The following is a 57,457-nucleotide window of genomic DNA, read 5'->3' as shown; positions in this document are numbered from 1 at the left end:
TCGCGAGCCGCGCCGCGCGCACCCGCACCTCGCCGAGGCCCGTGACGAACACGACGCCGGCCGCGCCGACCGCCCTGAGCGCGAGCGGCGGGCGCTTGGTCCCCCCGGCCGGAGCGCCCGCCGCCTCCGCCAGGGCGGCGGCGACATGCCACCGCAAAGCCCCGTCCAACTGGAACGTGCGTCCCAGTTGGCCGCAGTAGGCGTAACCGTTCGGTGGTCCCTTGGCCGTGGGGTCGATGCTCATGGGAGCCGCGCCCGAAGCGTCACTCCAAGAGCTGCACTTCGACCCGCTGGCGGCCGTCCGCGGCGGCACGCGCCAAGGTCCTGACCGCGTTGATGACGCGCCCCCCGCGGCCGATGATCCGCCCGACATCGTCGGGAGCGCACGAGACGTCGATATGGACGTTGCGCCCGTCCGAGGTGGCGTTCACCTCGAGGCGGTCCGGCTCGGCTACGAGGTTCTGCAGTACGAAGGTGACGAGGTCGAGGGGCATGCCGCCTCCAGGGCCCTGACGAGGGCGTGGTTCAGGCTCGGGCTTGGTTGGCCTCTTCGCGCTTGACGTACGAGCTGCGGCGCTTGGCCTCGAGGGCGTTGGGGAGCTCGACGCCGGACTTCTGGAGTAGACGGAGCGCCGTGTCGGTCGGCTGGGCGCCCTGTGCCATCCAGTGCTTGGCGCGCTCGGCGTCGACCCGCAGGCTCTCCGACGTGGTCTCGCGCGGGTCGTAGTAGCCGATCTGCTCGATGTAGTCGCCGCTACGCTTGGTGCGGCCGTCGACCACGACGAGTCGGTAGTGCGGGTTCTTCATGGAGCCCATGCGCATCAGGCGGATCTTGACCATCTTCGTAACTCCTCTTGGGGGCCCGCTCGGGCCGGCCGTGGCTGTCCTCGTGGTGCAGCCGGCGCACCACGAGTCGGCGCCGCTCGGCTTCCCAAAGCCACGCATTGTACACGCGGCGGGCAACTTATTCCAGTGCGGTGCCCGCGTTTCTGCGGTGCCCGTGTTCCGGCGCTCGGGCGGCCCCACCCCATGCACGGTGCCGGGGCCGCGATCCGGGCTGCCCGGAGCGTCAGCCGCGCAGGCCTGGTCTTGACCCCCGCCTGGGCGCGCGCTTGCCCATGCGCTTCATGAGCTTGCGCATCTCCTCGTAGTTGTTGATGAGGCGGTTCACGTCCTGCACCGTGGTGCCGGAGCCGCGCGCGATGCGTTTGCGGCGCGCGGCGTTGAGGATACGTGGGGTATGCCGCTCGGCCTCCGTCATGGACGAGATGATCGCCTCGACGCGGCCGATCTCGCGCTCGTCGATGTTCGTGCCGGCCGGCACGATCTTCCCGGCGCCCGGGATGAGCTTCAGCACGTCCGTGAACGAGCCCATCTGCTTGATGCGGCGCATCTGGGTGAGCATGTCCTGGAGGGAGAAGTCGCCCAGGTTGCGCATCTGGGTGTCGTCGTCATCGTCGCCTTCGAGGGCCTTCGCCTTCTCGATGAGGGTGAGGACGTCGCCCATGCCGAGGATGCGGCCGGCCACCCGGTCGGGGTGGAACGGCTCGAGCCCGTCGATCTTCTCGCTCATGCCGGCGAAGTAGATGGGCTTGCCCGTCACGTGCTTGGCGGAGAGGGCGGCACCGCCGCGCGCGTCGCCGTCGAGCTTGGACATGATGAGGCCCGTGACGCCGATGCGCTGATCGAACGCGGTGGCGACGGGTAGCGACTGCTGGCCCGTCATGGCGTCCACGACGAGGATCCTCTCGCTTGGCTCGACGCGCCCGCTGAGGTCGGCCAGCTCGTCCATCAACGCGTCGTCGATCTGCAGGCGGCCGGCCGTGTCGACGATCACGAGGTCGCGGAAGTCCTTGCGCAGGTGTTCCTTGAGGCGCGCCGCGCTGGACGCCGGCGCCTCGCCGTCCCTGACCTCGAAGACGGGTACTCCGATCTGCTCGCCGAGGACCCTCAGCTGGTCGCGGGCCGCCGGCCTCTGCGTGTCGGCGGCGACGAGCAGCACGCGCCGCCCCTGCGCCTTGTAGCGGTAGGCGAGCTTGCCGGCCGTCGTCGTCTTGCCGGCCCCCTGCAGGCCCATGAGGAGCCAGACGTTGCCCTCGGACTTGAGCGTCGGCAGCACGGACTTGCCGCCGAGGACCTCCTGCAGCTCCTCGTGGACGATGGCGATGACGCGTTGATCGGGTTGCAGCGACATGAGGACGTCGGAGCCGACGGCCTTCTCCTGCACCCGGTTCGTGAACTCCCGCGCGACCTCGAGGTTGACGTCGGCCTCGAGGAGCGCGACCCGCACCTCGCGCAGCGCGGCCTTGACATCGGCCTCGGTCAGGCGGCCACGGCCGCGCAGGCCGTCGAACACGGATTGGAGGCGGTCACCCAAAGACTGGAACATGTTCTAGCGATCCTTAGCTCGTAGATGCGCGGTCTCGGCGCGCCCGTGCCGGAGCGTGCTCCGGCGGCGAGGCGCGCAGCGTGCGTTGGAGGCACGCGCCGCGCCTACTGCGTACCATGCGCCCGGTGCCCGGTGGTAGCGCTGCGGTACGCGTCGGACGGGCTGGCTCGCCTGAGCGCGTGAGGCGATCGCGTAGCGCCGGGTGCGAGTGTGGCGGGCTCACGGACCTCCTGGCGTCCGGACCTTGAGGCAGGGCGAAAGCCCCTCCGGCCGGTGCTAGACTCGCCGCATGATGGTGACGGACGTGACCAACGCGACCAAGGCCGGCGTGACGCGCTTCCTCGCGCGCCTCCTCGTCGTTGGTCTGGTGGGCGTGGCCGGCGCCAGCCTCGGCTCCGTCGTCCACGCCCAGCTCCTGGCGGACGTACTGATGAGCGCGGCCATCTCCGCCCAGTTCGATCCCGGCGTGAGCCTTCCCCGCGGCAGCATGCGCGCGGTCGGCGACGGCGTCGAGGCTCTCGCGGCCCGGCTACCGGACGCGTCGGCCTGGACGGAGTGGGAAGCCTACGTGTTGAGCGGCGTCGCCGCTGGTTTGGCGCCCGGGGTGGTTCATGAGATCGCCACCGCCTACGCCGTCGCCGGCTACTTCGAGACGGAGCGCAGCGAGCGGGCGGTCGTCGGCCCCGGCGGTCCCGAGACGCACACGCGCGTCGTGTTCGTCGGCGAGGACGGCTCGAGTCGCCTCCTGTACGTGATCCGCGCCGATCGGGAAGTCGTGTGGTTGACGGCGAGGGCACGCTGAGACCCGCTCCCGGCCAGGTGAGCGACGGTCGCATGGGACGGCGGTCGTCGCTTGCCGGTCTCGTCGTGGTGGCGCTCGCGCTCGCCTCCGCATCGTTCGCTCAAGGAGCCGACGCTTCGCACGCGGCGCTCGCGGCCGCGTACGCGCGAGCCGAGGAGGCGTTCGTGGCGGCTCTACGCACCGACCTCGGCCGCGCGCCCAGCCTGGACGACACCGTGTGGCGCGCGGCGGTCGCGGCGGCCGACGAACTCGTGGCTGCGGCCGACCAGGCCGCAGAAGGCCAGGACGACTTGCTACGCGCCTACCGCTTGCGCGCGCACGTCTACGGAGCCACCAACTGGTACATCAGGGCGTTCTCCGCCTGGAACGCCTTCCTGGACGAAGGGGGAGAGCTCTCGGGGCGGAGGTTGGAGTTGCCGGGCGACGTCTCGGACAAGGTCCTGCCCGACGAGGCCGAGTTCCGCCGGGTGGTGGGCCAGCTCGCGTTCGCGCGCTACGAGGCCGGCGACATGAGCGGGGCGAGGAGCTGGTACCTGACCTTGCTCGACATGGTGCCGGACGACCCGGAAGCGTTGCGCTGGCTCGCTCGCATCGCCTTCGAGGAGAACGATACGGCCGCGGCCGTCGTCATCTGGCAGCGCCTCGTCGAGGTCGCGCCCGACGACGAGGGGGCGAGGTTCTTCCTCGACCTGAGCCGCGAGCGCGAGCGCTACGGCGAGGGAGCTAGCGAGGCGTACCGGCTCGGGCTACGGGAGTACGAGGCCGGCGACCTGGCCAGCGCCCTCGACGCTTTCCGGGCCGCCGTCGCCGGCAACCCCGAGTTCACGGACGCGAGCGTATGGGCGGGTCGCACGGCCCTGGAGCTCGACCTACCCAAGGAGGCCGTCGACTACTGGGTTCGGGCGACGACCCTCGCTCCGGACGACGCCCGCTCGCGCTGGTTCCTCGAGTACGCCATGACGCTCGATCGCTGGGGCGTCGAGGCCGGCCGCGCCTACTACGCCGGGCTCGCCGCCTACGAGGCCGGTGAGCTCGACGCGGCGGCGGAGCGCTTCCTCGCGGCGGCGGAAGCCGCGCCCGAGTTCGTCGACGCCTACGTGTGGGCCGCGCGCAGCACCCAGGAGGCCGGCCGGCCGGCCGAGGCCATCGCCTACTGGCAGGCGGTCTTGCGACTCGACCGGACGGACGAGCGCGCCCGCTACTTCATCCACAACGCGCGGCAGGCGATCGCCCATGGGACCGTCGCCGCCGACGCCTACGCCAGGGGCATGGCGGCCTACGAGGCGGGCGACGGCCCGACGGCGCAGGCCGAGTTCGCGGCCGCAACGGCCGCGGCGCCGGACTTCACCCTCGCGTGGGCGTACCTGGGCCAGGTAGCCTTCCAGAACCGCGACTACGCCGTAGCCGCGACGGCCTACGGGCGGGCGGCCGAATTGGAGCCGGACAACGACGACTACCCCTTCTTCGCCGGCGAGGCGGAGCGCCTGGCAGGCGCGCGGGAGGAGTCGAACGGCGCGGCGCCGGACACGGACGTGCCGGGTGAGGGCGCGCCCGGCCCCGACATACCTGGAGCCGATGCGCAGGACGCCGGCACGCAAGACGCCGGCGCCGATGACTGACGCTAGATCTGGGCGCTGCGCGTGCGGGCACCGGGGTGTCCGGAGCCGCGTGGCGCATGGGAGTGAGTGGACAGCATGAAGCAGTTCGAGACCCGAGTAGACGACCAAGGCAGGCCGTACTTGGCCACGGAGATGACGGGCTACATCCTCACGCGCCTACCGCTCCTCAACAAGAGCACGGGCTTCACGCGCGAGGAGCGCCACGAGCTGCGCCTCGAGGGGCTGGTGCCGCCGCACAGCTCCACCCTTGAGCAGCAGGTCGAGCGCACGTACGCCAACTACTCCATGTTCGCGACCGCGCTGGACAAGCACGTGTACTTGCGCGTGCTGCAAGACCGTAACGAGGTCCTCTTCTACGCCCTCCTCGAGCGGCACCTCGAGGAGATGCTCCCCATCATCTACACGCCCACCGTCGCGGAGGCCGTGCAGAAGTTCAGCCTCATCTACCGCTTCCCGCGGGGGCTCGTCATCAGCACGGAGAACATCGATAGGGTCGACGAGGTCCTCGCGGACGCGCCAGTGCCGGAGGTACGCCTAGCGGTGGCGACCGACTCCGAGGGCATCCTCGGCATCGGCGATCAGGGCTTCGGCGGCATGGCCATCTGCATCGGCAAGCTGTCCTTGTACACGGCCGCGGCCGGTATCAGCCCCGCCACGACCCTCCCTATCGAGCTGGACGTCGGCACGAACCGCGCCGATCTCCTCGACGACCCCCTTTACCTCGGCGTGCGGCACCAGCGCTTGACGGGCCAGGCGTACGCCGACTTCATCGAGCGCTTCGTGAGCGCCTTCAAGAGCCGCTTCCCCGCCGCGGTCCTGCAGTGGGAGGACTTCAGCAAGCAGAAGGCCGTCGACGTCATGAACCGCTACCGCGACGCCCTGCCGTCCTTCAACGACGACATCCAGGGGACCGGCGCCGTGGTGTTGGCCGGTCTACTCGCCGCGGCGCGCAAGACGCGGCGGCCCATGACCGACGAGACCTACGTCGTGCACGGGGCGGGAGCGGGCGGCATCGGCGTGGCCAGGCAGATAGTCGTCGGCCTCATGCGCCAGGGGCTGAGCCGCGCCGAGGCCGTGGCGCGCGTCCTCATGATCGACTCGGCGGGCCTGGTGGTGGCCGATCGGCGGGGACTCGACGACTACAAGCGGGAACTGGCGCAGGACCCGTCACGCACGGCCGGCTGGCAGGTCGCGGGGAACGTGCCGTCGCTCCTGGAGACGGTCGTCAACGCCAAGGCGACCGGTCTGATCGGTCTCTCCGGTCAGGCGGGCGCCTTCGACGAGACGATCGTCCGCGCGGTGGCCCAGAACTCCCCGGCCCCCCTAGTCTTCCCGCTCTCCAACCCGACCTCGAACAGCGAGGCCGTGCCGGAGGACGTCTATCGCTGGACCGACGGTCGCGCGATCGTGGCCACCGGCAGCCCGTTCCCGGACGTCAGGTTCGAGGACCACACCTACGTCGTCGGCCAAGGCAACAACGCCTTCATCTTCCCCGGCGTCGGCTTGGGCACGCTCGTGTCCGGGGCCAGCAAGGTGACGGACAACATGCTCACGGCGGCGGCCGAGGCCCTCGCCGACTACACCGACCCGTCCCGCCTCATGAGCGGCGCCGTGTACCCGAGCATCAACGCCATCAACCGCGCGAGCCGTCACGTGGCCGCCGCCGTCGTGAAGCAGGCCGGCGAGGACGGCGTGGCGCGCAAGGCGATCGACGACCCGCTCGCCGCCGTCACGGCTGCCATGTGGGAGCCGCGCTACCTTCCCATCCGGCGCGCCTAGGTCGAGGGCGCGCGAGGCGTGCTGACCGCCGTACCGTTCCGTCCGGCGCGCCCGGGCTAGGCTCTAGCGCATGCGGACCGCCGTCCTGCGCGTAGTGGCGCTCGCTATGCTCCTCCTCCTGTCGCTGGTGGGCGTGATCGCCGTGCGCACCATGCAGCGGGTGCCTGACACGGTCGTCTACTTCGTGAGGGACCAGGGCACGACGTTCACGCTGGAGGGCGTCAACCGCCGCCTCGGCAGGCAAGACCCGAGCGAGCGCGCCGCCGCGCAGGTGGCGGCGCTCGCCCGCGGCCCGACGGCTGACGAGGTCGCTCGCGGCCTGCACTCCAGCGTGCCGGCCGATACGGCGCTGCTCGGCGCCAGCTTCGCGGGGGGCACGTTGACGGTCGACTTGTCGGGGGCGTTCGAGCGCGGCGGAGGGACGGCAGCCATGCTCGCTAGACTGAACCAGCTCTTCTACACCCTCACCCAACCCGCCGACGTCTCCGCAGTCAGGCTCCTACTCGACGGCGCGGCGGTGACCGTCTTCTCGGCCGACGGTCTGCTGGTCGACGACCCGTGGGTCAGGGGGGAGCGAGCCGGCTTGCCGGTCTGGTGAGCGCGGCCGCCCGGCTGCCGCGCGGTATGGCGTCGACTGGATAGCGGGGTGTCGGGGCCTGGCCGCTGTTCACCCCGTGACCGTACGTCGCGCCGTCAACCCCCGCTGCCGAGCCTGGCGGCGGCCAGGTAGCCCAGGGCGGCAGCGCCTAGGCACAGGCCGACCGAGAGCAGGACGTTCGCCGCGGCGCGGCCAACGAAGCCCGCGCGCAGCAGGTCGAGCGTCTGCAGGCTGAAAGACGAGAACGTCGTGTAGCCGCCACAGACCCCCACGAGGATGGCCAACCGCCACACCTCGGGCAGCGGGTTGCGCCCGTCCGCGGCCGTGGCCGCCCCGACGAACGTGATGACGAAGGACCCGAGCACGTTCACCAGGAGCGTGCCGAGCGGGAAACCCTTCGAGAGGTTCTGGAACCACAACGTGAAGGCGTAGCGAAGCACGCTGCCGACGGCGCCACCCGTCGCTACGGCTACGATCGCGGCGAGCGGCTGTGACACGTACCCTCCAGGACGAACGTCTGGTGGTGCGCCCGACAGGATTCGAACCTGTGACCTTTCGCTCCGGAGGCGAACGCTCTATCCGACTGAGCTACGGGCGCGGATCGGCTTCGTGGCGCCGGGGGTGCCGGCGGCGAGGCGAAGAGCAATATAGCACCGCGCGGCCGCGCGCGACCACGCCGCGCTGAGCGACCGGTCTGTTACACTCCGGGGCGTGCTTCCCGCCAGGGGCGGGACCGTACCGGGCCCCTCGAGGGGGTGCGCCGGACCGGGAGGAAGTCGACCAGAATGAAGATGAGCAAACGTATGTCAACCATCATCCTGTGGGTCGTGTCACTCGGCCTTCTCGCGGGCATGGTGGTCACGTTCACGCCTGGGTTGAGCCTTACCGGCGGTAGCGTCAGCCGTGGTGACGCGCAGATCGTCGTCAACGGCCAGACCCTGTACGACCTCGACATCCAGCAGTTGCGCAACAACGCCTTGTTCAACACCGTCACCGACGGCGAGGTCGGTCAGGACCTCCAGCGCCTGCTCGCGGACGAGATCGTGCGGAACGCGGTTCTCGACCAGGCCGCCTCGCGCATCAGCGTCAGCGGTGGCCAGGTGCGAAGCGCCGTCAACGACTTCCGCAAGGATCGCGGCGTCGATGGCGCCCGTAACGACCAGGCCTACCTGCAACTCATCGGCAGCGCCGGCTACACGGACCAGACCTTCCGCGACTACCTCCGGGACCAGCTTCGCCTCCAGGAGTGGGAGAACCGTCTCGTCAAGGACGCCACCGTCTCCGATGCCGAGGTGGACGCCTTCTTCGAGTCGCACCGCGCCTCTTACCAGTCGGAGGAGAAGATCCTCGCGCGGCAGATCGTCGCCGCCGACCAGCAGACGGCCGAGAACCTGAGGCGGCAAGCCCTCGCGGGTGCCGACTTCGCCGCCCTCGCCCGTGACAACAGCTTGGAGCTCGCCGACCGGGACGGCGCCGTCGGCGCCGCGGCAGGGGAGACGACGCCGCGCCCCGTCGGGCGCCCCGCGCTGCCGACCGTCGTCGCCAACGCCGCCTTCTCCCTACGTGGCGCGGGCCTGACCGACGTCATCGCGTTCAACGACCGTTACTACGTCGTTAGCGTGGAGGGTTACGAGCCCGCCGCCGACCTGCCGCTCGACGAGGTCAAGGACACCGTCTCCGCCGACGCGCTCGACGCGAAGAAGTCCGGGATCGTCGAGGCCGAGCTGGAGCGCCTGCGCGCCGAAGCGCAGGTCTCCTTCCCGGCCACGAGCACCCTGCGGTTCGACAACCCCGTCCTCGCCAAGGTCGGCGACCACGAGATCAAGGCCGTCGACCTCGACAGGGCCCTGTACACGAACACCCAGATCCAGCAGGCCCTGTCGCCCGCCACCGCCGACCTCATCGTCGGCCTCTTCAAGCCGACGGTCCTCAACCAGCTCATCGACACGGAGGTCGCCTACCAGGGCGCCGAGACGCTGGGCGTGCCGTTGGTCGGCACGCGTAGTGGCATCGCCCAGGCGGCACTCAACTACATCGGACGCGACGAGGTGGCCACGGCCGAGGACGTCGAGACGTACTACGCCGACAACCAGGCGATGTACACGTTCGGTGCCGAAGCCACCGTTACCAAGGTCGAGTTCTCGGACGCCGGCGCCGCCGCCGCGTTCCGCACCGCCCTGCTTGACGGCGACACGGTGGCGGCCGCCACCGAGGCCGCCGGCGGCACCCTCACCGAGCTCGGGCGCGTGAAACCGGGCGACCTGGCCACGGAGCTCGACACCGCGCTCTTCTCGACCGACGCCTTCGACCCTCTGCCCGGCGGCGCCCTGTCAGTGAGCGACGTCCTCGTGATCCAACAGCCGGCTCCGGACGCCTCCGAGGCGACCGGGACGGATGAGGCCGTCTCGGAGGCGGGCGGCGAGGACCTCGCCGGTGACGGCGTGGACGCCGCCCCGGCCCAGGCGACCATCGACACGTACGTCGTGCTCGTCGCCGACCGAGTGGCCCCACGCGTGAGGCCGTTGGCCGACGTGTACGCCCAAGTCGAGCAGGCGGTTCTCGCCCAGAAGCGTCAGGCGGCCCGCACGGCCTGGCTCTCCGACCGCCGCGCCGCCACGGACATCGTGGAGACCTCCGTACCCGACCTGGTCCTGCCTACGGATACGCTCCAGGGTACCGACGCCACCGCCGCGCCCGATGCCGCTACGGACGAGACGCCGACGAACGACGAGCCCCCGGCCACGGACGAGGCACCGTCCGGCGACGAGGCCCCGGCCGGCGAAGAGGCCCCGGCGCCCGCCACGAGCAACTGAGGCCAGTCACACGACCTGGGACGGGCGGCCAAGGTTCATGGCCGCCCGCGCCCGTTCTGGAAGGGAGCCGGTGTGAGCACCGAGACAAGAGACGCGCCCAGGCGCGCGCTCATCAGCGTCTACGACAAGCGTGGCCTCGAGGAGTTCGCTCGCGGCCTCGCGGAGCTGGGGTTCGAGCTCGTCAGCACCGGCCGCACCCTCGCGGCGCTCATCGAGGCCGGCATCCCGGCGGTGGCGGTCAGCGACGTCACCGGCTTCCCGGAGATCCTTGACGGCAGGGTGAAGACCCTTCACCCGAGCATCCACGGCGGCATCCTCGCGCGCCGCGAGCAGGCGCACATGCGCGAGCTCGCCGCGCACGGCATCGTCCCGGTCGACGTCGTAGTGTCCAACCTCTATCCGTTCAGGGAGACCGTCGCCAGGCCGGGGGTGAGCGAGGCGGAAGCCCTGGAGCAGATCGACATCGGTGGTCCGGCCATGCTCCGTGCGGCAGCCAAGAACCACCCCGACGTCGTGGTGGTGGTCAGACCCGAGGACTACGCAGCCACCCTCGCCGCATTGCGCAGGGGCGTCACGGCCGAGGAGCGCCGCGAGCTCGCGCGCACCGCGTTCGCGCATACCGCCGCGTACGACGCCGCCATCGTGGACTACCTTGGCGGGGCGGAGGAGCTGCCGCTTCACCTCGACGTCGCCCTCGAGCGCGCCGAGGTCTTGCGCTACGGCGAGAACCCGCACCAGCAGGGCGCCCGCTACCGCGAGGTGGGCAAGCGTTCGCTCTGGGACGCGGCAGCGCAGCACTCGGGGCTCGCGCTCTCGTACCTGAACCTCTTCGACGCGGAGGCCGCCTGGCGGCTGGCGCACCTGCTCGCGCGGACGGCGGCTGGGCGGGGCTCGGCCGCTTGCGTCATCGTGAAGCACGCCAACCCCTGCGGCGCGGCGTGGGGGACCGACCTCGCCGACGCCTACAGCAAGGCGTTCGCCGCCGATCCGAAGTCCGCCTTCGGCGGGGTCGTCGCCTTGCCCGGTCACGTCGACCTCCCCCTGGCCGAGCTCATCGTGGCGCGCCCGAAGGCCGACGTGCTCATGGCCTCCGGCTACGCGCCGGAGGCGCTGGAGCTGTTGGCCCGCAAGCGCAAGAACACGCGCGTGCTCACCCTGCCAGACCCCGGCCCGGCCGGGCTCGAGCTGCGCAGGCTCGACGGCGGCTTCCTCGCGCAGCGTGCCGACGTCGTGAGCTTGGATCGCGGCGGTTGGCGCGTCGTCACGACGCGCAGCCCGAGCGAGGCGCAGTGGCTCGACGTCGAGCTGGCGCAGCTCGTCTGCGCCGCCACGTCGTCCAACGCCATCGCGCTCGTGGCGGACGGCGTGGCCGTCGGCATAGGCGCGGGTCAACAGAGCCGGGTCGACGCCGTCGAGATCGCGGTCCGCAAGGCTGACGGACGCGCGATGGGCGGAGTGTGCGCCTCCGACGCGTTCTTCCCGTTCCGGGACGGGGTCGACGCGGCCGCGGCCGCGGGCGTCGGAGTGATCGTGCAGCCGGGAGGGTCCGTCGCGGACGACGCCATCGTCGCGGCAGCGGAGGAGCTCGGCCTCGCGATGGTGCTCACGGGCGAGCGGCACTTCAGGCACTGATCCGGCGCCCGGCGGTCCCATGCTGGACGGACTCTTCCGACCCGTCGCCCTAGGTACAACATGTTGTAGGTCGCCCTCACGCCGCCGCCCACGCTTGTAGCTCGGTGGCGACGGTTGCGCTTGATGACACCCGTCTCCGGTGGTAACCTGCGCTTCGCGCTGCACGAGGTGGCGCTGGCAGGCGGTCGCGGTAGAGCGCATCGCCCCCAGGGCTCGAGGGTGCCCCCAAGTGAGATAGGACACACTCGCGAAGGGAAGTAGCCTCCGCTCACGGCAACGGAAGTTGTATGCAGTAACGTGTCAGCTACTAGCTCTTGTATCTGAACTGCCCGTATCGCTTGCCCGATCGACCCGACCGCCGCGCTGGCCACCCCGGTCACAGCCGGTGCACACCACGACTACCGTAAGGCGGCAACGGCCAAGGCGCCGGAGCCGACCAGGAGGAACGCCATGACCGACCGCACGTCGTCCGACCACGCCGCGCCCGACGCGGGCTTCGACCCGCACGCCGTGGCCATCGCCAGGCGCCAGTACTTCCAGGCGGGCGAGGAGACGGTTGACGCCATGTTCCGCCGGGTGGCGAACTGGGTTGCGCGTCCGGAACGTCCGGAGGAGCGCGACGAGTACGCGGAGCGCTACTACCGGCTCATGGCGAGCAAGAGCTTCTGCCCCGGCGGTCGGGTGCTGGCCGGCGCGGACACCCTCCACGGCAACGTCCTCAACTGCTTCGTGCAGGACGGCAGCCCGGAAGAGGTCGGCACGGACGCCTGGGTCTTGCACTTGGCTAGCAAGCTCGCCCTCGTGACCAAGGTCGGCGGCGGCAACGGCGTCAACCTCGACCCGATCGGGCGGAAGCGCCGTTTCGACGGCCGGACGGGCCAGTTGTACCTCACGATCGACCGCGCCCACGCCGACTACCGGAAGGTAGCCACCGGCACCTTCCTCGACCTGGTGCGGGGCGAGATGGTCACGCGCGGCTACCGCGCCGGCGCCTTCGTCGAGCGCGACCGCCTACCCAGCGGTGCGCATGTCCGCCTCGTCGCGGACTCGGTCGACGACATCTGGCAAGCGGCCGCCGACGCCGTGCTTGCACTCCTGGCTGGCACGGACATCGTGATCGACCTCTCGAACCTGCGCGCCGAAGGGACGCCGGTGGCCGGGTCCGGCGGCACGTCGAGCGGTCCGTCCTCGTTCGCCGTCGAGGTGTACGACAACTTCGCCGTGTGGGCCTCGCTCGGCGGCGCCCTCTTCGCCGGGCCGGTGGCGACGCTGCGGTACGTGTTCGCGCCGACGCTCCGGGCGATACGGCAGGGAGGGACGAGGCGTGGAGCCGGGATGGCCACCATCTCCATCACCCATCCCGACGTGGACGACTTCATCACGGCCAAGGACCTCGAGCGCGAGCGCGACGAGGGCGACATCAGCACCTTCAACATCTCCGTGCTCGTCTCCGACGAGTTCATGAGGAACGCGAGCGGCGAGCCGGGGAAGGGCAAGCTCTGGGAGATCGCCCAGCACGCGTGGGGCACGGGCGAGCCGGGCCTCATCTACGTAGACAGGATCAACGCCCACAACCCCATGCGCGGCGTCCTCGGCGACATCAAGAGTACGAACCCCTGCGGCGAGATCCCCCTCTACCCCGGCGAGCCTTGCGACTTGGGCGCCCTCAACCTCGCCGCCTACGTGACGACGAGGGACGCGGGGCTCACGGGCTACGACTTCGAGCGTTTCGCGGCCGACGTCGCCACGTGCGTGCGCTTCCTCGACAACGTCCTGGACGTCAACCGCTTCGCGTTGGAGGACAACCGCGAGATGAGCATGAAGCTCAGGCGGCTTGGCCTCGGGGTCATGGGGCTCGCGGACGCACTCATCCTCATGGGTTACGGCTACGACACGGAGGAGGGTCGCGATGCCGTCGGCGCCATCATCGGCGCGTTGCGCAACGCCGCCGCCAAGGCCTCCGAGGCGTTGGCCGCCGAGCGGGGAACCTTCCCGCTCTACGGCGAGAGCGACCTCGACACGCCCCGCCGCAACGTCGCCATCCTGACGGTGGCCCCGACCGGCACCACGAGCATGCTCATGGGCGTCTCGTCCGGCGTCGAGCCCGTCTTCGCGCCGTTCATCTACCGCAAGATCGGCACGGAGTACCACGCCCTCATCCACCCGCTCTTCCAGGAGCTGCTCGAGGAGCACGCGCCCCACCCCGACTACCGCAAGGGCGCCAAGTGGGATTGGGACAAGGTCGTGGCGGCCGTTCAGGCCAACCATGGCTCGGTGCGCGGTCTGCACTTCGTGCCCGAGAAGGTGCGCGACGTCCTGGCGTGCGCCCACGACATCGGCCCCGCCGACCACGTGCGCATGCAGGGCGTCGTCCAGCGCGCCTTCGACGGCGGCGACCGCGTGGCCAACTCGATCTCGAAGACCATCAACCTCGCCAACTCGGCCACGGTGGCGGACGTGTTCGAGGCCTACAAGCTGGCCTTCACCACGGGCTGCAAGGGCATAACCGTGTACCGCGACGGCTCGCGCGACTTCCAGGTCCTCTCCACGTCCACCGGCGCGGCCAAGGACGACGGCAAGGGCAGTGACAAGGGCGGCGCGGCCGCGCACGGCGGCGCGGCGGACGTCGTCTCGAGCCTCCCGGTTCCCGAGCAGCGCCCGGCCCAGTACGGTATGGCCGCGAGTGCCGACCTCGGCGCGTCGGCCGCCGTCGCGGCGGTCGCGCGCGCCTCGCAGGCGCCGCAGGGTGCGCCCCTCGGGGCGTCGCAAGGGGTTCAGGTCCAGCGTCCGTCCGTCGAGCACCTGCCCGGCGAGCCGCTCCTCGAGCGGCCCACGCGCCTCAGCGGCTTCACCGACTCCGTCAAGCTCATGCTCCCCAACGGGGAGAAGCGCGGCTTCTACGTCACGGTCAACATGCAAGACGACCTGCCCGCCGAGGTCTTCATCGTCTCCGGGAAGGCGGGCGACGAGGCGAACGCGGACAGCGAGGCCCTTGGGCGCGTCGTCTCCATCGCGCTGCAGTACGGCGTGCCTGCGGAGGCGCTCGTCAAGACGCTGCGCGGCATCAACGGCGGCATGTACGGCACCTACCACGGCCGCATGGTGGCCTCCAAGGCCGACCTGCTCGCCGTCGCCCTCGAGACGGTCGGGGTCAAGAACGTCCTCAACCACGGCAAGGCCTGCCCCGACTGCGGCGCGCCGCTGCGCTTCGAGGAAGGCTGCTCGAAGTGCGAGAACTGCGGCTTCAGCAAGTGCGGGTGATAGCCGGACCGCTCCTCGAGCGAGCGGCCGCGGCCCTGTGCCCCTCACGTAGCGGCCCCTGACGGGGCCGCTACGCTAGCGAGGCCGGTGTGCGGCGCTATCGTAGCGGCATGCTCAAGATCAAGCGGGTGTACGAGGCGGCGGCGCCGAGCGACGGAACGAGGGTCCTGGTCGATCGCGTCTGGCCGCGTGGGGTGAGCAAGGCTGAGGCCGACATCGTGTGGTGGGCGAAGGACGTGGCGCCGAGCACCGAGCTGCGCAAGTGGTTCGGCCACGACCCGGTGCGCTGGACCGAGTTCCAGAAGCGTTACCGCGAGGAACTGGAAGGTAACTCCGCGCTACGGAAGCTCAGGGAGCTGGTAGCGAAGGGCGACGTCACGCTCGTCTACGGCGCCAAGGACGAGGAGCACAACCAGGCGCGCGTCCTGTACGACCTGTTGACGGCCTGAGGCCCCACTGAGCGCGCCCCGAACGAACCTTTCGGATGCGACCGGCCGGGACGCCGCGCTCGGGCTCGAGGCCGGGCTGCTGCGCAACCATCTCGGGCCTTCGACCCCTGCGCCCGAGGTCACCGGCAACCTGCTCTGATCGAGGGTTGTACCGCTCGCCTTCGACCCCTGCGCCCGAGGTCACCGGTCGTCGCCGCTCCCCCCGATCACCCCGCGCGCCTTCCTGCTCTGGAGCTTCTCCAGATTCACGGCCGCCACGTGCTCCAGGCTCACGCCCAGGTCCGCGGCCAGGTTGGCCACGTACCAGAGCACGTCGCCGAGCTCCTTGACCATCTTCTCGCGCTGCTCGGCGTTCAGCTCGTCACCGGGCCGGTAGCCCTCGTCACGCATGAACTTGCCGAGCTTCTCGGCCACCTCGCCGGCCTCGCCCGCGAGCTTGAGGGCGGGGTAGAGGATGCGCACGTCCGGCGAGTAGAGGGCCGTTGACTTCGCGCCCGCCTGGTAAGCGTCTAGCGTCAGTGCTTCCGTCATGGGACGGATGCTAACCGAATCCCGGTTCCGCGCGCCCAGCCGATGGAGAGCGTGCCAGACGCATGTTGCCAACTCCCGCGCCCCCTGGTACACTGCACTTCGCTTTCAGGCCCAGGCGGCCGAAGCGCGTGTTCGGCGGTAGCTCAGCGGCAGAGCGATCGGCTGTTAACCGATTGGTCGTAGGTTCAAATCCTACCCGCCGAGCCAAGCGAGAAGCCCGACCCAGACGAGAGATCGCGGGGTCGGGCTTCTGCCGTTGCGAGCCGCCGTGCTAACGTCCCCACAACATGGAGGAAGCCGGTCCTGTGACGCACGCTTTCGAAGCCAAGCTGGTCCGCCCCGAAGGGACCGGTGCCTGGACCTACGTCGAGGTGCCGGCCACGGTAAGCGAGGCGCTCGGATCGCGCGGGCGCGTTCCCGTCGGGGGCACGGTCTCCGGTGTCGCGTTCCGGGGCTCACTGATGCCGGCTGGTGAGGGGCGCCACTTCATCGTGGTGGCCAAACCCATCCGCGACGAGGCCGGGCTGGCAACCGGGGACGTGGTGACGGTCGTGATCTGGCCGGACACGGCGGAGCGCGTGGTCGACCAGCCGCCCGAGCTGATCACTGCCCTGGATGAGAACCCGGCCGCGCGCGCCGTCTACGAGGGCTACTCGTACTCGCACCGCAAGGAGTACGCGACGTGGGTCGGCGAGGCCAAGAAGGCGGAGACGCGCGCAACGCGCGCGGCCAAGGCGGTCGAGATGCTCCTCGAGGGCAGGAAGCTGAAGTCGTGACGGCGTAGACGGTATGCCCCGGGGCCGGGCTCGCAGGGCGTGTCCCTAGGCTGCCTTCCGAGACCTTCTCACGAAGTCGCGTCCCGAGGCGGCGGTCCCCCTGGTCCCCGACCCCTCAGCTGGCCGCCTGGCTCCGCTTCCGCGCGACCCCGAGCGGGTTGGAGACGGCGTGGCGCGCCTCGGCCCAGGCGCGCTTCAGCTCGAGCTCCTCCGCGTCGAGGGTGGCCTCCGAGGCCTCCGCGTAGCGGGCGACCTCGTCGCTCTTGGCGTTCAGCACGGTGTTGAGGACGGCGTGCAAGGATGCCCGCACGGCCAGGCCCTCGCGCAGCATGTCCTGAAGCTCGAGGACACGGTTGACGAGGTCCTCATGGCTCATGGCTTCGAGTTCCGCGCGGTTGCGCTGCATGCCGGCAATCGTACCGCGACTGTCGGGTGCCCGCCTCACGCGGCTCGGGTATGCCGGTCCCGCGAACGCCGCGACCGAGGACGACGACCCCGCCGCGGTATCTTGTGGGGCATGCCAGAACCGATCACGTCCCTGACGGCAGCGGAGCTCGCTCGGCGCTACCGCGACGGCTCGCTCGACCCGGTCACCGTCACGGAAGCCTACCTGGCCGCCATCGAGGCCCACCCCGAGGGCGGCAAGGTCTACCGCGTCGTGACGGCCCAGCGGGCGCTAAAGCAGGCCAGGGCGGCCAAGCGCCGGTTCGATGAGGGGCTGCGCGTGAGCCCCATGCAAGGCGTGCCCATAGCGATCAAGGACCTGGTCGGGACGGCCGGCGACGTCACGGCAGCGGGCTCGAGGGTGCTGGGCGAGCGCCCCGCCGAGGTCGAGGACGCGCCCGTCGCGGCCAGGCTCGACGCGGCCGGCGCCGTGTTCCTCGGCAAGACGAACATGACGGAGCTCGCCTACTCCGGGATAGGTGCCAACCCGCACTACGGCACGCCCGGCTGTGCGCTCGATCCCAGCCGCATCCCCGGCGGCTCGTCGTCGGGCTCGGGAGTGGCGGTGGCGTCGCAGCTGGCCGCCGTGGCCGTCGGCTCGGACACGGGCGGCAGCGTGCGTATCCCGGCCGCCGTCAACGGCATCGTCGGGCTGAAGGTGACGGACGGGCGCATCCCCACCGACGGGTGCGCGGCCCTCTCGACTACGCTCGACACCATCGGCCCGTTGGCGCGCACGGCCGAGGACGCCTGGGCCCTGTACCTCGCCATGACCGCCGAGCCGCACCGCCCGCTCGCACAGGCGCCGGCGCGGCTCACGCTCCTCGCCCCCACCACCCTGTTGACCGACGACCTGGACGACGCGACGCTGACCGGGTTCGAGCAGGGTCTCGCGCGGCTGGAGGCGCTCGGGCACCACGTCAGGCGCGAGCCGCTCCCCATCCTCATGGAAGCGCCGGCCGCTTACTCACGCTTCGGCTCGTTCGCCAGCCACGAGGTCTGGGCCCTCTACCAGGACCTCTTCGAGTCGCGCAGGCACGATTTCGACCCGCACGTTGCCGACCGTGTCTACCTGTACGCCAACCGGCCTTCCAGCGATTACATCCGTCTCAACTACGCGCGCGCGGACTTCCGGCGGCGCTTCTGGCCCTCGCTCTCCGGCGTGGACGCCGTCGTCGGGCCGACCATCCCGCACGTGCCCGTGCGGATCGCGGAGGTCCTGACGGACGACGAGGCCTACCACCGGGAGAACAACCGCATCCTGCGCAACACGGCGCCGTTCAACGTCCTCGGCAGCCCGGCGGTGAGCGTGCCCGTCGCCACCACCGTCGACGGTCTCTCGATCGGCCTGATGATCGTCACGCGGCCGCTGGAGGAGGAGCTGGCGCTCGGGGTGGCCCGAGCCTTGGAGCTCCAGGGGGCGTGACGGTGAGGTGAACACGTACTCGCGGTCGGACCGCCAGGCCCCACGCCGAGGTGGTCGGCGACCGCGCGGGCCCTCGACGACGGTTGGTCCCCGGGCGGCGGCTCAGGCGACGAGCAAGTAGAGGACGTCCGCCGCGAGGGCGGGCGTGCCGGAGCCCTCCACCTCGACGCGGCAGGCGAGCGTGGCGAGCATGCGCCCCTCGCCCTTCGGCTCCAGCTTGGCGAGCGTGGCCGTGGCGCGCACGCGCGAGCCCACCGGCACGGGGGCGGGGAAACGCAGCTTGTCCAGCCCGTAGTTCACCACGAGGCCAAGACCCTCGGGGAACAGCCCCATGCTCGAGACCATGGAGACCAGCAGCGAGAGGGTCAGGTAGCCGTGCGCCACGGTCTTGCCGAACGGACCGCCGGCCGCCCTCGCGGGGTCGACGTGGATCCACTGGTGGTCCAGGGTCGCGTCCGCGAAAGCGTCTATGCGAGCCTGGTCTATCTCGAGGTAGGGCGAGGGTCCGAAGGTCGAGCCGACCAGGTTCGCTAGTTCCGTCAACGAGGCTGCTGCCATGCCGTTCCTCCAGGGAAGATCCCGCGCAGGAGGGCGAGCATGCCGAGCGCGGCGAGGATGCCGCTAGCGTACTTGACGAGCACGTCGGTCACGATCACCTGGGTCATCCAGCCCGCGGTGGCGAACTCCTCGCCCCAGAAGGCGAGGAGCGTGAAGAGGATCGTGTCGAGCGGGGCGCTGACGGCGTTGGACGCCGCCACGCGCGCGAGCCACGGTCGCCGCAGGAGGCGTTGGTAGATCTCCGTGTCCGCCGTCTCCGCGACCAAGATCGTGAGGAACGACACCGCGACGTAGCGCAGGGGCGTGCCGAGCGTGGCGGCCAGGGCGACGTTCGCGGTCGCGGCCAGGAAGATCATGGCGTAGACGGCGCGCCGCCCGTGCTGGTGGACGCGGTCGCGCTGCGTGAACGTGAGCCCGAAGAACAGGGTGCCGACGTTCACGAGGAAGAAGCCGCCGAGCGGCAGGAACGAGTCGAGCGTGAAGTTCGCGAGGAGGGTGGCGGCCACGTAGACGGTCGCCGCGGCGACGAGGCTCGCGGCCCGCCCGTCCGGCGCGCGTGACCCGAGCAGGCGCAGGGCGCCCAGGCCGGTCATGGCGCTCGCCGGTGCGAGCAGGTACTCCAGCCGTCCTGCGCCGGCTCCCGCCAACGCGAGCGCGACGGCTAAGGCGATCACGAAGACGGAGGTCGTCACGACCCGCACGCGCCGCGCGTCCGAGGCACCGCGCAGGTCCGTCAACGCGCCGACGAAGAGGAGGCCGAACAGCGCGAGCGCGAGCGCGGGCAGCCTGTCCGTCGGGGTAGGCCCGAACGTCGAGAACCACGCCAGGGCCGAGGGGCCGCCGCCGAGTGCGCCGGCGAGGACCGCCACCGTTAGAGCGGTGCGCCAGTCGAGCTTGTTCAGGTCGGAGCGAATCATGAGAGGGTGTCGGCCGCAGTCGGTGGCTGGGCGCGCCGCACACTTTAGCAACTGCGAGGCCGCTCTTGCGGTGGCGCGGGGAGTGGGCGAGGGCCGCCCACCGGTTCCCCTGGGGCATGGAACGCGAACGTGCGACCGCCAAAGAGTCGTGGCTGCCGGAGTACAGCCTTGCCCCCGGCAAAGCGGAACCCACCGACCCTTTGCTGGGTCGGTGGGTTCCAGATCTCCCACGAGATCGCGCTGGTCGGGGCGAGAGGATTTGAACCTCCGACCCCATCGTCCCGAACGATGTGCGCTACCAGGCTGCGCTACGCCCCGACGCAACTTGTGAGTGTACCGGGCCGTCGGGTGACGGTCAAGCGCATGCCCGAGGTCCGGACGTCCGGTGCGTGGGCGAGGCGCGCGCCCTCGCGCCGTCCTGGGCCGGGGCCGCCGCCGCGCGTCACAGGCGCTGGGGTGGCCACGGGTGTACCGTTCGCGCTGAAGACGTCTTGACCAACGACCCGCCCAGGCCAGGAGGCTTGGCGCCCGGTCGCAGGAGGTAGGCGCCCGTGAGAACCGCCTACCGTCGAGTGGCCGCCACCAGCGCGTTGCTGCTAGTCCTCGCCGGCTGCACGCCGCCACCGCCCGCGTCGGTACCGCGCCTGACCCCAGGCGGTCCGCTCGAGGCGAGGGTCGGCACTACCGTCCACTTCCAGGCCGAGAACCTTGACGGCGCGGTCGTCTGGGGAGTCGACCGGCTGATCGGCGGGTCCTCGTACTCTGGAACCGTAGCCGGCGGCGACTACCACGCGCCGGACCGGGTGCCGGCGGAACCGACGGTGACGGTGACCGCCTTCCAGACCAGCGACCCTTCCAAGAGCGCCAGCGCGAAGGTGACGGTCACCGCGCCCGGCACCATGTACGTACTCGGCCTGAGCGTGTACGTCTACGGCGACATGGACACCGTGAACGGCGATGCCGGGCCGGACCGCGCGTTCAAGATCGACGGCGTCGGCGCCGGCAAGGCCTACTCCGACCTGGTCGTCGCTCCTAGCCTTGACGCTGCGTTCGTCCTAGCCGACACCGCCCCGACCAACGTCTTCATGATCCATGACGTGTCGACCGCGTCCGGCACCGTGAGCGCCACGGGCCTCTCCTCACTCGGCAGGGAGAACCCGGCGGCTGTGGCCTACGACGAGGTCAGGGGCATCCTCTACGTGGCGTTCGCGGACGCTCTGCTCGCGTACGACGACGCGTCGGTGGCGTCGGACGGCAAGGAGCCGGACCGCGTCCTAGAGGGCTCGTTCGTCAGCGCCATGCTGCTCGGCAGCCCCGCCGGCATCTACCTCGACCCCGCTACGGACCGGCTGTTCGTCGCCAACTCCCTCGGGGAGATCGGCACCTATACCAACGCTTCGTCCGTCGTGGGGAACGTCGCTCCCAGCCGCCTGACGAAGCTCGACGTCCCGGCCGGCTTCGTCGACGACCTGGCCTACGACGCCGTGCGCGACGAGCTCTACCTCAGCGACTGGACGAACGCGGCGGTGTACGTTGTGGCCGACGCCTCCTCGGCCACAGGCACGGTCGCGCCCTCTCGGGTCATCGGCGGCGCGCAGACCGGGTTCGTCCACCCGCTGCGGGCCGGCTACGACGCGGCCAACGACCGGTTGGTGGTCGTCGACGACACGGCCAACGACGCCAAGGTGTTCGACGGGGCCTCGCTCCTGAACGGTGACGTCGCGCCTTCGCGTACCCTCGGCGGCGTGTTGTGGCCCGTCAACCCGCCCTACGGCCTCTACCTGGACCCGAGCCGATGACGTGAAGGCGACCCGAGGCGCCACGAACGACGCCGACCGGGCGACCGCTCGTCCGGTCGTCCGCCATGGGCTCGCGGGCCGTCAGAGATCGTCCTCGAACCACCCCACGGCGGCGACGGCGCCCTGAGAGGCGTCCACCGAGAAGCCGCGCCGGGCCAAGAACGCGAACGCCTTGGCGCGCGCCTTCATGACGGCCATCCGGTCCGCCGTCGGGTCGGCCGCGCCCGGGCGGTAGCGCCAGGCGTTCTTGCGGAGTAGGGCCGTGGCGGCCGCGAGCTGGTCCTCCGGGGTGAGCTCTTCCAGGCGCGCCTCCGCGATCTCGGGCGCGACCCCCTTCTGCCTCAGCTCCTGCCGCAGCCCCAGGCGCCCCTTCGTCGCCGAGCGCGTGCTCACGTACAGGTCGGCGTAGGTCGCGTCGTTGACGAGCTCGAGCTCGACGAGGCGGCCTACGAGCGCGGTCGCGAGCTCGGGGTCGAGCCCGCGCCGCACGAGTTTCCGCGTCAGCTCGGCCGTCGTGTACATGCGCCTGCTCAGGAGGTAGAGGAGGTAGTCCCAGGCGGTGTCGCGCGTGAGCGGCTTGGGCGGCTTGCGGTTCGAGCGCCTCTCGGCCTCGCCCGCGTTCATCAGCGGAGCACCGCGACGGGGTCGAGCCGGGCCGCCCTGCGGGCGGGGAGCAGCCCGGCCACCACGCTCGTCGCGAGCGACACGGCGCAGACCCACACGACGTCGAAGGCCTGGAACTGGATGGGGAGCTGGGTGATGAAGTAGAGGTCGCCCGGCAAGGGGTAGGGCTGGAACTTGAAGTAGGCGGCGACCGCGAGCCCGAGTACTACGCCCAGGAGCGTGCCGAGCCCCCCGAGGGCGAACCCTTGGAGCGTGAACGTGCGGAGCACCTGGCCTTCCGACGCGCCGAGGGCGCGCAGGATGGCGATGTCCGCCGTCTTCTCGTTGACGGTGAGCACGAGCACGTTCGTGATGCCGAACGCGGCGACGATGACGATGAGGAAGACCACGACGCCGATCACGGCCTTCTGCAGCCGCAACTGCGAGATGAGGCTCGCGAAGAGGCTTTCCCAGCTGACGGGCCTGAGCGAGTACTTGTCGGCGAGCGCCAGCCCGACGCGGTGGGCTGCCGTCGGCTCGCTCAGGCGCAGGTGGTAGCCGCTCACGCGCCCCTCGACACCGAGGTAGGCCTGGAGGTTCGACAGGGACATGTAGGCCGTGACGGAGTCGATGAGCTCGTTGCCGACCCTGAACGTGCCCGCGACGGTGAACTGCGCGGTGGCGCCGGAGATGTCGCGCAACATCACGGCGTCGCCGACGCTGACGCCGAGGGACTGCGCGAGGGTCGAGCCGAGCACGATGCCGCCCGCCTGGGCCATGGCGGCACCCTGCTCTGCCAGGACGGGGAGGTCGAGGACGGCCGTCTCGAGACCGGGGTCGATGCCGACGAGTTGGGTGAAGCCCTGCCGCGCGCTCACTCCGAGCGCCTGGCTCGCGCGCCTGGCTATGAGGGCCTGGCCGGAGAGGAACGGCGCGGCCGCGACGACGCCGCGTTCGCTCGCCAGAGCCGCTACCATGGCCGGGTCGTCCGGCAGGGTCTCGCCCGGCAGGTAGCTCTGCAACGTGAGCATCGGGGTGGCGCGCAGCGTGCTCGTGACGAGCTCGTCGATGAACCCGTTCGTCAACGACAGCGCGATGATGAGGACGGCCACGCCGATGGCGACGCCCGTAACGGTAAGGGCGGACTGGAGGCCCCGCCTACGAACGTGCCGCCACGCCAGGTAGGGGACGAGCGCGCGCACGCCGCAGCTTAGCGCGAGGCGATGAGCACGGGGGTGGCTTCGAAGGTCGGAGCAGAGCTGGGTATGAACTCGTGACCGCTGCGGCCGTAGCGGATGAGCTCCACCTCCACCTTGCGGACCCCCCAGTTGACGGCCTGGGAGTAGCTCTCGAACCAGACGTCGATCTGCTGGGTCTTGCGCGCGTGCATCGTGTCCTCCACGATGAAGAGGTGATCGCCGAGGAACTGCTGGAAGGCGCCGACGCCGCGCCCCGTGTGGTAGTTGCCGAGGTCGCGGATACGCACGAGCGAGCCGTACGGCAACTCGCCTCCCAGGAGGTCGCGGCTGACCGCCACCACCCCGAAGGCCGTGCGCGCGCCCGTCGAGGTGACGAACGGCGAGGCGTCGGTCTGGCTCTCGTGGGAGTTGTAGCCCGTGGCGCGCAGGACGAAGCGGGGGTTGGCGGTGGGGCCGAGCAAGGCGTTGCTCGGGTCCGAGTCGCCGGGGTGGTCGGCCGGAGGCTCGACGACGTCCGCGAACGGAGCTACTTCCAAAGCGACCGGAACCGGCGGTTCGGTGCGTGGCGAGCTGAAGGCGGTGATGAGGGCGGCAACCACGAGCCCTATGGCCACGAGCTTGCCGCTGATGTGCAGCGCCACTAGGGCACCACCTCCCAGTCGCGGCATGTTAGCAGACTGAATGTGAGAGTTCGCACACGGAACTCACAGGTGAGGATAGAGGCCGGTCGCGCGGGCCGCCGAGCGCGCACGCGGTCACGGGCATCTCATGAATCTCCGGGTGGGCCGTGTAACGTGAGGATGTTGTCAGAGAGCGCCCGGTAAGGTGCTCGTCAAGACGTTCTCGAGACCGTTAGGAAGGACGAACGCACCTTGCCGTTCATACCCGGGCTGCTAGCGACGCCGACCGTCATCGCCAACGCCATGTTCAGCCTGGCCAAGGACGCCTCGCTCCCGGTGAGGTCGCCGGACCGCGTAGGCGTGGTGTCGCCGATGTTCAACGAGGAGGCGGGCGCCGCCGCCGCCCTGACGTCGCTACTCGCGCAGAGCGTGCCGTTCGACGCGCTGGCCGTGAGCATCAACGGCGGCACGGACGCCACGGCGGAGGTCGTGAAGCTGACGTTGGGGGAGGCCGGGTACCGGTGCGTGACCAGAGGCCCGGTCGCCGACGCCACCGCGACCTTCGAGCGGTGGCTGAAGGCCGGCGGCGGCGGACCGAGCGTCATCGTCGTCGAGCACGCCCAGCCGATCTCCAAGTCGGACAGCATCAACGTCGTGCTGAGCGGCGGCCTGCTGAGCGCCGAGCGGGTGCTCATCGTCGACGGCGACACGGTCCTCGAGGAACACTTCCTGGCGCGCCTGCGCGACGACTTCTACCGTCTGCGGCGCGTGGGTCATGGTCGCAAGCTCCGCTACGTCCTCGAGGACTACGCGATCCAATCAGGCGCGGTGATGTCCGCCGACCCCGGGCGCGGCAAGCCGGTGGCCAGGTTCATCTCGCGTGCCCGCTCGGCCGAGTACGCCATCGCGGCGGTGCTGCGCACGGGTCAGACGGCGCGGTTGGGCGAGGGGGCCGTGTTCGGCCGCTCGCGGCTCTACACGGTGGTCGGGTGCGGGTTCGTGGCGAGGCGCGAGTGCTTCCCGATGCCGGCCGACACGTTGACCGAGGACCACGACTTCACGCTCAGCGTGCAGAACCGCGCGGTGACCGACGAGCACGTCGGCGCCCCCGAGCTCGATGCCAAGGGGTTCCGCGTCGTCGTCGACGGCGAGGAGGTCGAGCTCGGCAGGCTCGTTGGCGACGCCCCGCTCGTCATACGCCACGGCAGCAACGCCCGGTTCATCACGTCCGCCCTCATGTACACGGACGACCCGCCCAGCCTGCCAGGGTACTTGCGGCAGATCGAGCGGTGGAACGGCGGCGGCATCGAGAACGGTCTCAAGCGGCTGTTCCGGCGCGCCCAGTGGCGCGACCTGCGGGCCAACGTGCGCTTCACGGTCCTGGCCGCACACTTCGAGAACCTGTTCGGGCTGGCGCTGCTGCTGCTCATGCTGCCCGTTGCTGCCGGACTGAACTACGCCCTGCCCGGCCACGGCACGCCGCTGAAGGCCCTCGGGCTATGGGCGGGTTTCGACCTGGCGGCCACGCTCGTCCTCGCCACGTGGGGCTTCGCCCGCATCTGGCGCGCGCAAGGGCTGCGCCGCTTCAGGCTCTGGTCCAAGGTCGGCCGCGAGGCGGCGACGTCCGTCGTGCCCCTCGCGCTCCTGCGCCCGTTCAATGCCGTCACGTTCCTGACGGGGGCCGCCAGGGCCGTACCGCGCTTCATGCGGCGCAACGAGTTCGATCCGCGGGCCACGATCACGTGGGACAGGCCGCGGTCGCGCACGTCGAAGCGCTCGCAGCTCCGCTACCTTGGCGCCACCACCGGCATGGTGCTGTCCGTCGCCACGGTCTTCGCCGGCGCTGCGGTCCTCGCCTCGGCCACCCGACCCGGCTACCGCGATGCCTGGCGCCTCATCAACGACTCAGTCAGGGTGTCGCAGGACGACCACATGACGTTGCCGCTGTCCTTGACCGACCGTGGGCTGCTCGACGCCTTCGTCGACGCCGGGTTCTCGCGCCCCGCGCAGGCTGCCGATCCGGGCGCCGGTGGAGCCTCGGAGGGCCTGGCGCCAGGGGCGGACGCCGCGGGTCCGGTGGACGCGCCGACCGAGTTCGGCGACGACGCGCGCGTCGCCGAGGCGCAGGGCGACGACCGCGGCGCGCGGGCCGACGACCCCGGCGTTCCCACCGACCTCGTCGACTCGCCGCTCGCCCGGCTCGGTCTCCACGTCATGGCGTCCAACGAGGGGCACGGCCGCGTGTCGGCCTACTGCTCCGTCGCCGACGTGCTGCGGCCGGCCACGAAGCGCCACCGGCTCGAGGTGGCGGAGGGCTACCAACCGCTCTCCGCGTGGGGTCTGCTCGTCCTGGCGCGCTTGGCGCCGCTCGTGGCCAACATCGAGGAGGCCTCGACCGCGTACGACGTGCCGCCCGACCTCCTGCTGCGCATCCTCATCAACGAGTCCTACCTCGACCCGCTGGCCGTCGGGCCGACCGGCGACCTCGGCCTCTCGCAGGTCACGAGCGACGCTCTGACGCTGCTGCGCGCGATCTCGACGGACCAGCTCTCGCCATACGCCAACCAGCGGTTCTTCGCGGGCGACTTCTCCGTGTTCGATCCCGACTTCTCGGTCTGCGCGGGTGCCGCCAAGCTGGCGTGGGCCCGGGCGCAACCCGGCGGCGAGGACGACCACTTCGCGTACGCCCGCTACATCAACCCCCTCGAGGGGGTCGTGCGTGGCAAGGTCAGCCCCGTCCACGGCAACCTCGTGAAAGCGATCGACGAGTTGCGACCCCTGGCCAACGCGCTGCAGGCCACGGTGGCCGCCTACCGGGCGGACCCCGACTCGGTCACGGACAAGGAGCGCGCCCTCCTCGGCGTGACGAACCTCGTGGCCGACGGAAGGTTGACGGTGGCCCAGGCTTACTTCGTGACCGCCGAACTCGTGCAGAGCTTCGGCATCGACGACAAGGCCCTGTACGACGACATCCGCCGCCGCTTGTACGGCAGCGCGGACGGCGTGCCCTCCGTCGGCAACCCCAACCAGGGCTGAGCCGCGAGCGGTGCGACACGCCCGGGCGGCGGGCAGAGCCTGCGGCGCGCGGCCGTCCCGCGGTAGTCCAAGCGCCGACTGTCCGGCGCGGCCCTCGCGCTAGCGGGCCTCGACGAGCCGCGCCAGCGTCCCTTCTATCCCCAGCACGAGCACCTCGCCTGCGGCGCCCGGCACGATGGCCGAGATCGGCAGCCCGGTCTCGAGGAGGAGCTCGACGGCACCGGTCGCCCGGTCGAGCGACCAGAGGCGACCGGAGACGAAGTCCCCGAACAAGTACTTGCCGACGAGCTCGGGCAGCGCCGGATCGTGGGCCTCGAAGCCGCCGGTCACGGACAGGCCGCCGACCGGGTCTATCCGGAGGTGACCGTAGTACGCGGCCGGCGGGACGAGCGGGAGACGCTCGCAGTCGGGAGCCACCAACCCGCCGGTGTCCGGGTACTCGAAGCAGTGGGGGCCCTCCATGTACGGCCAGCCGTAGTTGCCCCCCGGGCGCACGACGTCGATCTCCTCCCAGGTGTCCTCGCCGACGTCCGCTAACAGCAGCGCGCCGTCGCTCGCCGCGAAGCTGAACTTCCACGGGTTGCGGAACCCGAAGGCGTAGACCTCGCCGAGCGCGCCCTGCGTCGCCCCTTGTCCGCCGACGAACGGGTTGTCCTGCGGCACGGTATAGGGCGTGTCGCCGTCCGCTGGAAACGGGTCGATGCGCAAGACCTTGCCGAGCAGCGACGTGAGGTCTTGGGCCGGTATGGGCGTCTCGTGGAAGTACTCCACCTCGCGTTGGCCCTCGCCGACTGACACGTACAGCATGTCGTCGACGCCGAAGGCGACCTGCCCACCGTGGTGGAAGGGCTCACGCACCGGTACGCGCAGCAGCACCGTCTCCTGCGCGGCGTCGGCACTGCTCGCGTCCTCCGCCAGCGGGTAGGCGGCCACCACCAGATCGTTGGTGCCGGCTTCGGTGAACGCCACGACGATGTGCCGCGCGTTGCCGCGCGCCGCCGCGCGTTCGGCCGGCTCCAGCGCCGCCGTGAAGAGGCCCTGTTCGCCGAGCAGGCCCGTGACGCGCCCGCCGAGCGACAGGAACGGCGTCCCGGCCACGGCGCCGTCCGTGTAGCGCCACACGGCGCCGTCGAGAGCGACGATCAGCAGGTCGCCCGTGTCGTCGAGCGGCACGGCGTCCACCGGCAACGGGAGGAGCTTGGTGAGCGTCTCGAGGCCGTAGGCGGTAGCGCTGCGAGGGTGCGGCGGCTCTGCCGCCGCCGGCGCCGAGGCGTACGCCAGCCAGCATGCGGCGAGGGCGAGCAACAGGCCGTGAGCGACGCGCCGCACGCCGCACGCCACGTTTAGGCGCGCGCCACGACTAGGCTGCGGGTCGAAGGTGGGAGTCGGCTTGCCGCCAACGTTGGCGGGGAAAGCGAGGAGGCGGAAGGGCGACCGGAGGCTAGGCATCCAGCAGCGATGGTACGCCTATCGGCCGAGCGCGTGGTGCTCGCCGCCCGCGAACACGGTGGTGGAGGAGGCGGGACGCCCACCCGCTCCGGCGCTACTCGAAGGGCGGGTGCCACCGGCGGGCGCAGCGACCGCGACGTCCGTGCCGGTGCGGACCGCTATGGGCTGCGCTCGCGCGGGCGCAGCGGGAGCGCGCGCAGCCTGTGGCGATTCGGCGCCCTGCCGGCTCCGGAAGTAGGAACGGAAGGCCTGAAGGGAGAGGAGCGAGCTCTCGATGCGCCAGTCCGCCTCCTTGTCCTCGTTGAACCACACGATGGCCTCGACGCGCGGGAATGCGGTGGAGTTCAACATGTCGTCCACCCAAGCGGCCTTGTCGCCTGCCTTCTCGCCTTCGGCCGAGGCCACCTCGGCCAGCCAGAGGGGCTGGCCGCCGAGGCGCGTGATCCGGGCGTAGCCGTCCTTGAACACGTCCTCGTAGCTGCGCCAGCCGATCAGGGGCTTGGTCTCGCCCCAGTTGTAGCCGTCGAGGCCAAGCACGTCGACGTAGTCGTCGCCGGGGTAGTAGCGCTCCATGGCGTTCTCCGGCGTGCGCGGTTCGTCGGTGACGTTGGGGCTGAAGACCCAACGGACGTTGGTCGCGTCCTCGGCGGCGAAGAGCTCGACGATATGCCGCCAGGCGCGCTTGAGCCCTTCGGGGTCGCCGTTCCAGGGGGTCCACTCGCCGTTCATCTCAGGGAAGATGCGCACGTACACGGTGCCGGCGGCCGCGCGCACGCCGTGCGCCCACTCCCGGATGTAAGCGTCGTACGCTCCGGCCACGATGTCGTCAAAGGCCTCGTTGTGGGTCTGCCAGGTGACCAGTGGTATCCGGCCGGCGGCCAGGACGTCATCGACGGGAACGGGGTCGTACGCGAAATCCCAGGACGTGTACCAGTGGGCGAGCCCGAAAGCGCCGCCGACCCGGTCCTCCAGCTCCCGAAGGGGAGCGAGATCGTTCCATACACCGGCCGGGACGAAGGCTCCCAGCATGGGAGGGGCGGTCCTCCCCGGCAGCGCGGCCGTCTCCGGCTCGGAACACGCGCTCAGTGCCGACGCGATAGCGACGATCAGCGCCGCCAGACCTACGAGCCCGGCCCGCCTCCGACGCGCGGATCGCCGTCCATCTGAACAGGCGCGAACTGGTCGAGTTGAGCGGCTGTCGGTCAAGGAAGTTCCCGCGCGCCCGGCCTGCGGCCGGCGCTGTGATATATGCCATATGGATACCACCGGGTCCGACGGGGACGCAACACTCGCGCCCTTAACCCAAGCGCCCCCGCGCTCATCGGTTTCTCAGACGACCCTAGGCTTGGGTCAGCGGACCGCAGCGACCGCGGTGCCGGCGCTGAGCATCTGCCTGAACGCGTGCAGGGTCGCGACGTCGGAATCGATGCGCCAGTCGGCCTCTTTGTTCTCGTTGAACCAGACGAGCGCCTCGATGCGTTCGAACCCCGTGGTGGCGAACATCTCGCGGACCCAGTCGCTCTTGTCGCCGCCGACGTTCGAGCTCGCGAGCTCTGCGATCCAGACGGGCTGTGCTCCCAAGCTCGTCACGCGGTCGTAGCCGGCGCGGAAGATGGCCTCGAACGAGCGCCAGCCGACGGAAGGCAGGACGTCGCCCCAGTTGTAGCCGTCCAGGGCGAGGACGTCGACATAGTCGTCGCCCGGGTAGTAGAGCTCCATGGCGTTCTCCGGCACGCGCGGCGAGTCCGTGACGTTGGGGCTGAACACCCAGCGTACGTTGGTCGCCCCCACGGAGTCGAAGATGCCGACGATGCGGCGCCAGGCGCGCTTGAGCCCCTCGGGGTCGCCGCTCCACTGGGTCCAGTCGCCGTTCATCTCGGGGAAGGGGCGCACGTAGAGGAGACCGGGCGCGGTGGCTGCGCCGCGCGCCCACTCGGTGATGTAGGCGTCGTACTTGCCGGCCGCGATGTCTTCGACGCTGCGGTCGTAGCTCTGCCAGCTGATCATCGGCCTGCGTCCGCCTTGGGAAGCCATGGCGACCAACTCGGGGAAGTAGGGGTTGTCCCAGTTCGTGAACCAGTGCACGACGTCCAGGCGGCGACCGAGGTCGAGCTCGAGCTCGTAGATGGGGTCCATGCCGCGCCACACGCCGCCGAAGGTGAACGCGCCGAACAGGGCGGTCGACTCCAGAGCTGCTGCCGGGCGGGTGGCCGAGACGGTTCCCTCCTGCGCGCTCCCGCACGCGCTCAACACGAGCGTCGCGAGGAGCGGGACGAGCACCATCATCACACGCGGTGTGAAGCGCCTCTGGTTGTCGACTCGCGCAGTGCTCGGCCGGATCATCAAGTCCCCGGACGCTTCGGCGTCCTCGCGAGGCGCTCGCCCGGCTGCCGGCTAGCCGCAACGGATGCGACTGAACCGAGAACGTCCCTTGGCCGGTTGCGCTACTAGCTCCACCTGTTCCAAGCGCCCAGATGCAGAACAGGCTTCATCGCTTCCAAGTCCAAGCCGTGAGGCTCGGTGCCCGAACGGTTCGGGCGGCGGGCACACGTGCCCGCGCTCGGACGTTGACGGCACTTTTCGATGAGGGGACACTCACCTGGCCGGTTGCGCTACTCGCTCCACCTGACTCAAGCGCCCAAATTACGAGCCAGGCTTCTCAGCGTCCAAGCAGGAAGTGCTCGACTTCCTGTGGGCGACTATAGCACATCCGACCCTCATGTGAGTGAACTAATCGCCTCTCTGGCTGACCGGTCGACCGGTCAGCCAGAGAGGGTGAGCCGGCCGGCGGCTCTGGTAACATGACGGGCCCCTCCGGGCGAGCGCCCATGGAAAGAAACACCGTCACAGAGCAGCCAGGTCAGGCGGAGCCGGCGGGTCGGACCGCCGCCGACGCGTTCGGGTTCGACGTGGTGGTGGAGCGTGGCCGCGCGCGGCTCGGCCGGCTGCGCACCCCGCACGGCACCGTGGCGACGCCCGCCTTCGTGGCGGTCGGCACCCAGGCCACCGTCAAGAGCCTCGCCCCGGAAGCCGTCGCGGCGACGGGCACTACCCTCCTGTTCGCCAACACCTACCATCTCTACTTGCGGCCCGGGGCCGATCTCGTGGCGCGCCATGGCGGCCTGCACCGGTTCATGCGCTGGGACGCACCGATCCTCACGGACTCGGGCGGCTTCCAGGTCTTCTCGCTCGGCGCCTCCATCGAGCACGGGGTCGGCAAGATCGGCAACATCTTCCCGGGTGAGGACCAGGACCGCAACCGCAGGCGCCTGGCGGCTGGCAGCGGCATGGTGGCCGTCGACGAGGACGGGGTGGTGTTCAAGAGCCACATCGACGGCTCCAAGCACCGCTTCGATCCTGAGACGTCGATCGCCGTCCAGCGCCGGCTCGGAGCCGACATCGTCCTCGCGTTCGACGAGTGCACGAGCCCGCTGCACGACGAGGCGTACACGCGGCGCTCGCTCGAGCGCACCCACCGGTGGGCGGCGCGGAGCCTCGCCGCCTTCCAAGGCACGGCGCCCCTGCACGGCTATCGCCAGGCCCTCTACGGCATCGTCCAGGGCGGCGCCTTCCGCGACCAGCGCGAGGACAGCGCCCGCTTCGTCGGGTCGCTGGCGTTCGACGGCATCGCGATCGGCGGCAACCTGGGCGCCACGCGCGCCGACATGCACGCCGTCCTCGACTGGACGCTCCCGCTCCTGCCGTTCGGCAAGCCGCGGCACCTGCTCGGGATCGGCGACGTGGAGAGCATCTTCGAGGCGGTCGCGCGCGGCGTCGATACCTTCGACTGCGTCATGCCGACGCGCAACGCGCGCACGGGCACGCTCCTCGTCAGGCCGGACCTGGACGCCGGCGTGAGTGGCGGGCGCCTGAACATCACCAACGCCCGCTTCCAGAGCGACCTCGGTCCGGTGCAGGCCGGCTGCGACTGCTATACCTGCCGCACTTTCAGCCGGGCCTACCTCCGGCACCTGTTCAAGGCGGGCGAGTCGTTGGGGCCGCAGCTCGCGACCATCCACAACCTGCGCTTCATGGCGCGCCTCATGGAGGATGTCAGGGAGGCGCTGGCCGACGGCACGTTCCAGGAACTATGGGCGCGCGTGGTCGGGCGGGCGGCCTAGGCGTCGGCGAGGGGTGGCGGGTCGCGGGTGTCGGAGGGGCTCGCGAGAGGTCCGAGAAGCTCACCGGACCGCGCTCGGTGGGCCCAGGAGATCGTTACAGCGCGAGCTCGATCAGATCGATGGTCGTTCCGTCCTGGGTCACGAACCGCACTATGCCGACGGTGGGTACGAAGTAGATATCCAGAACGGTCTGTCCACCATTGCTCGTCAACGTCGTCTGCCGCAGCAGCAGCGCGTTGAACCGCCCGGCCTCCGTCGCCACGCCCCGCAGACCCACGACCTCCGAGTCGAGCGTCAGGCTGAAGCCGGGCAACTGGGTCGTGCTCGTCCACTTCATGCCCGGCGAGAGCGGCGCCGGCGGGTACACGACGATGGGCGGCTCGTAGCGGAAGACTTGACCGCCGGCCGCCGAGCCGTAGCTGATGACCCCAGAGGCGCCGTACTCGAGGTAGTCCTCTGAGACGGGTACGCCGGCGAGGTAGTGGGTGAGCACCATGACGTCGCGTCCGCCCAGGTCCCGCGGTCCGCTCAGCACCTGCGTCTCACCCGAGGAGTACGTCCAGCTGGCGCCTTCCGTCGCAGGGTAGTAGGCCTGCGCCGCGCTCACGCCCGCCAGCGCCGCGATGATGACCGCCAGCAGCCTCGGCGCACGCCGCGCCGGCACGCGGTCGGCGCCTGATGCCTGCGTCGTCACTCGACGTCCTCGCGGCTCAGCTCGCCGGCCCGGCGCGTGGCCTCCTCGATGGCGTCCATCAGGGCGAAGCGCAGGCGGTGCTTCTCCAACGTGCGTACCCCGGCGATGGCGGTCCCGCCCGCCGACGAGACCTCGTCCTTCAACTCGCTCGGGTACTTCGTCTCCAGGAGGCGCGCCGAGGCGAGGAGGAGCTGCCGCGCCACGTCGCGGGCCAGCGACCGGTCGAGGCCGACCCGCACGCCCCCGTCCGCCAGCGCCTCGGCGACCACGGCGACGTAGGCTGGACCGGAGCCCGCCATGCCCGTGAAGGCGTCGAACAGCTCCTCGCGCAGGTCGTAGACGCGGCCGACGGCGCCGAAGAGACGGCGGGACAGGGCCACGTCCTCGGGGGTGGCCTCCGGTAGCCAAGCGAGCGCCGTGGCCCCGACCCCGAGGCTCGCGCCGAGGTTGGGCATGGCGCGGATGACGCGCTTCGAGCCTACGCGCCTGGCGATCGTCTCCGACGTGACCCCGGCCATCAACGAGATGAACGCGGCGTGCGGCTGCGCCACGATGGGCGCCACGGAGGCGAAGGACTGCGGCTTGATCCCGAGCAGGACGTGTTCGGCCTCGTGCAGGCCGGCGGCGTCGATGCCCGCCACCCCGAAGCGCTCGGACAGCTCGGCGAGCCGCCGCTGGTTCGGGTGGAAGATGGCGACGTCCGAGCGCTCCAGCGCCCCGGCGGCGATGGCGCCCTGCAGCACGGCCCCGCCCATCTTGCCGGCGCCGACGATGACCAACCGCGGGCCCGTTCGTCCGCGGGGTTCAGGGCTGGTTTCCGACATGGCGTCAATCATAATGACCCGCGGTGGCGCTTGCGGGCTACGAAGTCGACGGCGAAGGCGCCCAAGGCCCCTCCCACCGTGTCGGCGAAGAGGTCGAGCAGCTCGGTGGCGCGCTCGGGAACGAACCACTGGTGGATCTCGTCCGAGGCTCCGTACAGCAAGGCGGCGAGCACGCCGACGAGCGGTCGGCCGGTCGCCAGGGTGACGAGGGCGGCCAGCACGCCGAAGGCCCCTGCGTGAACGACCTTGTCCGAGCCGGGCGGGAAGTTGGCCAGGAACGAGCCGGCGGTCGAGGAGCTCGACTGCATGAAGAGGAAGCCCGCCCAGGCCGCGGCCAGGCACCAGCCCAGCCACTTGACCCAGGGCGCCCGCTTGCGCCAAGGCGCGCGCGCGCCGCCCACTGCGCTCATTCGGTCAACTCCCCGCGCAGGTCGCGGGCCATGGCGGCGCGCGCCGCGTCGGGTGTCATGCCACTGCCCAAGAGGTAGATCAGTTTGGTGAGCGCGGCCTCCGGCGTCATGTCGGCGCCGCCCGTCACGCCCGCCTCCGCCAGCGCCCTGCCCGTGGCGTAGCCGCGCATGTCGACGCGACCGCGCAGGCACTGCGTCGTGTTGACCACCACCACCCCGCGCGTTGCCGCGGCCGCCAGCTCGTCCAGCAGGCGCGGGTCGCGCGTGGGGGCGTTGCCCGCCCCGTAAGTCTCGAGCACGAGCCCTTCGAGCGGCGCTTGCAGCACGTGCGCCATGAACCTGGCGCTGACGCCGGGGAAGAGGCGCACGGCCGCGACCGTGACGTCGCGCAGCTCGCGCACCGACAGGCGGCCTGGGAGGGCCGGGCGCGCCGCGCCTTGGCGCAACTCGACCTCGACCCCGACCGTGGCGAGCGGCGCCTCGTTGGGCGAGTCGAACGCGTCGAAGCCGCTGGCCGATACCTTCGTGGCGCGGTTGCCGCGTAGGAGGCGACCGGAGAAGTAGACGCAGACCTCATGCAGCCCCGGCATGGCGGCGATCTGGAGGGAGGCGATCAGGTTCTCGCGCGCGTCGGAGCGCAGCTCGGCCAACGGGACCTGGGAGCCCGTGACGATGACGGGCTTGGCCAGCCCCTCGAGCATGAACGAGAGGGCCGAAGCGGTGAACGCCATCGTGTCGGTGCCGTGCAAGACGACGACCCCGTCGACCTCCTCATAGCGCCGCGCTATCTCCGCGGCGATCCGCGACCAGTCGGACGGCACCATGTCGGCCGAGTCGAGCAGCGGCGCGAACTCGACGAGCTCGATGGCGGGAAGCGACGGGTCGCTCAGCTCCGGCATGCGTGCCAGGAGCTCCGCCAGGTAGCCGGCACTCGGGGCGTAGCCCCGCTCACCTCTACGCATGCCTATCGTTCCGCCTGTATGGGCTAAGAGGACCTTCTTGGTCACCACGCGACTATACCGACAGCGCCCTGACGCGAACCATACGTGCCAGGACGCCTGTGTCGTGGGAGCGGGGACGTGGCATGCGCAGGGCGCGTAGGTGTCCGCGCTCAGGCCGCCGCCCGGGCGCGGGCGCGCACCCGACCGTTGTCAGCGGATGCCGGGCGGCACCTGCGCCGGCGGCGGCTCGGGCAGGTTGTGAGGGGTCGGGACGCCGTCCATGCGCTTTACCACGCCGTTCTCGTTGCAGCCGACGTAGAAGGGACAGCGCAGGCATTCGGACCACACTCGGGGGTGCAGGTCGCGGGTCTTGTCGATGAGGGTGAAGCCGCAACGCTCGAAGAACTCCACCTCGTAGGTCCACGCGAAGAGGAGCGGGATGCCGACGCGCCGCGCCTCGTGCTCGCACGCCTCGACGAGCGCCCGGCCGACGCCGCGAGCGCGCACGTCGGGCGCCACGGCCAGGCCGCGCACCTCGGCGATGTCGCCCCAGAGGATATGCATGGCGCCGTTGCCGGCGAAGCGCGGGCCGCTGCCGTCGTCGACCTCGGCGACGAAGAAGTCGCGGAGGTTCTCGAAGATGTTCTGCATCGGGCGCACGAGCATGCGGCCCTGGCTCGCCCAGTAGCCGATGTTCTCGAAGATCAGGGGGACGTCCTCCGCCCTGGCCGGCCGCACCGTCACGTTCATGGGTGACCCTCGCCGGTCTCCCCGCCAGTCGCATCGCCGCCGGTAGCATCGCCGGCGGTCGCTACGTCCTGCGCGTCCGGGCGCCGCGCCCCGCCGTCCAGGCCCGCCAGCTCGGCCTCCGCGACCGCGATCCGCTCCAGCACGCGCTCGCGCGCCGTGCCGCCGTAGGAGCGCCTGGCGTCCACCACGGTCTCGAGGTCGAGGGCCGCGTAGACGTCGGCCTCGATGCGCGGGTCCTCGGCCCGCAGCTCCTCGAGGCTCAGCGCCTCGAGCGGCACGCCGCGCTCGATGGCGGTGGCCACGAGCCGACCGACGACGTGGTGCGCCTCACGGAAGGGGAGGCCGCGCCGCGCGAGGTAGTCGGCCAGGTCGGTGGCGTTGGAGTACGCCCTGCTGGCGGCCTCGCGCATGCGGGTCGCGTTGACGCGCATGGCAGGCAGCATGCCGACGTAGAGGCGCAGGCAGTCGGACGCCGTGGAGAGCGCGTCGAACAGCCCCTCCTTGTCCTCCTGCATGTCCTTGTTGTAGGTGAGGGGGAGCCCCTTCATGACCGTCAGCAGGCCCATGAGGGCGCCGTACACGCGGCCCGTCTTGCCGCGCACGAGCTCGCAGACGTCGGGGTTCTTCTTCTGGGGCATGATCGAGCTGCCCGTCGTGTAGGCGTCGCTCAACGTCACGAAGCCGAACTCGCTCGTCGACCAGACGATGAGCTCCTCGCTCAGGCGCGAGAGGTGCATCATCAGGATCGCGAGCGCCGACAACGTCTCGAGCATGTAGTCGCGGTCCGAGACGGCGTCCATGGAGTTGCGTGCTACGGCGCCGAAGCCGAGGAGCTCGGCCGTGTAGGCGCGGTCGATGGGGAAGGTGGTGCCGGCGAGGGCGCCGGCGCCTAGCGGCGACACGTCGGCGCGCTTAAGCGCGTCCTCGAGCCGCCCCTGGTCGCGCTCGAGCATCTCGTGGTAGGCGAGGAGGTGATGGGCGAAGCGCACGGGCTGCGCTACCTGCAGGTGCGTGTAGCCCGGCATGATCACGTCGATGTGCTCCGCAGCCAGGCGCACGATGACGCGGCGCAGCTCGATCACCAGGCCGCGCACTTCCGCGCCCCGCCGCGCGAGGTGGAGCCGCGCGTCCGTCGCGACCTGGTCGTTCCTGCTGCGCGCCGTATGCAGCTTGCCGCCGACGGGCCCGAGGCGCTGCGTGAGCACGGACTCGAGGTTCATGTGCACGTCCTCGAGCTCCTCGCGCCACTCGACCTTGCCCGCGCGCACCTCGGTAAGGAGCTGCCGCAGGCCGGCGACCATGGCTTCGCCCTCGGCCTCCGTCAGGATGCCCTGGCGCATGAGCATGCGCGCGTGGGCGATGGAGCCGAGGAGGTCGTCCTCCGCCATGGCCTGGTCCACCCCGATGGAGGCGTTGACGCGCTGGACGAGCGCGTCCGTGGCCTCCGCGAACCGGCCGCCCCACATGCTGGACGCCCTGGCCGCGCCCGGCGGCTCTGGAGCCTGCTTCGGGTCCGACCCCGTCACGCCGGGGCCGCCGTCCTCTGCCACACGCCCCCGACGCGCTTGCCGAGCTCCGTCGGGTCCTCGCCGAGGGGCCGGTACCCGAGGCGCTGGTAGTAGGGCAGGACGGCGGCGTCGGCGAGCGTCACGGCGAGGAACGGGATGTTCGAGCGGATGGCGTCGGCCTCGAGCATGGTCATGAGCCAGCGGCCGTAGCCTTGCCCGCGGTGCTCGGGGTGGGTGACGATCGGCTCCACGCGCCAGCCGTCGCCTTCCTCCCAGTGCCTGAGCGCGGCGAGGACCCGGCCGTCGGCGTCCTCGACGAGGAGCGCCCGCCCGCGCGAGAGCCACTCGCGCAGCGCGCCGGCCCCCAGCTTCGCCTGCGGCCTGGTGACGGCGTAGAGGGCCGCCAGGCCGGGCGCGTCGGCGGCGTTCGCCTCGCGCAGCCTGGGCGGCACGTAGTCTGTACCCGGTTTCTTAGGCAGTACGGCGGCGCTCGCCACGTCTCACTTCCCCTTGGAGCTCTCGAGCTGCTTCGCGATGCGCAGGCGCAGGGCGTTCAGCTTGATGAAACCGTCGGCGTCGGCCTGGTCGTAGACGCTGTCCTCCTCGAACGTGACCACGTCCTGCCGGTACAGGCTGTTCGGGGAGCGGCGCCCGAGCACCGTCACGCCGCCCTTGTAGAGCTTCAGGCGCGCCTCGCCCGTGACGGGCTTCTGGATGTCGTCCATCAGGCTCTGGAGCGCGACGCGCTCCGGGGCGAACCAGAAGCCGTTGTAGACGGCGGCGGCGTAACGGGGGACGAGGTCGTCCCTGAGCTGCAGGACCTGCCGGTCGAGCGTCAGGGACTCGACGGCCTTGTGGGCGTGGAACAGGAGCGTGCCGCCCGGCGTCTCGTAGCAGCCGCGCGACTTCATGCCCACGAAGCGGTTCTCGACGATGTCGACGCGGCCGACGCCGTGCCGCCCCGCGATCTCGTTGGCCTTGGCTAGGAGGGCGACGGGCCCGAGCCGCTCGCCGTCGATGGCGACGGGGTTGCCGTGCTCGAAGGCGACCGTGACCACCTGCGGCGCGTCGGGCGCCTGCTCGGGGTCGACCGTCAGCTTCCACATGCCCGCCGGGGGTTGGGCCCACGGGTCCTCGAGCACGCCGCCCTCGTAGGATATGTGGAACAGGTTCGCGTCGGTCGAGTACGGCTTCTCCTTCGTGACGGGCACGTCGATGCCGTGCGCGCTCGCGTAGGCGATGCAGTCCTCGCGGCCCTTGAGGTCCCACTCGCGCCAGGGGGCGATGACGCGCACGTCCGGCTTCAGGGCGTAGGCGGAGAGCTCGAAGCGGACCTGGTCGTTGCCCTTGCCCGTGGCGCCGTGCGCCACGGCGTCGGCGCCCTCGGCCTCGGCGATCTCGATCATCTTGCGCGCGATCAGCGGCCGCGCGAACGACGTGCCGAGGAGGTAGTAGCCCTCGTAGATGGCGCCGGCGCGCAGGACGGGGAAGACGAACTCCTTGACGAAGTCCTCCTGCAGGTCGACGGCGTAGGCCGCCACCGCGCCCGTGCGCAGCGCCTTCGCCTTGGCCGCTGCGACCTCCTCGCCCTGGCCGATGTCCGCCGTGAACGCGACCACGTCCGCGCCGTACGTCGCCTTTATCCAGTGGAGGATGACCGAGGTGTCGAGGCCACCCGAGTACGCCAGGACGACCTTCTTGACCGGCTTACGTTCGTTGCTCATGCGCTTTCTCCTAAGGTTCCATGTTCTCGACCCCGTCGACCCGCGCTCGACGAACGCGACCGCCATGGGCAGCTGACGCGGCGGCCACTCCGCTCCGTTCGGCCGGTCTCGGCCGTCCCGGTGCGGTGGCGCGACGCGTTCAGCTACGTCGGTCTCGTCTGTGGTTGCGGGTGCGGAGGTGGTGGGGGCGAAGTGTGCTTGCCATCACGGTCGGTGCTCGGCCATCAGCGGATGCTTATGCAAGCCGACTGATAACGTTGCGACGATAGCACCGGATGGGGTGGGCGTCAACGACCAAGCCCCCGTACGGGAGACACACGGGTTGGCACGCGACGGGCGCGGGCGACGCGCGAACGCTCAGCGCCGCACCACACGTGAGCCGACGGGCGACCGGCGGCCGAACACGCGCCGCGGCAGCGCGGACAGCATGGCGGCGCCGACGATGAGCGCGCCGCCGACGATGCCGAGCGCTCCCAGCCGCTCGCCGAAGAGCCACGCGGCCAGCACGGCCGCCACGACGGGCTCGATGGTGGCCACGAGCACCGCGCGCGAGGCCTCCACGCGCTTGAGGCCCGTGTAGTACACGAAGTACGCCAAGTAGGTGGAGAGCGCGGCCATGAGGACCAACAGTAGCCAGGTCCGCGGTGATGGGTCCGTCAGGGCGGCGAAGGGCGTGAGGGGCGCCAACCCGAGGGCCCCGATCGGCATGACGATGGCGTAGATGGTCGCCGGCCGGTAACGCGCGAGCGCCCATTTGCCGAACAGGTAGTAGCTCGCGTAGGAGGCGCCGGCCACGAGGCCCCACGTGACGCTGCGCGCGCTGACGGTCATGCCGGAGTCGCCGCCTTGCGCCACCATCACGACCCCCGCGACCGACATCGCTACGAGCGTGGCCTTCGTAGGCGTCAGGCGCTCGCCGAGGAGCAGCGCGGCGAGGACGGCGACGAACGCGGGCGCCGAGTACAGGAGGATGAAGGCGAGGCTGACCCCGCCCGCCTCGATGGCGAGGTTCAGCGCCGTGTAGAAGAGCGTGACGCCGACCACCGCGAAGGCGACGAACGCCAGGGCGTCCGAGGCGCGTTGCAGGCGTAGGCCGCCTTCGAGCGCCGCGTGGACGGCGAACAGCGCGCCCCCGATGGCGGCGCGCCAGAACGCGATCTCCGTCGGCGTCAGGCCGCTGCCGAGCAGGCTCTTGGAGAACACGCCGAGCAGGGCCCAGAGCAGGGCGGCGAACGCGACCAACGCGTAGCCGACGAGGGCCTGCCGCTGCTCCCCCACGGCTAGAAGCTCAGGCGCCTAGCCTGCGCATGCCGTAAGCGCGGGCCGTCTCGGGGTCGTTCTGCTTGAGGGCCTGCATGCGGCGGCGGTAGGAGGCCAGCTCCACGAAGTACGCCACCAGGTTGACGACGTAGATGACCGTCAGGGCCACCAGGTCGGTCATCACGCTCATGGCGGGGTCGGGGCCGGCGGTGAGGAAGTGCAGTAGCAGGTCCACGCCGAAGACGGCCCACGGGACGGAGAGGAGGACCCCCCACAGCTCGTCGGCCTGCCCGGTGCCCGGGAGGAGGATGGCGAGGAGGTGGTACAGGGGGGTCCGCGGCGCGTTGCGCGCCTCGCGCGGGCGGGGCAGGAGCAGCATCACGACGTTGAAGAGCGCGAGCAGGAGGAAGGCGATCACGACGATCAACCACGCCCACTGCGGCAGCGTCACCCCGGCCAGGCCGGTGAGGCCCGCCCACGGGTTGGTGAACATGCCTACCAACGCCGTCTGGAACGTCCCGGCCACCGCGCTGCGTAGCCGCGTCTCGTCCGGCACGACCAGCGCAGGCGCGTCCGGGGCGAACGCGGCCATGAGCCGCGACGGGTTCTCCGCGCGACCCATGTTGAAGCTCGCGGCGCCCAGCCCGGGCTTGAGCTCGAGGGCGCGCTGGTAGAGCGCCTGATCGCCGAGCAGCGCCCCCAGGTTGTTGACGGCGTCGGCGTCGTCGCCCGCGGCGCGGTACGCGACCGCGGCCGGGTCGTCCGCGCCGGAGCTCTGCTCGGCGAAGCCCCGCACGAACTCGGCCTCCGAGCCCGTGCCGTCCAACCGTGCGAGGGCGTCGAGCGCCGGCACCGAGGCGAGCGAGCCGGAGCCCCACGCCCTCGGCAGCGAGTCGCCCTCCCGCGCCCAGCCGTGCAGCGCGGCGAGCGCCATGGCCGCGGCCAGCAGCAGCACGGCCACGAGCTTCTCGGTGAACGTCGCGTAGCGCAGGAAGAAGAGCCGCGCGCCCAACCCGGTATTGCCGGAGCGCCTGCGCAGGTTGAGGGTCTGCGGACGCCAGTACTTGGCGGCCAGCGCCACGTATAGGGCAAGGAGCGCGACGAGGATGGCCACGACCCCGTACCAGCCGGTCCTGCCGACGTCGAGCGCCACCTTGCGCACGGATGCGGCCAGGTCGAAGCCGGCCCCTTCGCGAGCGCGCTCCCGCCAGAGGTTAGAGGCCTCGCGCTGGCCGTCGGCGCGCAAGTATGCGGCGTACTCCGCCAAGGCCGCCTGCGTCTGCGGGACGGCGGGCGTCGCGAGGAGGTAGACCCAGTCCGCCCAGAAGCCGGCGGACTGGACGTCGCCCCTGCCGAGGGCCGCGGTCATGGCGCCCAAGGGGAAGCCGTAGGCTTCCGCCAGGTCCTGATCGAAGAGGAGCTCCGCCCGGTAGCCGCGCGCGACGAAGTCGTCCAGCGCCGCGTGCATGGCCGTGGCGGCCTCCTCGCGCTTCTGGGGCGAGAAGCGCATGAACTCGCGCGCGAGTTGTGCGCGTTCATAGAACGTGACGGCGTTGCTCAGCGCCCCGGCGACGAAGCGGCTCTCATCCGCGCTCCCGGGTGCGGCGGCGCGCGCGGCCTCGAGGTAGAGCCACGGGTTCGTCTCGTCGTGTTCCAGGCGCTCCACCGGGTCGCCGCCCGCCGCCTCCTTGCGCAGCCAGCCGTAGAGGGCCGGATCGTCGTCGAACGGCTCCTGTGGGTCCTGGGACGTCTCGAGGATCGCGAAGCTGCCCTCCGCGCCGGTGGAGTAGGTGACCGTGGCGCTCAAGGCCCCGCCGCGCCCTTGCAGCGCAGTGACCTGGGCCGGCAGGCGGTGGCGTTTCGTGACCTTGCCCGTCCTGGCGTCGACCTTGAGCACGTGGTTCCCATGCCCGACGTAGACGTCAAGCCCGGACTGGACCAGGCCGGCCGTCTCGCCCGAGCCGGCGGGGAAGCCCAGCCGCCAGACGACCTCCTCGCCCTGTACCCCTTGCACCTCGCCGCCGGCGAGCCGCGCCGTCGGGTAGGCCTGGATCGGGTCCTGCCGGGGCTCCTCCGCGGCCCGTTCGGGGGCGGTCGTCTCCGGTGTCGCCGTCTCTGGTCCGGCGTCCTCTGTGGTGGGCTGGGTGCCTTGCCCGGTGGCGTCGTCTCCTGCGGCAGGCGGCGTGGTGCCCGCCCCCGTCGCCTGGCCCGCGGCGGCGGGCGCCGAGCCGGACCCGCGCACGCTCACCGTGAACGCCGCATGGATGTCTTGGCCGTCGATGCTGACCCCGTGATCGCCCGGTTCCTCGAGCACGGTGGCGAAGCGGATGGAGCCGTTGGTGTCGGCCTGCACGAGGCTGACTGTCGCCGCGCCCCCGACCGGTCCGACGGCGATGCGGTAGTCGGCCCCGGGCGTGAGGCGGTCGCCACTCACCTCGAGCGTCTGGCCCACCTCGAGGTCGTAAGCGCCGAGGCCGACCACCGGCGCCACCTGCGCTAAGGCGATGCCGAAGGTCAGCACCGAGGCGATGAGTGTCGCCAGGAACGCGCCGACCCGCCGTCGGCCCGCGGGAGACGGCGACGGCGACTTGCCGGCGCGGTTCGATACGGCGCTAGGTCTGGACATGGTCCCAACATTACCGCACCCCCGTAAGCCTCCCTCCGACCGGTGGCGTACGGGTGGCGTCTTTCGCGTCCTACGCGTTGTGCGCGTTGCTATAGTGCTGAGGTGCAGCCCGAGCTGAGCGCCAGACTCGCTCCGCCTCTCACGTCCGACGCCTTGCGCTGGCATGTCGCCGAGGTCGAGCCCGGCGGGGCGCGGGTGCGGCTGGAGCCTTACGCGGCGCGCGAGGCGGTGGCCGAGCGCCTGGACGCTGCCTGCGGCCGCTGGGGCTGGTCGTTCACCCTCGAGCCCATGGGGGCGTCCGCGTTGGTCGCCAACCTCACGGTCGCCGGCGTGACACGCTCCGACGTCGTCGCCGTGCCCGTGGTCGCGGCGGCCGCGCCGCCAGGCGGCGCGTTACCTGAAGGCAGCCCGTACTCGCGCTTGGGAGAGCTCGCCCTGGCGCGTTGTGCTTCTCAGTTCGGCTTGCGGCTGCCGTACGTAGAGGAGGCCCCCGACTACTGGGTCGACTTCGACCCGGAGACCGGCGAGGCGCTGTTCGAGCCGGAGCCCGTGCCCGCTTCCCTTGCGCAAGGCGCGAGCAGGGCGCGGTCGACCGCGTACGTCGGCACGGAGCCGCTCGCGTCGATGAAAGCGGAACCGGGCGCAGACGGAGAGGTGGAGCGGCAGGCCGTGAGCAACCCGAGCGGCCACGATGTCATCGAGCGGCTCGTGGAGCGGCTCAACGACGAGGGACTCGGCAAGGAGGCCGCCAAGCTCGTCGTTCGTTACGGCGGCTACGGTCGTACCCCGGAGGAGTCGCGCGAACTGTACGGGCAGCTGCGGGCCGTCCTCCTGCGGCGGGAGGCGGAGCCGAGATGAGCGTGGGGGCACCGCTGACGCGCGGGGCGGAAGCGTGATCAAGGTCATCGCCATCGGCGACGTGCATGGCCAGTGGCCGGAGCTCTGGCGCGTGCTGCGCGCCGCCTCCGCGGCCACGGCCACGCTGGAGCCGATGCAGGCCGTCATGGAAGGGCGCTACCGCGTCGTCTGCGTCGGCGATCTCGTGCACTACAAAGACGCGCGCGACTACGCCAACGCCGTGGGCGTCGAACCGTACGACCCGTCCGACCCCGACCACCTGCGCCGGGCGTCCAAGGCGCAGATCAGGGAGCTCTACCGCTTCAAGCGGTACGTCGACCAGAGCGAGGGCAACGTCTCGGTCATCATAGGCAACCACGACGAGGCCGCCTTCGACCACCGCTACGAGCTCTCCACGCGCGGGGGGATGAGCCACGTGGAGTTCGACGCCTCGAAGGGCGGCGTCGAGCTGCCAGACGACCTGCGCGCGTGGTTCGCGGCCATGCCGCGTGAGGTCGTGTTCCACGGCGTGCAGTTCGCCCACGCCGGGCCGCTGCCGGGCATGCAGGTCTTCGACGACTTCTTCTATCACGACCCCGACACGAAGTCGTGGTGGTTCAACAAGCCGGAGCTCGTCAAGCAGGCGGGGCATCGTTTCGGGGTGTACGGGCACACGGTCATGAAGGACGGCGTCTACGTCGACAAGGAGAACGGCTTCGCCATGGTCGACGCCCTCGGCAAGCTCCAGTTCCTGGAGCTGCTCCTGGACGACGACCGGCTCGACCTCAGCGTGATAGCCCTCGCGGCTTCGCAACCTTGACGAGCCCGCGCACGGCCCCGCGCGCCGGCGCCGAGGCCCCGCGCGCCGGCCCCGACGCGCCCCGCCGGTTCCCGGCCTAGAGCGAGTAGCCGCCGCGCGCGTCGTCGCGGACGAGCTCGCCGTTGCGGAGCACCAGCGTGCGGCGCTTGTAGCTGTCCACGAGGTCGCGGGCGTGCGTCGCGAGCAGGATGGTCGTGCCGCGCAGGTTGATGTCGTCGAGGAGCTCCATGATCTCGAGCGCGGTGTCGGGGTCCAGGTTGCCCGTCGGCTCGTCCGCCAGCAGGAGCGGGGCGTCGGTCACCATCGCCCTCGCGATGGCGACCCGCTGCTGCTCGCCGAGGCTCAGCTCGATCGGGTAGGCCTTGCGCTTATGCGCCAGCCCCACCTGCCGGAGGACGGCCATGGCGCGCTGCTCGTGGTTGCCGCGTGCCGCGACGGCCCGCAGCGTGAACGTCAGGTTCTCGAAGGCGGACAGGTGGCCGAGCAGGCGGTGGTCCTGGAAGATCATGCCGATGTGGCGCCGCAGCATGGGCAGACGCGAGTCCGGGACGCGCGCGACGTCCTGCCCGGCGACCGCGACGGTTCCCTCGGTGGCGACGATCCTGCGCAGCATGAGCGCCAGCATGGTGGACTTGCCGGCGCCGGAGTGGCCCGTCACGTAGACGAACTCGCCCTTGGCGATGTGGAAGTCGACGTCCTTGAGGGCGTGCGTATGCGTGCGGGGGTAGGTCTTGGTGACGTGCCTGAACTCGACCATGCCGGAGGAGACGGGCGCGGCGCCGCGAGCGCCGGAGCCGCGGGTGCCTGGCGCGGGTCTCACGACGACGCCTCGGACGCGTTCGTGTCGCGCGCGACCCGTCCGGGCCTCATAAGGACGCCCCCAACGCGTCCATCAGGACCTGGAAGGCGGCCTCGTGGTCGATGTTCGTCAGCACCGTCGCGTTGGGCGGCAGCACGCGTGGGCCCGTGCGCCTGTCGACGACGGTCATCCCGCGGGTGAGCTCGCCGGCGCACTCGACCGCCACGTGCCTTGGCTCGGACGCGAAGAGGTGCGGGTCCGTCACGGCGAGGACCGAGCACGGGTCGTGGAGCGGCCCTAGCGCCGGACCGCCGTACGAGCGGGCGTACGCCGCCGCGAAGTAGTCGAGCAGGTCGGCGCTGAAGAGCGCCGTCCGCGTGCCGAGCGCCCGGATCTGTGCGATGCGCCCCCGGTCCATGACGAACTGATGGGTCAGGTCGAGACCGGCGAGGACGACGTTGGCGCCGGCCTCCAGCACGAGCTGCGCCGCTTCGGGGTCGGCCCAGACGTTGAACTCGGCAGCAGCAGTGACGTTGCCGGGGCCCCACGTGCCGCCCATGACGCTGATGCCGGCGAGGCGCTGGGCGAGCCCCGGCTCGAGGAGCAGGGCGAGTGCGACGTTCGTAAGCGGGCCGACGGCCACGACCCACAGCCCGGCGTGCTTCTCCGCCGCGTCCAGGAGGGCGCGCACGGCGGGCACCCCGCTCGCCTTCCTCGTCAGGGCCGGGATCGCCGGGCCGTCGAGGCCGGACTCACCGTGGATGTACTCGGCGTGCTGCGCCGGTCGCACGAGCGGTCTGGCAGCGCCCCTATGCACCGGCGTGGTGAGGCCGGCGACCTGGCAGGCCGTGAGGCCGTTGCGTTCCGTGAAGGTCAGGGGAGCGTTGCCGCTCACCACGCTGATGCCGATCAGGTCCGACCGCTGGGCCGCCAGGAAGATGGCGATGACGTCGTCATGACCCGGGTCGCAGTCAAGCCAGATGGGTACGGGCACCTGCGCATGATAACGCGGTGCCCGTAAGCGGTCCGGGTAACGGCGCGCCGCCCTAGTTCATCGCTTCCAGCTCGGCCTCGCTCGGCATGACCATGGCGGCCACCACGCGGTCGCCGTCGTCGAGCCGCATCACGGTGACGCCCTGCGTCGAGCGACCGTACGAGCTCACCTGCGCGACCGACGTGCGGATCAGGATGCCGTTCTCGGAGAGCACGAACAGCTCCTCGCTGCCCAGGACGGGGGAGAGCGTGACCATGGCGCCCGTCCGGTCGGAGAGCCGGTGGCCGATGACGCCCTGACCGCCGCGGCCCTGCACGGGGTACTCGGCCAAGGGCGTGCGCTTGCCGAGGCCGCTCTCCGTGACGCTGAGCAGCTCGGCCTGCTCCTTCTGACCCTGCTGGATGACCGCGAGGCTGACGACGGCGTCGCCCCGCTTGAGGCGGATGCCGATGACGCCCTGGGTGGCCCTGCCCGTCTCGCGTGCGTCCTCCTCGGCGAAGCGGATGGCCTGACCGTCGCGCGTGCCGAGCACCACGTCGGCGTTGCCGTCCGTGATGCGCACGGCCACGAGCTCGTCGCCGTCCAGCAGGTTGATGGCTACGAGACCGGCGGCGTTGATGTTGCCGTACTCGCGGATGCGCGTGCGCTTCACGAGACCACCCTTGGTGGCGAAGACGAAGTGGCCGTCCTGGTCGAGGTCCTTGAGGGACAGGACCGTCTGGACGTTCTCGCCCTCTGCCAGCGGGAGGAGGTTGCGGATGTGGCCGCCGCGCGCCGCGCGCTCGGCCTCGGGGAGGTCGTAGATCTTCTCGCGGTAGACGCGGCCGCGGTCGGTGAAGAAGAGGAGGTAGTCGTGGGTGCTGCCCACGAGGAGGATCGAGTTGACGTCGTCCTCCTTAGCCTTCTGCGCCGTCGAGCCGCGCCCGCCCCGCGCCTGGCTGCGGTAGCTCGTCAGGGCCGTGCGCTTGATGTAGCCGCCGCGCGTGAGCGTCACGGCGACGTTCTCCTCCGCGATGAGGTCCTCCTTGCCGATCTCGTCCGTCAGGTCCGTTATGAGCGTGCGGCGCGGGTCGGCGAACTGCTTCTTGACGTCCTGCAGCTCCTTGCGGATGACGCGCCAGAGCTCGGCCGCGTCGTTGAGGATGAGCTCGAGCCTGGCGATCTGCTCCTGCAGCTCGCGGTACTCCTCGTTGATCTTCTCGCGCTCCAGGCCCGTGAGGCGCTGCAGGCGCATGTCGAGCACGGCCTGCGCCTGCGGGTCGGAGAGCCCGAACTCGCGCATGAGCGCCGCCTTGGCCTCCGGCCCGTCCTTCGAGGCCCGGATGAGCGCGATGACGGCGTCGAGGTTGTCGAGGGCGATGAGGTAGCCCTCGAGGATGTGCGCCCGCTCGCGCGCCCTGCGCAGCTCGAACTCCGAGCGGCGCCTCACGACGATGACGCGGTGGTCGAGGAAGTACCGCAGCATCTCCCTGAGGGAGAGGATGCGCGGCGAGTTGTCTACGATGACGACGTTGTTGACGGCGAACGTCGTCTGGAGCTGCGTGAACTTGTAGAGCTGGTTGAGGACGAGCTCGCCCAGGGCGCCGCGCTTGAGCTCGAAGACGATGCGCATGCCGTGGCGGTCGGACTCGTCGCGGATGTTGCTGATGTCCTCGATCTTCTTGGCGCGCACGAGCTGCGCGACCGTCTGTATGAGCGACGTCTTGTTGACCTGGTACGGGATCTCGGTGACCACGACGGCCGTGCGCTGGTTGTGGTCCTCGATGCGCGCCCGCCCGCGCACGCGGATGCTGCCGCGGCCCGTCTCGAACGCCTGCCTGATCCCGTCGCGGCCGATGATGCCGCCCGTGGGGAAGTCGGGGCCGTGGACGTGGCGCATCAGGCCGGCGGTGTCTATCTCCGGCTCGTCGATCATGGCCACGAGCCCGTCGACGATCTCGCCCAGGTTGTGCGGCGCCATGTTCGTCGCCATGCCGACCGCGATGCCGGCGGCGCCGTTCACGAGCAGGTTCGGTACGGCCGAAGGGAGCACCGTCGGCTCCTGGAGGGTGCCGTCGAAGTTGTCGCGGAAGTCGACGGTCTCCATGTCGATGTCCGCGAGGATGGCCTCGGCGACGCTCGTCATGCGCGCTTCCGTGTAGCGGTAGGCGGCCGGTGGGTCGCCGTCGATCGAGCCGAAGTTCCCCTGCCCGTCAACGAGACGGTAGCGCAGGTTCCAGTCCTGCGCCAGGCGCACCATGGCGTCGTAGATGGCCGAGTCGCCGTGCGGGTGGTACTTGCCGATGACCTCGCCCACGACCCCGGCGCTCTTGATGTGCTTGCGGTTCGACGCCAGGCCCATCTGGTGCATCGCGAACAGGATGCGGCGCTGCACGGGCTTGAGGCCGTCGCGGACGTCGGGCAGCGCCCGCTCCACGATGACCGACATGGCGTAGTTGATGAAACTCGTCTTGATCTCGTCCGTGATCTGGACGGGGACGACTTGACCCTCGTTCAACGCGACCTCCGATGCCGCTTGCTTGCCCCTGACGCGCGCCACGCGTCCAGCCGACGTGCCGCGCCGCCGATGCTCGCGCGGGCACACCACGCCCCGAGCCGTTCGCAAGGATGGGTCGTCGTGGGGAGCCGGCAGGCGGCCTGACGGGAAAGTTTACCATCCGGCACGCCCCCTGCCCGGTTCTGGCGTGAAGGATGGGCGTGGTAGCTTGCCCGCGATGATCGAACGGTATTCCACCCCAGACATGCGGAGCTTGTGGAGCGAGGCCGAGCGCTACCGCGCGTGGCTCGAGGTCGAGCTGGCCGCCACCGAGGCCTGGGAGCGGCTCGGCGAGGTGCCGACCGGCACGACCGCCGAGCTGAGGCGCGCGGCGCAGGCGCGGCCGCTCGACGAGGAGTTCGCCGTCCGCGTAGCGACTTTGGAGGCGGAGACGCGTCACGACATCGTCGCGTTCACCCGCGCGCTCACGGAGCGGCTCGGCGAGGGCGCGCGCTTCGTGCACTACGGCCTGACGAGCACCGACGTCGTCGACACGGCGCAGAACCTCGTTCTCGGTCGCGCCCTCGCCACCGTCCTCGCCGACCTCGCGACCGTCAAGGAGCGGCTCTTCGAGCTCGCGCAGCGTTACCGCCACACGCCGTGCATCGGGCGCACCCACGGCATTCATGCGGAGCCGATGACGTTCGGCCTCAAGTTCCTCAACTTCGCCGCCGCCTTCGGGCGCGACGAGGAGCGCCTGCGCCGCGCCAAGGCCGGCATCGAGGTCGCCATGCTCTCCGGCTCCGTCGGCACCTACGCGCACGTGCCGCCCCAGGTCGAGGCGGCGGTCGCCGCCGCCCTCGGCCTCGCGCCCGATCCGGTCACGAACCAGACGGTGGCGCGCGACCGGCACGCCGAGGTCATGGCGGCGCTCGCGATCCTCGGCACGAGCATCGAGCGCGTGGTCCTGGAGATCCGCCACCTCCAGCGCACCGAGGTCCGCGAGGCACAGGAAGGGTTCGCCCGCGGCCAGACCGGCTCGTCGTCCATGCCGCACAAGAAGAACCCGATCGCCTCGGAGAACCTGACGGGCGTGGCCCGCGTCATGCGCGCCAACCTGCAGGCGGCCCTCGAGAACGTGGCGCTCTGGCACGAGCGCGACATCAGCCACTCGGCCGCGGAGCGCATCATCCTCCCCGACTCCACGACGCTGGCCGTGTACGCCCTCAGGCGCCTGGCCTCCGTCCTGGCCGGCCTCGTCGTCTACCCGGAGCGGATGGGCGAGAACCTGGACGCGCTCAAGGGGCTCGTCTACTCGCAGCGCGTCCTGCACCTCCTCATCGAGGCCGGCATGAGCCGCGAGGCCGCCTACGGCCTCGTGCAGCGCGCGTCGCTGCGCTGCTGGGAGACGGGCGAGCACCTGCGCGACCTGCTAGCCGTCGAGCCGGGACTCCCCTTGAGCCCGACCGAGCTGGCCGCCGCGTTCGACCCTGCCTGGTACCTGCGCTTCGTAGACCGCATCTTCGAGGCGAACGGGCTGTAGCCCCGGACCAGCGGCCTCGGGCGCGGCGGCTCGAGCGCGTGTCGCTCGCCGTCGGCCGGCCGCGCGTCGGCCGCCCCGGCACCCCTGCTATCATCGGCCCGTGAGCGCCCAGAGGACCGAACTGCTGTACGAGGGCAAGGCCAAGAAGGTCTACGCGACCGCCGACCCCGAGCTGCACGTCATCGAGTACAAGGACGACGCCACGGCCTTCAACGCGCAGAAGCGCGGCAGCATCGCGGGCAAGGGCGAGGTGAACGCCGCCGTCGCCACGCGCATCTTCGAGTTCCTGGCCGAGGCCGGGGTGCCGACGCACTTGGAGGCGCTCCTGTCGCCGAGGGAGCAGCTCGTCAAGGCCGTGCGCATCGTGCCGCTCGAGGTCGTCGTGCGCAACCGCGCGGCGGGCTCGTTCGCCAAACGCTACGGCGTGCCCGAGGGCGGCGAGCTCGACCCCGTGGTCGTCGAGTGGTGCTTGAAGGACGACGCGCTCGGCGACCCCATGTTGAACGACGCGGCCGCCGTCGCCCTCGGTATCGTCACGCCGGAGGAGCTCGAGACGCTGTTCGAACTGACGGCCGAGGTGAACGACCTCCTGAAGCCGTTCTTCGCGGCGCGAGGGCTAGACCTCATCGACTTCAAGCTCGAGTTCGGCGTCACCGTAGACGGCGACATCGTGCTGGCCGACGAGATCAGCCCCGACACGTGTCGGCTCTGGGACTCGGCGACCGGCGACAAGCTCGACAAGGACCGCTTCAGGCGCGACCTCGGCGGCGTCGAGGAGGCGTACCAGGAAGTGCGCAGGCGCGTGCTGACGCGCACCGAGCGGGATCCCGAGATCGTCAGGGAGCACGTCGCCGAGCGCGAGGCCTGGGGGCTGGGCGGGGAACACCACGACCACGCGGATGGCGGCGCTCACGATCATCATCACCCGCATGGCGAGGCGGACCGGCACGGTAGTCCGGACCGGCCTGCGAGCGCCGGCGCTAGCGGCCACGCCGCCGGCCGGCGGACCTACAACGCGGTGGTCGACGTCATGCTGCGACGCTCGATCCTCGACCCGCAGGGCAGGGCGGTCGAGGCGACCGTCCGGCGCCTCGGGCACGGCAACGTGCGGGGCTTCAGGGTCGGCAAGCGCATCACCTTCGCCGTCGACGGCGAACGGGCTGCCGTCGAGGCCCAGGTGGCTGCGCTCGCCACGGACCTCCTGTCCAACCCGGTAATGGAGGACGTGCAGGTCGAACTGGAGCCGGCGGCCGGCTGAACCGTGACCGCCTCGGCTGCCGCCACCACGCTCGAGGTCCGGGACGGCCTCAGCCTGTCGCTGAGCCGCTGGCGGCCGGAGGCGTCGGTCGGCGCGCTCGTCATCGTCCACGGTTACGGGGAGCACGCCACCCGGCACCTCGAACTGGCCAGGAGCGCCCAAGAGGTCGGCTACGACGTGTTCGCCCCCGACCTGCGCGGCCACGGTAAGAGCCCGGGCGTGCGCGGTGGCGTCCCCGGGTTCGAGGGGATCATCGCCGACCTGACAGCGGTCTTCGCGCAGGCGCGCGCGGCCAACCCCGGGCTGCCGACCCTGCTCTTCGGCCACTCCATGGGCGGCGCCATCGCGCTGCGCTACGCCCTCGAGCGACCCGCGGAGGTGAACGCGCTCGCCCTCTCGTCGCCGTTCCTGCGCGACGCTGTGGCGCGCCCGGCCTGGCTCCTCGCCGTCTCGGGCGTCCTCGGCAAGGTCCTGCCGAACCTGCCGACGGTGAAGCTCGACCCCGCCCTCATCTCGCGCCACCCGGCCGAGGTGGAGCGCTACCGCGCCGACCCGCTCATCTATCACGGCGGCGTCAGGGCGAACGCCGGCGCCACCCTCACGAGCCAAGGGGCCGAGCTGCTGGCGCGCGCGCCCGGGCTCGCCGTGCCGACGCTCGGGGTCGTCGGCACGGCCGACGGCATCGCGGACCCCGCCGGCGCCAGGGCGTTGGCCGCCGCGAGCGACCGCGTGCGGCTCGAGGAGCTGCCCGGCGGCTTCCACGAGTTGCACCACGACGACCCGGGAACGGGTGTGCCCCAGAAGTTCAAGCGCCTGCTCGTCGAGTGGTTGGAAGCCAACGCAAGGCGCGCTTAGGTCGCGGCGCCGCCGCTAGGCGAGGGCGCCTAGCGGCGGCGGGCGTGCCAACGGGCGGCGAGAGCGCTCTGGAAAGCGAGCGAACCCGCCCTCAGGCGAGCACCCTGATCATCAGGCACTTCAGGTAGCGCCCTTCCGGGAACGCCAGGGGCACCGGATGGTCTTGCGCGTGGCCGTTCTCGGCGACGACCTGGGCGCGCACGCCGGCGGCGCGTGCCGCCTCCGCGACGACCTCCTTGAAGGCGTCGGGCGCGACCTGGGCGGTGCACGACGCCGTGAGGAGGAAGCCGCCCGGCCTGACGAGGCGGAAGGCGTCGCGGTTGAGCTTCAGGTAGGCGCGCTGGGCGCGGCGGCGCTGCGAGCTCGCGTTGGCGAGGGAGGGCGGGTCGAGGACGACGATGTCGTGCGTCGGGCCGGCCTCGGCCCAGACGGGCAGCGACGCGAAGATGTCCGCCACCATGGCGCTGTGCTCGCCGGCCGTGCCGTTGAGGCGCACGTTATCCTCGGCGGCCTCGAGGGCGGACCGCGACACGTCGACGCTGACGACGGACGTAGCCCCGCCTGCCAACGCGTAGACGCTGAAGCCGCCGTGGTAGGCGAAGAGGTTGAGCACGGACTTCCCGGCGGCCAAGCCCCTGACGAGCTGGCGGTTGTCGCGCTGGTCGAGGAACATCCCCGTCTTCTGACCCCGCCACGGGTCCATCTTGAAGCGCAGCCCGTTCTCGGTGACTGTCAGCTCCGGCGGCGGGAGCTCGCCCCAGAGCGCCGTGAGGCCGTGGCTCTGCGGCCCGTCCGCCTCGTCGTCCACCTCGGAGCGCAGCGCCACGCCCTTGAGCTTGAGGCGTGTGCCCACCTCCTTGGCGACCTCGGGCAGCAGCCCGTCGAGGGAGGCCGAGTAGCGCTTCATGATCGCGTAGCGCCCGTACCGGTCGCAGACGATGCCGGGCAGGAAGTCGCCTTCGCCGTAGATGAGGCGGTAGGCGTCCGTCCCGGTGCCCGGCAGGTGCTCGCGCAGCTCCAGGGCCGTCGCCACCCGCGCCCCGAGCCACCCCCGGGCGGGACGCGTGGCGCCGTACAACCGCACGGCGATGGCGCCCTCCCCGTCGTACACCCCGTACGCCGCGCCGCGTCCGGCCTCGACACGCACCCACTCACCGCCACGCAGCGCGTTGGGCGGCACGTGGTTCCGGTACACCCACGGGTGACCCGACCTGACGGCGGCCTCGAGGCCTGGCGCCAGGCGGAGCGTCTTGAGCTCGGCGGTGCTCAAGGTGTTACCCGGTCACGAGACATGCAAGACACGAAGCGGACGCGACCCCTCGCCGGTTCACAGGCCCTCCTCGGCTCGAGCGCAGCGACCGCCGGACCGCGGTCCGGCGGTCGCGCGGTGCGGCGGCGGACGGGGTGACGGAGCGGGTCCGTAGCGCTCGGTCGCGCTCAGTCGCGCGGGGCGAGGACGGACGCCATGCGCTCCAGCGCCTCGTTCAGGATGGCGCGCGACGTGGCGAAGTTCAGGCGCACGAAGCCCGCGCCGCCCTTACCGAAGCTGCTGCCCTCGTTGAGGCCCACCTTGGCCCGTTCGGCCAAGGCCTTGCCGGGCTCCTCGCTGAAGGCCGTCGCCCGCATGTCCAACCAGGCCAGGTACGTGGCCGCCGGCGTGTGCATCCGGACGTTCGGGAGGCGCTCACGCACGAAGCCGACAACGTGGTCGCGGTTGCCCTTGAGGTACGAAACGGTGTCGGCCAACCACGGGCCGCCGTCGCGGTAGGCGGCGAGCGTAGCGGCCATGCCTAGGCTGTTGGGGCTCGGGGCGAGCCCGGAGCCCGCCGCCTTCACCCGCTTCAGGAGGGAGGCGTTGGCGGAGACGGCGAAGGAGATGCGCAGGCCGGGGATGTTGAACGCCTTGGTGGGGCCGTAGAGGGTGAGCGTGCGCTGGGCGGCGGAGTCCGACACGGTGGCGAAGGCTACGTGCTCCCCGTCGAAGAGGAGGTCCGCGTGCAGCTCGTCGGACACGACCCAGAGGTTGTGCCGCTCCGCGAAGTCGGCCAGCTGCGTGAGCTCGGCGCGCGTGAACACCTTGCCGACAGGGTTGTGCGGGCTGCAGAGCATCATGATGCGCGTGGCGGGGGTGACGGCCGCCTCGAGCGCCGCGAAGTCGATCGCGTAACCGTCATCGCCCCGCACCATCTCCACCTCGACGGGCACGCGCCCGACGGTCTCGATGGCGTGCTTGAACGGGGGGTAGAGGGGCGTGAGGAGCAGGACCTCGTCACCCGGCCCCGCCAGGGCCAGCGCCGCGAGACCGAACCCGGCGCTGGTGGAAGACAGCATCTCCACCTGCTCCGGCGGGACGACGAGGCCGTAGCGCGAGCCGAGGCGCTCCACGACGGCCTCACGCAGCCCGGGCGGCCCGTAACGGTCGGGATAGCCGAGGTCGTCTGCGGCTAGGCTCGCCCGGACGGCGTCCTTGATGGGTTCCGCGAGAGGGAAGTCCATCTCGGCCACCCAGAGGGGGAGCACGTCGGCGGGGAAGGCGTGCCACTTGGCGCCGGGGCGGGCCCTGAGCGAGTCGAGGGAGATGTCGTCATAGCGATGGCGCTCCATGCCGGCGAGTCTACCGCTTGCGCCGGTCCTGTCGGCCGACGCCGGGGTCGAGGCGGCAGGGCTAGACTCGTGAGGCGTGCGAGTCTCCGTCAGAGTCCCAGAGTGGGCGTGCCAGCTCGTGTCAGACGACACCGACATGCTGCGTGCCCCCGAGCCGCTCGACCCGGTCGCCACGTCCCACGTCGAGTTCGAGTTCCCGGACGACGCCTACTTCGAGTACGGCTTCGTCGACGCCCAGGGCAAGCTGCGCCCCGACCCCGCCAACCCCGTGCGCGCAGACAACCCGTGGTTCCCGGACGCCAGCGCCCTCAAGGGCCCCGAGTACGCGCCCGATCCGTTCGCGACGCCGGACCGCTCGTTGGAGCGCGGGCGGCTCGAGCGGCTGCGCGTCGTCAGCGCTGCCTTGGACGGTCAGGTGCGGCGCGTGAGCGTCTACACTCCGCTGGGCGGCGAGCGCGCGGAGTTGCCCCTCGTGGTCGTTCAGGACGGCGTCGCCTTCCAGCGACTCGCCGGCGTGCACCTCGCCGCCGAGGCCCTGGCCGCGCGCGGCCAGGCGCGGGCCGCCCGTTTCGCGTTCGTCGAGCCCGTCGACAGACGCGTGGAGTACGGCTTCTCGCGCGCGTACCTGGACTTCCTCCAGGAGGAGCTCGTTCCGAAGCTCGAGGGTGAGAACCCGAGCAGCGGCGAGCGGGTCTGGCTCGGCGTGAGCCTCGGCGGGCTCGTGTCCGCCAACGCCGCCATGGCGCGCCCCGGCGGCGCCGACACGGTGGTGACGCTCTCCGGCGCCTTCCTCGGCACCCCCGAGACGCTGGAGTTCTACGCCACGCGCGACTCCTGGCTCCTCGAGCGCCTGACCGACCCGGCCGTCGGCCTACCGGACAGGTGGTACCAGGAGGTCGGCACCATCGAGTGGCTGACGGACGTGAACAGGCGGATCGCCACCGCGCTCGGCGCGCGCGCCGTCGAGACGGCTTACGTGGAGCGGCACGCCGGTCACAACTGGACGAACTGGCGTAACGGCGTGGCCGCAGCCCTGCGCTTCGCCTTGCGCCCCTAGAGCCTCCCGCGCGCGCCTTGCGCTGGGTAGCATGTGACCAGCGGCGCAAGCCAGCCGCGCCCTCGCACACCACGCGCAGCGCCAGGCTCTCCGCCCCAGGCGAACGGCCGAGCGAGCAGACCACGGAGGCAGCAGGACATGGGACATCGCATCGAGAAGGACACGCTTGGCGAGGTCAAGGTGCCGGAGGAGCGCTACTGGGGCGCGCAGACGCAGCGGTCGCTAGAGAACTTCAAGATCGGCGGCCAGCGCATGCCGCTCGAGCTCATCCGGGCCTTCGCCGTCCTCAAGAAGGCGGCCGCCCAGACGAACGCGGAGCTGACCGACTTCCCGGCCGCCAAGGCGGACCTGATCGCGCGCGTATGCGACGAGATCGGCGCGGGCAAGCTCGACGACGAGTTCCCCCTCGTCGTGTGGCAGACGGGCTCCGGCACGCAGTCGAACATGAACGTCAACGAGGTCGTCGCCAACCGGGCCAGCGAGCTGATGGGCGAGGCGCGCGGGAGCAAGAAGCCCCTCAACCCGAACGACGACGTCAACAAGAGCCAGTCGAGCAACGACACGTTCCCGACCGCCATGCACATCGCGGGCTACAGCGTCATCGCCGAGCGCACCCTGCCGGAGCTGCGCGCGCTGCAGGCGGCGCTCGAGGCGAA

The 57,457-nt window shown here is 71.0% G+C and carries 50 protein-coding genes, 3 tRNA genes, 1 pseudogene and 2 riboswitches (2 of these 56 running past the window's edge); of the genes and pseudogenes, 22 read left to right on the top strand and 32 right to left on the bottom strand.

From position 1 onward, the window contains the following. From M9914_13000 to ffh, 4 genes are all read right to left on the bottom strand, one after another. Window positions 1-244, bottom strand: the beginning of a protein-coding gene (locus M9914_13000; protein MCO5175092.1) for a hypothetical protein. It extends 365 nt beyond the left edge of the window; only the first 244 of its 609 coding nucleotides appear in the window; its start codon is at window positions 242-244; its stop codon lies beyond the left edge, outside the window. Between the two features lie 19 nt (window positions 245-263). After that, window positions 264-494 (bottom strand): KH domain-containing protein, encoded by a 231-nt coding sequence (locus M9914_12995; protein MCO5175091.1) that lies wholly within the window; start codon window positions 492-494, stop codon window positions 264-266. 31 nt (window positions 495-525) lie between these two features. Further along, window positions 526-840, bottom strand: a complete 315-nt coding sequence (gene rpsP, locus M9914_12990; protein MCO5175090.1) for a 30S ribosomal protein S16 — start codon at window positions 838-840, stop codon at window positions 526-528. 229 nt (window positions 841-1,069) lie between these two features. Further along, a complete protein-coding gene (ffh, locus tag M9914_12985) occupies window positions 1,070-2,389 on the bottom strand; it encodes a signal recognition particle protein (protein ID MCO5175089.1) in 1,320 nt (439 codons plus the stop codon). A 289-nt stretch (window positions 2,390-2,678) separates the two neighbouring features. Between ffh and M9914_12980 the strand changes: the two genes are divergently transcribed. The 4 genes from M9914_12980 (at window position 2,679) to M9914_12965 (ending at window position 7,187) form a co-directional block, all read left to right on the top strand. Next, window positions 2,679-3,191 (top strand): hypothetical protein, encoded by a 513-nt coding sequence (locus tag M9914_12980; protein MCO5175088.1) that lies wholly within the window; start codon window positions 2,679-2,681, stop codon window positions 3,189-3,191. A 32-nt stretch (window positions 3,192-3,223) separates the two neighbouring features. Continuing rightward, window positions 3,224-4,810 carry a tetratricopeptide repeat protein gene (locus tag M9914_12975; GenBank protein MCO5175087.1) on the top strand — a complete coding sequence of 529 codons (1,587 nt, stop codon included), beginning with the start codon at window positions 3,224-3,226 and terminating at the stop codon, window positions 4,808-4,810. 75 nt (window positions 4,811-4,885) lie between these two features. Beyond that, entirely contained in the window at window positions 4,886-6,589 is a 1,704-nt protein-coding gene (locus tag M9914_12970; protein ID MCO5175086.1) for an NAD-dependent malic enzyme, read from the top strand. A 70-nt stretch (window positions 6,590-6,659) separates the two neighbouring features. Next, entirely contained in the window at window positions 6,660-7,187 is a 528-nt protein-coding gene (locus tag M9914_12965) for a GerMN domain-containing protein (GenBank protein MCO5175085.1), read from the top strand. Between the two features lie 95 nt (window positions 7,188-7,282). Here the strand turns inward: M9914_12965 and crcB are convergent, their stop codons facing one another. Both crcB and M9914_12955 read right to left on the bottom strand, forming a co-directional pair. Beyond that, the gene (gene crcB / locus M9914_12960) at window positions 7,283-7,684 is read right to left on the bottom strand and encodes a fluoride efflux transporter CrcB (GenBank protein ID MCO5175084.1); all 402 of its coding nucleotides are present in this window, start codon (window positions 7,682-7,684) and stop codon (window positions 7,283-7,285) included. A 24-nt stretch (window positions 7,685-7,708) separates the two neighbouring features. Continuing rightward, window positions 7,709-7,785, bottom strand: a tRNA-Arg gene (locus M9914_12955). A gap of 205 nt (window positions 7,786-7,990) precedes the next feature. On the opposite strand from M9914_12955, the gene M9914_12950 reads away from it, so the two are divergent. The 4 genes from M9914_12950 to M9914_12935 all read left to right on the top strand — a co-directional run bounded on the left by M9914_12950 (window position 7,991) and on the right by M9914_12935 (window position 15,342). Next, complete coding sequence (locus M9914_12950) at window positions 7,991-10,000, top strand: peptidyl-prolyl cis-trans isomerase (GenBank protein MCO5175083.1); 2,010 nt, start codon at window positions 7,991-7,993, stop codon at window positions 9,998-10,000. A gap of 72 nt (window positions 10,001-10,072) precedes the next feature. After that, window positions 10,073-11,632 (top strand): bifunctional phosphoribosylaminoimidazolecarboxamide formyltransferase/IMP cyclohydrolase, encoded by a 1,560-nt coding sequence (gene purH / locus M9914_12945; GenBank protein ID MCO5175082.1) that lies wholly within the window; start codon window positions 10,073-10,075, stop codon window positions 11,630-11,632. A 450-nt stretch (window positions 11,633-12,082) separates the two neighbouring features. Beyond that, window positions 12,083-14,893 carry a ribonucleoside-diphosphate reductase gene (locus tag M9914_12940; protein MCO5175081.1) on the top strand — a complete coding sequence of 937 codons (2,811 nt, stop codon included), beginning with the start codon at window positions 12,083-12,085 and terminating at the stop codon, window positions 14,891-14,893. A 110-nt stretch (window positions 14,894-15,003) separates the two neighbouring features. Further along, window positions 15,004-15,342, top strand: coding sequence for a DUF488 domain-containing protein (locus M9914_12935; GenBank protein MCO5175080.1), 339 nt, complete (start codon window positions 15,004-15,006; stop codon window positions 15,340-15,342). Window positions 15,343-15,522: 180 nt separating this feature from the next. On the opposite strand, the gene M9914_12930 is transcribed toward M9914_12935, so the two are convergent. Further along, entirely contained in the window at window positions 15,523-15,873 is a 351-nt protein-coding gene (locus M9914_12930; protein ID MCO5175079.1) for a nucleoside triphosphate pyrophosphohydrolase family protein, read from the bottom strand. Between the two features lie 132 nt (window positions 15,874-16,005). Here M9914_12930 and M9914_12925 point away from each other — a divergent pair. After that, window positions 16,006-16,080: transfer RNA gene (locus M9914_12925), tRNA-Asn, on the top strand. A gap of 98 nt (window positions 16,081-16,178) precedes the next feature. Next, window positions 16,179-16,649 carry a YdeI/OmpD-associated family protein gene (locus M9914_12920; GenBank protein MCO5175078.1) on the top strand — a complete coding sequence of 157 codons (471 nt, stop codon included), beginning with the start codon at window positions 16,179-16,181 and terminating at the stop codon, window positions 16,647-16,649. Window positions 16,650-16,764: 115 nt separating this feature from the next. On the opposite strand, the gene M9914_12915 is transcribed toward M9914_12920, so the two are convergent. Next, window positions 16,765-17,055, bottom strand: coding sequence for a hypothetical protein (locus M9914_12915; protein ID MCO5175077.1), 291 nt, complete (start codon window positions 17,053-17,055; stop codon window positions 16,765-16,767). A gap of 111 nt (window positions 17,056-17,166) precedes the next feature. Here M9914_12915 and M9914_12910 point away from each other — a divergent pair, with 111 nt between their 5' ends. After that, window positions 17,167-18,519, top strand: a complete 1,353-nt coding sequence (locus M9914_12910) for an amidase (GenBank protein MCO5175076.1) — start codon at window positions 17,167-17,169, stop codon at window positions 18,517-18,519. Window positions 18,520-18,621: 102 nt separating this feature from the next. Here M9914_12910 and M9914_12905 read toward each other — a convergent pair whose 3' ends face one another. The 3 genes from M9914_12905 to M9914_12895 all read right to left on the bottom strand — a co-directional run bounded on the left by M9914_12905 (window position 18,622) and on the right by M9914_12895 (window position 20,312). Beyond that, window positions 18,622-19,077: a MaoC family dehydratase gene (locus M9914_12905; GenBank protein ID MCO5175075.1), complete on the bottom strand. Its 456-nt coding sequence runs from the start codon at window positions 19,075-19,077 to the stop codon at window positions 18,622-18,624. Then, complete coding sequence (locus M9914_12900) at window positions 19,059-19,994, bottom strand: VUT family protein (protein ID MCO5175074.1); 936 nt, start codon at window positions 19,992-19,994, stop codon at window positions 19,059-19,061. The genes M9914_12905 and M9914_12900 overlap by 19 nt, the downstream gene beginning before the upstream one ends. A gap of 241 nt (window positions 19,995-20,235) precedes the next feature. Then, a tRNA-Pro gene (locus M9914_12895) sits at window positions 20,236-20,312 on the bottom strand. 233 nt (window positions 20,313-20,545) lie between these two features. On the opposite strand from M9914_12895, the gene M9914_12890 reads away from it, so the two are divergent. After that, entirely contained in the window at window positions 20,546-21,793 is a 1,248-nt protein-coding gene (locus M9914_12890; GenBank protein MCO5175073.1) for a hypothetical protein, read from the top strand. Window positions 21,794-21,874: 81 nt separating this feature from the next. Here the strand turns inward: M9914_12890 and M9914_12885 are convergent, their stop codons facing one another. Genes M9914_12885 through M9914_12875 form a run of 3 tightly spaced genes read right to left on the bottom strand, consistent with a single transcriptional unit; the run spans window position 21,875 to window position 24,263 of the window. Then, the gene (locus M9914_12885; protein MCO5175072.1) at window positions 21,875-22,417 is read right to left on the bottom strand and encodes a recombination regulator RecX; all 543 of its coding nucleotides are present in this window, start codon (window positions 22,415-22,417) and stop codon (window positions 21,875-21,877) included. Then, window positions 22,417-23,598 (bottom strand): ABC transporter permease, encoded by a 1,182-nt coding sequence (locus M9914_12880; protein ID MCO5175071.1) that lies wholly within the window; start codon window positions 23,596-23,598, stop codon window positions 22,417-22,419. Before M9914_12880 ends, M9914_12885 begins: the two co-directional genes overlap by 1 nt. Window positions 23,599-23,606: 8 nt before the next feature. Further along, entirely contained in the window at window positions 23,607-24,263 is a 657-nt protein-coding gene (locus M9914_12875; GenBank protein MCO5175070.1) for a 3D domain-containing protein, read from the bottom strand. A gap of 204 nt (window positions 24,264-24,467) precedes the next feature. Between M9914_12875 and M9914_12870 the strand changes: the two genes are divergently transcribed. After that, window positions 24,468-27,251: a transglycosylase SLT domain-containing protein gene (locus tag M9914_12870; protein MCO5175069.1), complete on the top strand. Its 2,784-nt coding sequence runs from the start codon at window positions 24,468-24,470 to the stop codon at window positions 27,249-27,251. A gap of 99 nt (window positions 27,252-27,350) precedes the next feature. On the opposite strand, the gene M9914_12865 is transcribed toward M9914_12870, so the two are convergent. The 3 genes from M9914_12865 to M9914_12855 all read right to left on the bottom strand — a co-directional run bounded on the left by M9914_12865 (window position 27,351) and on the right by M9914_12855 (window position 30,986). Continuing rightward, window positions 27,351-28,700: a PQQ-dependent sugar dehydrogenase gene (locus M9914_12865; GenBank protein ID MCO5175068.1), complete on the bottom strand. Its 1,350-nt coding sequence runs from the start codon at window positions 28,698-28,700 to the stop codon at window positions 27,351-27,353. Window positions 28,701-28,718: 18 nt separating this feature from the next. Further along, a complete protein-coding gene (locus M9914_12860; protein ID MCO5175067.1) occupies window positions 28,719-29,729 on the bottom strand; it encodes a hypothetical protein in 1,011 nt (336 codons plus the stop codon). A gap of 321 nt (window positions 29,730-30,050) precedes the next feature. Then, entirely contained in the window at window positions 30,051-30,986 is a 936-nt protein-coding gene (locus M9914_12855) for a hypothetical protein (GenBank protein MCO5175066.1), read from the bottom strand. Between the two features lie 138 nt (window positions 30,987-31,124). Beyond that, window positions 31,125-31,207: riboswitch (cyclic di-GMP riboswitch) on the bottom strand. 85 nt (window positions 31,208-31,292) lie between these two features. Then, a riboswitch (cyclic di-GMP riboswitch) is annotated at window positions 31,293-31,377 on the bottom strand. 151 nt (window positions 31,378-31,528) lie between these two features. Here M9914_12855 and tgt point away from each other — a divergent pair. Continuing rightward, the gene (gene tgt / locus M9914_12850) at window positions 31,529-32,821 is read left to right on the top strand and encodes a tRNA guanosine(34) transglycosylase Tgt (protein MCO5175065.1); all 1,293 of its coding nucleotides are present in this window, start codon (window positions 31,529-31,531) and stop codon (window positions 32,819-32,821) included. Window positions 32,822-32,915: 94 nt separating this feature from the next. On the opposite strand, the gene M9914_12845 is transcribed toward tgt, so the two are convergent. The 10 genes from M9914_12845 to M9914_12800 form a co-directional block, all read right to left on the bottom strand. Further along, window positions 32,916-33,515 carry a hypothetical protein gene (locus tag M9914_12845; protein MCO5175064.1) on the bottom strand — a complete coding sequence of 200 codons (600 nt, stop codon included), beginning with the start codon at window positions 33,513-33,515 and terminating at the stop codon, window positions 32,916-32,918. Continuing rightward, the gene (proC, locus tag M9914_12840; GenBank protein MCO5175063.1) at window positions 33,512-34,339 is read right to left on the bottom strand and encodes a pyrroline-5-carboxylate reductase; all 828 of its coding nucleotides are present in this window, start codon (window positions 34,337-34,339) and stop codon (window positions 33,512-33,514) included. Before proC ends, M9914_12845 begins: the two co-directional genes overlap by 4 nt. A gap of 8 nt (window positions 34,340-34,347) precedes the next feature. Then, entirely contained in the window at window positions 34,348-34,749 is a 402-nt protein-coding gene (locus M9914_12835; protein MCO5175062.1) for a VanZ family protein, read from the bottom strand. Further along, entirely contained in the window at window positions 34,746-35,756 is a 1,011-nt protein-coding gene (ansA, locus tag M9914_12830; protein MCO5175061.1) for an asparaginase, read from the bottom strand. The genes M9914_12835 and ansA overlap by 4 nt, the downstream gene beginning before the upstream one ends. A gap of 144 nt (window positions 35,757-35,900) precedes the next feature. Beyond that, window positions 35,901-36,440 carry an N-acetyltransferase gene (locus M9914_12825; protein MCO5175060.1) on the bottom strand — a complete coding sequence of 180 codons (540 nt, stop codon included), beginning with the start codon at window positions 36,438-36,440 and terminating at the stop codon, window positions 35,901-35,903. Beyond that, window positions 36,437-37,966: an argininosuccinate lyase gene (gene argH / locus M9914_12820; GenBank protein MCO5175059.1), complete on the bottom strand. Its 1,530-nt coding sequence runs from the start codon at window positions 37,964-37,966 to the stop codon at window positions 36,437-36,439. The genes M9914_12825 and argH overlap by 4 nt, the downstream gene beginning before the upstream one ends. Then, a complete protein-coding gene (locus M9914_12815; protein MCO5175058.1) occupies window positions 37,963-38,400 on the bottom strand; it encodes a GNAT family N-acetyltransferase in 438 nt (145 codons plus the stop codon). The genes argH and M9914_12815 overlap by 4 nt, the downstream gene beginning before the upstream one ends. Before the next feature lie 48 nt (window positions 38,401-38,448). After that, a complete protein-coding gene (locus M9914_12810; protein MCO5175057.1) occupies window positions 38,449-39,672 on the bottom strand; it encodes an argininosuccinate synthase in 1,224 nt (407 codons plus the stop codon). 357 nt (window positions 39,673-40,029) lie between these two features. After that, window positions 40,030-40,950, bottom strand: a complete 921-nt coding sequence (locus tag M9914_12805; protein MCO5175056.1) for a DMT family transporter — start codon at window positions 40,948-40,950, stop codon at window positions 40,030-40,032. A gap of 10 nt (window positions 40,951-40,960) precedes the next feature. Next, window positions 40,961-43,558 carry a hypothetical protein gene (locus M9914_12800; GenBank protein ID MCO5175055.1) on the bottom strand — a complete coding sequence of 866 codons (2,598 nt, stop codon included), beginning with the start codon at window positions 43,556-43,558 and terminating at the stop codon, window positions 40,961-40,963. A 102-nt stretch (window positions 43,559-43,660) separates the two neighbouring features. Between M9914_12800 and M9914_12795 the strand changes: the two genes are divergently transcribed. Together M9914_12795 and M9914_12790 are read left to right on the top strand one after the other, a co-directional pair. Then, window positions 43,661-44,416, top strand: coding sequence for a hypothetical protein (locus tag M9914_12795; protein ID MCO5175054.1), 756 nt, complete (start codon window positions 43,661-43,663; stop codon window positions 44,414-44,416). A gap of 34 nt (window positions 44,417-44,450) precedes the next feature. Then, window positions 44,451-45,215, top strand: a complete 765-nt coding sequence (locus tag M9914_12790; protein MCO5175053.1) for a metallophosphoesterase — start codon at window positions 44,451-44,453, stop codon at window positions 45,213-45,215. 76 nt (window positions 45,216-45,291) lie between these two features. On the opposite strand, the gene ftsE is transcribed toward M9914_12790, so the two are convergent. Genes ftsE through gyrA form a run of 3 tightly spaced genes read right to left on the bottom strand, consistent with a single transcriptional unit; the run spans window position 45,292 to window position 49,505 of the window. Beyond that, window positions 45,292-46,035, bottom strand: coding sequence for a cell division ATP-binding protein FtsE (ftsE, locus tag M9914_12785; GenBank protein ID MCO5175052.1), 744 nt, complete (start codon window positions 46,033-46,035; stop codon window positions 45,292-45,294). Between the two features lie 46 nt (window positions 46,036-46,081). Further along, entirely contained in the window at window positions 46,082-47,008 is a 927-nt protein-coding gene (locus M9914_12780; protein MCO5175051.1) for a nucleoside hydrolase, read from the bottom strand. A gap of 52 nt (window positions 47,009-47,060) precedes the next feature. Further along, the gene (gene gyrA / locus M9914_12775; protein ID MCO5175050.1) at window positions 47,061-49,505 is read right to left on the bottom strand and encodes a DNA gyrase subunit A; all 2,445 of its coding nucleotides are present in this window, start codon (window positions 49,503-49,505) and stop codon (window positions 47,061-47,063) included. 217 nt (window positions 49,506-49,722) lie between these two features. Here gyrA and purB point away from each other — a divergent pair, with 217 nt between their 5' ends. The 4 genes and pseudogenes from purB (at window position 49,723) to M9914_12755 (ending at window position 53,140) form a co-directional block, all read left to right on the top strand. Next, on the top strand, window positions 49,723-51,027 hold the full coding sequence (purB, locus tag M9914_12770; GenBank protein ID MCO5175049.1) for an adenylosuccinate lyase: 1,305 nt from the start codon (window positions 49,723-49,725) through the stop codon (window positions 51,025-51,027). Window positions 51,028-51,127: 100 nt separating this feature from the next. Next, window positions 51,128-51,832: pseudogene (locus tag M9914_12765) on the top strand (phosphoribosylaminoimidazolesuccinocarboxamide synthase). A 225-nt stretch (window positions 51,833-52,057) separates the two neighbouring features. Next, window positions 52,058-52,285 (top strand): phosphoribosylformylglycinamidine synthase subunit PurS, encoded by a 228-nt coding sequence (purS, locus tag M9914_12760; GenBank protein ID MCO5175048.1) that lies wholly within the window; start codon window positions 52,058-52,060, stop codon window positions 52,283-52,285. 3 nt (window positions 52,286-52,288) lie between these two features. Then, window positions 52,289-53,140, top strand: a complete 852-nt coding sequence (locus M9914_12755) for a lysophospholipase (protein ID MCO5175047.1) — start codon at window positions 52,289-52,291, stop codon at window positions 53,138-53,140. A 91-nt stretch (window positions 53,141-53,231) separates the two neighbouring features. Here the strand turns inward: M9914_12755 and M9914_12750 are convergent, their stop codons facing one another. After that, the gene (locus tag M9914_12750) at window positions 53,232-54,410 is read right to left on the bottom strand and encodes a class I SAM-dependent rRNA methyltransferase (GenBank protein ID MCO5175046.1); all 1,179 of its coding nucleotides are present in this window, start codon (window positions 54,408-54,410) and stop codon (window positions 53,232-53,234) included. 167 nt (window positions 54,411-54,577) lie between these two features. Further along, window positions 54,578-55,744 (bottom strand): PatB family C-S lyase, encoded by a 1,167-nt coding sequence (locus M9914_12745; protein MCO5175045.1) that lies wholly within the window; start codon window positions 55,742-55,744, stop codon window positions 54,578-54,580. A gap of 76 nt (window positions 55,745-55,820) precedes the next feature. Between M9914_12745 and M9914_12740 the strand changes: the two genes are divergently transcribed. Continuing rightward, a complete protein-coding gene (locus tag M9914_12740; GenBank protein MCO5175044.1) occupies window positions 55,821-56,801 on the top strand; it encodes an alpha/beta hydrolase-fold protein in 981 nt (326 codons plus the stop codon). A 138-nt stretch (window positions 56,802-56,939) separates the two neighbouring features. Further along, on the top strand, window positions 56,940-57,457 hold the 5' end (the start) of the coding sequence (gene fumC / locus M9914_12735) for a class II fumarate hydratase (protein MCO5175043.1). It continues 865 nt past the right edge of the window; only the first 518 of its 1,383 coding nucleotides appear in the window; it begins with the start codon at window positions 56,940-56,942; the stop codon falls past the right edge of the window.

The organism is Trueperaceae bacterium (genome assembly GCA_023954415.1).
GTDB lineage: Bacteria > Deinococcota > Deinococci > Deinococcales > Trueperaceae > JAAYYF01.
Note: the sequence above shows the minus strand (reverse complement) of the source record. Positions and strands in the feature narration are given on the sequence as shown.

Coding starts and splice junctions, on each gene's coding strand:
- M9914_12995 (MCO5175091.1), bottom strand. CDS start 494: ATGCCCCTCGACCTCGTCACCTTCGTACTGCAGAACCTCGTAGCCGAG.
- rpsP (MCO5175090.1), bottom strand. CDS start 840: ATGGTCAAGATCCGCCTGATGCGCATGGGCTCCATGAAGAACCCGCAC.
- ffh (MCO5175089.1), bottom strand. CDS start 2,389: ATGTTCCAGTCTTTGGGTGACCGCCTCCAATCCGTGTTCGACGGCCTG.
- M9914_12980 (MCO5175088.1), top strand. CDS start 2,679: ATGATGGTGACGGACGTGACCAACGCGACCAAGGCCGGCGTGACGCGC.
- M9914_12975 (MCO5175087.1), top strand. CDS start 3,224: ATGGGACGGCGGTCGTCGCTTGCCGGTCTCGTCGTGGTGGCGCTCGCG.
- M9914_12970 (MCO5175086.1), top strand. CDS start 4,886: ATGAAGCAGTTCGAGACCCGAGTAGACGACCAAGGCAGGCCGTACTTG.
- M9914_12965 (MCO5175085.1), top strand. CDS start 6,660: ATGCGGACCGCCGTCCTGCGCGTAGTGGCGCTCGCTATGCTCCTCCTC.
- M9914_12950 (MCO5175083.1), top strand. CDS start 7,991: ATGTCAACCATCATCCTGTGGGTCGTGTCACTCGGCCTTCTCGCGGGC.
- M9914_12940 (MCO5175081.1), top strand. CDS start 12,083: ATGACCGACCGCACGTCGTCCGACCACGCCGCGCCCGACGCGGGCTTC.
- M9914_12935 (MCO5175080.1), top strand. CDS start 15,004: ATGCTCAAGATCAAGCGGGTGTACGAGGCGGCGGCGCCGAGCGACGGA.
- M9914_12930 (MCO5175079.1), bottom strand. CDS start 15,873: ATGACGGAAGCACTGACGCTAGACGCTTACCAGGCGGGCGCGAAGTCA.
- M9914_12915 (MCO5175077.1), bottom strand. CDS start 17,055: ATGCAGCGCAACCGCGCGGAACTCGAAGCCATGAGCCATGAGGACCTC.
- M9914_12910 (MCO5175076.1), top strand. CDS start 17,167: ATGCCAGAACCGATCACGTCCCTGACGGCAGCGGAGCTCGCTCGGCGC.
- M9914_12905 (MCO5175075.1), bottom strand. CDS start 19,077: ATGGCAGCAGCCTCGTTGACGGAACTAGCGAACCTGGTCGGCTCGACC.
- M9914_12900 (MCO5175074.1), bottom strand. CDS start 19,994: ATGATTCGCTCCGACCTGAACAAGCTCGACTGGCGCACCGCTCTAACG.
- M9914_12885 (MCO5175072.1), bottom strand. CDS start 22,417: ATGAACGCGGGCGAGGCCGAGAGGCGCTCGAACCGCAAGCCGCCCAAG.
- M9914_12875 (MCO5175070.1), bottom strand. CDS start 24,263: ATGCCGCGACTGGGAGGTGGTGCCCTAGTGGCGCTGCACATCAGCGGC.
- M9914_12865 (MCO5175068.1), bottom strand. CDS start 28,700: ATGCCTAGCCTCCGGTCGCCCTTCCGCCTCCTCGCTTTCCCCGCCAAC.
- M9914_12860 (MCO5175067.1), bottom strand. CDS start 29,729: ATGCTGGGAGCCTTCGTCCCGGCCGGTGTATGGAACGATCTCGCTCCC.
- M9914_12855 (MCO5175066.1), bottom strand. CDS start 30,986: ATGATGGTGCTCGTCCCGCTCCTCGCGACGCTCGTGTTGAGCGCGTGC.
- tgt (MCO5175065.1), top strand. CDS start 31,529: ATGGAAAGAAACACCGTCACAGAGCAGCCAGGTCAGGCGGAGCCGGCG.
- proC (MCO5175063.1), bottom strand. CDS start 34,339: ATGTCGGAAACCAGCCCTGAACCCCGCGGACGAACGGGCCCGCGGTTG.
- M9914_12835 (MCO5175062.1), bottom strand. CDS start 34,749: ATGAGCGCAGTGGGCGGCGCGCGCGCGCCTTGGCGCAAGCGGGCGCCC.
- M9914_12825 (MCO5175060.1), bottom strand. CDS start 36,440: ATGAACGTGACGGTGCGGCCGGCCAGGGCGGAGGACGTCCCCCTGATC.
- M9914_12810 (MCO5175057.1), bottom strand. CDS start 39,672: ATGAGCAACGAACGTAAGCCGGTCAAGAAGGTCGTCCTGGCGTACTCG.
- M9914_12800 (MCO5175055.1), bottom strand. CDS start 43,558: ATGTCCAGACCTAGCGCCGTATCGAACCGCGCCGGCAAGTCGCCGTCG.
- purB (MCO5175049.1), top strand. CDS start 49,723: ATGATCGAACGGTATTCCACCCCAGACATGCGGAGCTTGTGGAGCGAG.
- purS (MCO5175048.1), top strand. CDS start 52,058: ATGCTGCGACGCTCGATCCTCGACCCGCAGGGCAGGGCGGTCGAGGCG.
- M9914_12745 (MCO5175045.1), bottom strand. CDS start 55,744: ATGGAGCGCCATCGCTATGACGACATCTCCCTCGACTCGCTCAGGGCC.